Consider the following 55,334-nt stretch of genomic DNA (forward strand, 5'->3'; position numbering starts at 1 on the left):
CCCCAGCACCCCGGCCGTTATGGTCCGGGGCCGCCCGGCCGCGTCAATGTCGCAGCCGAAGTCTTCACATCCGCCAGCCATTCTCCGCTAAAATGCCGCCAAACCGCGCCGATGCATGAGGTCCGCCATGAGCTTCCGCCGCGACACCATCACAAAGCCGATCTTCTCCTGGGCGCGCGGCGTGCTGCCGACGATGTCCGACACCGAGCGCGAGGCGCTGGAGGCCGGTGACGTCTGGTGGGACGCCGATCTCTTCACCGGCAACCCTGATTGGTCGAAGCTGCTCAAGGTGCCGCAGGCGAGATTGACCGACGAGGAGCAGGCCTTCCTCAATGGCCCCGTCAACGAGCTCTGCGCCATGCTCGACGAGTGGAAGATCTTCTGGGAATGGCGCGACCTGCCGCAGGACGTCTGGCATTTCGTCAAGCGCGAGAAATTCTTCGGCATGATCATCCCGAAGGAGTTCGGCGGCCTCGGTTTCTCGCCCTACGCGCATTCGGAAGTGGTGCGCAAGATTTCGACGCGCTCGATCGCTGCGGCCGTCACCGTGATGGTGCCCAACTCGCTCGGCCCGGGCGAGCTCCTGATGCGCTTCGGCACCAGGGAGCAGCAGGAGCGCTGGCTGCCGCGCCTCGCCGACGGCCGCGACATTCCCTGCTTCGGTCTCACCAGCCCCGAAGCGGGCTCCGACGCCGCCTCGATGGTCGACACCGGCATCATCTGCAAGGGTGAGTTCGAGGGCCGCGAGACCGTTGGCCTCAGGCTCAACTGGCACAAGCGCTACATCACGCTCGGCCCGGTCGCGACGCTCCTGGGCCTCGCCTTCAAGGCTTACGACCCGGATCGTCTGGTCGGCGATCAAGAAGAACTCGGCATCACCGTCGCGCTGATCCCGACCAATCTGCCCGGTGTCGAGATCGGCCAGCGCCATTTGCCGTCGATGCAGGTGTTTCAGAACGGCCCGAATTGGGGACGCGACGTCTTCATCCCGCTCGATTACGTGATCGGCGGCAAGGAGCGTCTCGGGCAGGGCTGGAAGATGCTGATGACGGCGCTTGCCGCCGGGCGCGGCATCTCGCTGCCGTCGCTCTCTGCTGCGGGTGCCGCCTATGCCGCGCGCACAACCGGCGCTTACGCCCGCATCCGCGAGCAGTTCGGCATCTCCATCTCCAAGTTCGAAGGTGTCGAGGAGCCGCTCGCGCGCATCGTTGCGACCGCCTACCAGCTCGATGCGGCGCGGCGACTGACCTGCGCGGCGCTGAATGCAGGCGTTCATCCCGCCGTGATCTCCGGCATCATGAAGCTGCACGCGACCGAGCGGATGCGTACCGCGATCGACGACGCCATGGACATCCATGGCGGCAAGGCCGTGATCGACGGTCCGCAAAACTATCTCGGCAATCTGCACCGCGCCGTCCCGGTCGGCATCACGGTGGAAGGCGCCAACATCCTCACTCGCAATCTCATCGTGTTCGGGCAGGGCGCCATCCGGGCCCATCCCTACCTGCTCGGGGAGATGAATGCGCTCGCCGATTCGGACCGTGAGCGCGGGCTCGCCGCATTCGACAAGGCGTTCTGGAAGCATGTCGGCCATAGTTTGCGGACCCTGTTCCGCGCTCTCGGCCGTAGCTGGACCTTTGGCGCATTCGCGCCGGCACCCGATGCGGGCGACGCCACGCCATTCTATCGCCAGCTCTCGCGCTACTCCGCCGCGTTTGCCCTCTGCGCCGACATGGCGCTGCTGACGCTCGGCGGCGCGCTCAAGCGCAAGGAGATGCTGTCGGCCCGCTTCGGCGACATCCTCTCCGAGCTGTATCTCCTCTCGGCGGTGCTGAAGCGCTGGCAGGACGAGGGCCGGCAGAAGGACGATTTTGCCGCGCTGGAATGGTGCATGGCGGCGGGCTTCCGGACCATCGAGAACCGGCTTGCCGAAATCCTCGCCAATTTGCCGAACCGCTTCGTCGCTGGCTTCCTCAGGCTCGTCGTCCAGCCGTTCGGTGCGCGCGTGCTCGGCCCCTCCGACCGCGTCGTGCACGAATGCGCTGGCATCGTGCTGGAGCCCTCGGCGGCGCGCGAGCGCCTCACGGCGGACCTGGCCCATGTCGATGACGACGGCGGCTTTGCCCGGCTCGAGCGCGCGTTCAAGCTGGTCGCCGGCACGGACGCCATCGCCAAGCGCCTGCGCGCCGCGCATATCCGTGACTGGAAGGAGGCCGTCGCAAAAGGCGTCATCACGCAGGCCGAGGGCGAGCAACTCGCCGCTGCCCGCGAAGCCGTCACAAAGGTGATAGAAGTCGACGATTTTGCTCCGGAGGCGCTGTCGCCGATTTACAAGAAAACCGTCAATGTGCATCAGTTCTTCCAGGAACTCGGTGAACAGAGGGCGGCGAGCTGATGGCACGACCGGTTTTCATCGTCGACGGCAGTCGGACGCCGTTTCTAAAGGCGCGTTCGGGGCCAGGTCCGTTCACGCCGGTCGATCTCGCCGTGCAATGCGGCCGGCCGCTCCTGGCGCGGCAACCGTTTTCGCCTGACAGTTTCGATCAGGTCATTCTTGGCTGCGTCAACGTGATCGCGGACGAGATGAACCCGGCCCGTGTCGCCGCGCTCCGGCTCGGCATGGGCGAGGACATGGTCGCCTTCACCGTGCAGATCAATTGCGGCTCGGGCATGCAGTCGATCGACACCGCCTACCGCTACATCCGCGAAGGCCATGCCGACATGATCCTCGCCGGCGGCACCGAGGCGCTCAGCCACGCGCCGCTGGTCTGGCCGAATTCCGGCGTGCGCTGGTTCGCCGGTCTCGCCACCGCCAAGGGTGTCGCCGCCAAGCTGGCGGCTGTCTTCAAGTTGCGGCCCAGCTATCTCAAGCCGGTCATCGGCCTCGAGCGCGGGTTGACCGATCCCGTCACCGAGCTGAACATGGGCCAGACCGCCGAGGTCGTGGGCCATCTCTTCGGCATTACGCGCGCGCAGTCCGATGCCTATGCCGCCGAGAGCCATCGCCGGCTCGCGCACGCGCAAGGCGCCGGATTCCTGAAGGGCGAGGTCGAGACCGCGTTCTCCCGCGACGGCAAGTTCTTCGACCATGACGACGGCGTGCGCCCGGACTCCACGGCGGAGACGCTGGCAAAGCTCCGGCCGGTGTTCGAGCGTCCCTGGGGCCAGGTCACCGCAGGCAATTCCTCGCAGATCACCGACGGCGCCTCCTGGGTCATCCTGGCCTCCGACGCCGCGGTCGCAAAACACGGGTTGACTCCGAAGGCCGTCATCGTCGACAGCAACTGGGCCGCGCTCGATCCCAGCATCATGGGGCTCGGGCCGGTGATGTCGGCGACACCGTTGCTCCAGCGCAACGGCCTCACCATCAAGGATGTCGAGACCTGGGAATTGAATGAGGCGTTTGCCACGCAGGTGCTCGGCTGTCTCGCCGCCTGGAACGACGACAAATTCTGCCGCGAGATTCTGGGGCTGGACGGTGCCGCCGGCGAGATCGACCGCGACAGGCTCAACGTCGATGGCGGCGCGATCTCGCTCGGTCATCCCGTCGGAACCTCCGGCAACCGTATCGTGCTGCATCTCGTCAACGCCATGAAGCGGCTCGGCACGCGGCGTGGCGTTGCCACCGAATGCATCGGCGGAGGCCTCGGCGGCGCCATGTTGATCGAGGCGGTATGACCATGGATTCCAGGATCATGACCGCCCTCGGCGACCGCGTGCTGGAGCTGGGGCCTCAGCCTGCGACCGACAGTCCGTACAAGCACTTCAAGTTGACGCGCGATGCGGACGGCGTCGCCTGGCTGCTGTTCGACCGCGCCGACACTAGCGCCAACACGCTGTCCTCCGACGTGATGGAGGAGTTCGACGCCGTGCTCGCGGCGATCGAGACCGAGCGTCCGGCCGGGGTCGTGATCCGCTCCGCCAAGCCATCCGGCTTCATTGCCGGCGCCGACGTCAATGAATTCCGCGGCGCGTCTGATCCCGCCATGGTGGAGACGCGCATCCGCGCCGCGCATGCCGTGGTCGATCACCTGGAGGCCTTGAAGCTGCCGACGGTCGCGGTCATCCACGGCTTCTGCCTCGGCGGCGGGCTCGAGGTCGCGCTCGCCTGCCAGGCGCGCATCGCCATCGAAGGGGCGCGCTTCGGCTTCCCGGAGGTGATGCTCGGCTTGCATCCCGGCCTCGGAGGCACGGCGCGGTTCACCGCGCTGGTCAACCCGACCCAGTCGATGGCGCTGATGCTGACCGGCCGTACCATCGACGCGCGCCGCGCCAAGGCGCTCGGCCTCGTCGATGCCGTGACGCAGGAGCGGCACGTCCAAGGCGCGGTGAAGGATGCGCTGTTCGGCCGGCTGAAGCGGGCCAGGCCCGGTTTGCTCGCGCGCGCCGCCAATCTCGGTCCGGTGCGTGGGCTCCTCGGAAGACGCATGCGCTCGGAGACGGCGAAAGCCGCATCCCGCGAGCATTATCCCGCGCCTTATGCGCTGATCGATCTCTGGGAGACCCATGGCGGCAGCAAAGCCGCGATGCTCCGTGCGGAGCAGGCTTCCTTCGCCAGATTGATGGTGACGCCGACCGCGCAGAACCTGATCCGCGTCTTCTTCCTGCGCGAGCAGATGAAAAAGGCCGCAGGTAGCGGCAACCCGATCAAGCACGTCCACGTCATCGGCGCCGGCGCCATGGGCGGCGACATCGCGGCTTGGATAGCCGGGCAGGGGCTGCGCGTCTCGCTCGCCGACATGAAGGCGGAGCCGATCGCGAACGCGGTCAAGCGCGCAGCCGAGCTCTACGGCAAGATCATCCGCAAGCCGACGGAGGTGCGTGACGCGCTCGACCGCCTCATCCCCGACATGGACGGGGAGGGCGTCCGCAACGCCGACCTCATCATCGAGGCGGTGCCGGAGAGGCTCGAGCTCAAGCAGAAGGTCTATGCCGGGCTCGAGCCGCGGATGAAGCCCGGCGCGATCCTTGCGACCAATACGTCGAGCATTCCGCTTCAGGACTTGCGCACCACTCTGTCGCGGCCGGAGCGGCTGGTCGGACTGCATTTCTTCAATCCGGTCTCGCGGCTGCAACTGGTCGAGGTCGTCAGCCATGATGGCAATGATCCGCAAGTGCTGAAAGACGCGCTCGCCTTTGTCGGCGCGATCGACCGCCTGCCCCTGCCTGTGAAGAGTTCGCCCGGCTTCCTCGTCAACCGCGCGCTGACGCCGTACATGCTGGAAGCGATGGTGATGCTGGACGAGAAAATCGACCAGCGCCTGATTGACGCCGCCGCCGAGCAGTTCGGGATGCCGATGGGGCCGATCGAGCTCGCCGATCAGGTCGGGCTCGACATCTGCCTCGACGTCGGCGACATGCTGCGGACCAAGTTCGGCGATCTCCTGCCGCCGACGCCGGCCTGGCTGCGCGAGAAGGTTGCCAGGGGCGAGCTCGGCCGCAAAACCGGCAAGGGCTTCTACACCTGGAAGGACGGCAAGGCGGAGAAGGCGCCACTCCCCGAAACCGGTCCGCGCGTCACCGACCAGATGATCGACCGCCTGGTGCTGCCGATGTCCAACGTCTGCGTCGCGGCGCTTCGCGAAGGCATCGTCGAAGATGCCGACGCGGTCGATGGCGCCATGATCTTCGGCACCGGCTATGCGCCGTTCCGCGGCGGTCCGCTGAACTATGCGCGCACGCGCGGCGTGGAGAACGTGGTCTCGACGCTGCGCGCGCTGGCCGAGCGATTCGGCGAGCGCTTTGCGCCTGATCCGGGCTGGGACAATTTCACGTGAGACCGATATGAGCGAACAAGCTGCGACCGGGCCGAGCGGTGATCTCTGCATCCGCACGCTGGCCATGCCGGCCGACACAAACGCCAACGGTGACATCTTCGGCGGCTGGCTCCTGAGCCAGATGGACGTCGGCGGCGGCGTGTTCGCATCGAAGGCTGCGAGGTCGCGCACCGTGACGGTTGCGATCGAGGCGATGAATTTTCGCAAAGCGGTCTATGTCGGCGATCTAGTCTCGGTCTACGCCAATCTCGTGCGCGTCGGGCGCACCTCGCTGACGGTGCATCTGGAAGCCTGGGCACTGCGCCGCGGCGAGGAGCATCCGCTCCTCGTCACCGACGGCAACTTCACCTACGTCTCGATCGACGAGCACGGCCGCCCGCAGGTCATTCGCTCGTCTGACGCGACGATCGCGACCTGATCGCGCGCGACGCTCTGCCTCATCACGAGGACGTGGCAAGCGCCGCAAACGCGGCGCGGGCAAGTCGGGACGCCGCGGCTTCGCCAACAACCAGTCAAGAACCAGTCATAAAACGGATGAGGTCCCGGCGTACTCAATTGCGTGTCGATTCGGGGTGGAAGCGGCCTCAAATGCCCAGGAACTTTCGGGCAGGAGTGCAGTTATTTGCCCGCACTGAGGGATCCACGGACCATGCCGGACAGCTACATCATCGAAGTCAATTCGCAGACCGCAGGTATCGTCGTTCGCTCTCAAGGGGGCTACTGCTTCTTCGCCTCGTCACACCGCTTCAATCGTCTCGAAGGCCAGCTCTTCCGCAACGCCCGCGAAGCCGAACGCGCTGCACGCAAGCTGGTTAACGGCGACGTGAAGGAAGCGGCGTAAGCGCCGCGTTCGACATTCCGAGGCGCGCAAGGCGTGATAGGAATCTTTTGCCGCCTTTGATGCAGCTGAGTTTTCCTTCTCCCCTCATGTCCGCCGAAGCCTTGGCGAAGGCGGATGCGGGAGAAGGTGGCGCGAAGCGCCGGATGAGGGGTTGCTTCAGCAAGTTCTACTGTGAGAGGTCTCTCGCGGAGAGAGACCCCTCACCCGTCTCGCCGCTCTGCGGCGAGCCACCCTCTCCCGCAAGGGGAGAGGGCTAATACGTCATCACAATTTCGTCGCGGCCCGCGACAGCAGCTTCCACTCGTCGCCCTGCTTCTGCCAGTTCATCAGGATGTGAAGGTTGGTCGATACTTTTTTCCCATCGGCCGCCATCTCCTGCTCGCCGAGCCAATGGAAGCGAACGATCGCTGCGGGGCCGACGACCTTGATGGTCGGGTCCTTGTATTCGATCGACAGGAACTTCGACTTGCCGTCGGTCGCGTTGGCGATGAAGGTGGCTTTGTCCTCGACCTTGCCGCTCGAATGACTGTAGCTGAGATCGTCCCAGCACAGCGCAGCGAGCGCTTTCGGATCAGCCGCGATCTGGGCAAGGCGGAAGGCCTCGACCTTCTTCGCCACGGCTTCCTCATCCGCCGAAGCGGCGAGCGCCGGTGTGGCGAACGCAAGCGTGGAGACGGCGAGAGTGGACAGAGCCAGATCGCGTCGGTTGATGGTCATCGTTTCCTCCTTTTTGATCTTGCACCGAGTGTTGCAGCCGCGCTCGAATTTGTCGAGTGACACATGGCGGTCATCCGCCTGCGTCATTGCGCGATCGAGGCCGTATTGATACGTCTCGCGCATCGATGCGTCGCGCATTTGGGAAAGTACAGAAATGATCGAGGCGAGCCACGATGCGATGGGCCGGGCGTTGTTGTTCGACATCGACGGCACGCTCGCCGACACCGATCCGTTGCACTTGAAGGCGTTCAACCAGGTGCTCGGACCTCACGGACACGTCTTCGATCACGCCCGCTTCTCCAGGGAGCTGCAAGGCTTCGCCAATGTCGCGATCGGCGAGCGCTTTCTGCCCCACGAGACGCCGGAGCGGCGCGCCCTGATCCTCGACGAGAAGGAGGAGGTGTTCCGCATGCTCGTGGCCGGGCAGATCGCGCCGCTGCCGGGCCTGATGGCGCTGCTCGACCGCGCCGACAGCGCCGGCATTCCCATGGTCGCCGTGACCAATGCGCCGCGCCTCAACGCCGAGCTGCTGCTGTCCGGCCTCGGTATCACCCATCGCTTCAAGGCGCTCGTGATCGGCGCCGAGCTGCCGCACGGCAAGCCGCATCCGCTTCCTTATCAGGAGGGGCTGCGTTTCGTCGGTGCCAGCGCGAGGGCCTCGATCGCCTTCGAGGATTCCCGCACGGGCGTGCAATCGGCCACGGCGGCCGGCATTCCGACCATCGGTGTCCGCACCAGCCTCAGCCATGACGATCTGGTTGCAGCGGGCGCGGTCACTTCTGCCAGCGCCTTTGACGATCCGGCGCTGCTCGCGCGTCTTGCGAAGGCCATGACTTGGTAAGAAATGGCGTGGTGAGGGCCCTTCATCCGTTAACGGTGATCAGCGCGCGCATTGACCCAAGGCGCGAACCGCCGCACCATGCATCATTCTGATTTGAGGCCGTTGCCGTGACCGGATTGACCCATCGCCAAGCCGAAATCCTCAACATCGCGCGCGCTTCGGGCCGCGTCATGGTCGAGGAGCTCGCGCGCCGCTTCGAAGTCTCGGCGCAGACCATCCGCAAGGATCTCAACGACCTCTGCGAACGGAGATCGCTGACCCGCATCCATGGCGGCGCCATTATCGCGTCGGGCGTCGAAAACCTCGCCTATGAGGCGCGCCGCTTCGTCGCCGCCGACGAGAAGAAGGCGATTGGCGCGGCGGCCGCCTCGCTGATCCCGAACGGCTGCTCGCTGTTCATCAACATCGGGACCACGACGGAGGAGGTCGCGAGCGCGCTGACCTCGCACGAGGATCTGCTCGTCATCACCAACAATCTCAACGTTGCCATGCTGCTCTATCGCCATCCCCGCATCGAGGTGGTGGTGGCTGGCGGCACGGTGCGGCGCGCCGACGGTGCGGTGGTCGGCTCGACCGCGACGCAGCTGATCGGCCAGTTCAAGGTCGACTATGCCATCATCGGCGCGTCCGCAATCGACGAGGAGGGGGCTTTGCTCGACTTCGACTATCGCGAGGTGCAGGTGGCGCAGGCCATCATTGCCAATGCCCGCAGCGTCATGCTGGTCGCCGATTCCACCAAGCTACGCCGCAGCGCGCCGGTGCGGATCGCTCACATCACCCAGATACAGACCTTCGTCACCGACCAGGAACTGCCCGAGCGCCTCGCTACCATCTGCCACAGCAAGGGTATCGAGGTGGTCGCGGCGATGCCGAAGGGGGCGGCGGAGGATGATGCGCAGGCCGAAGGGCAGGACGCGGCGCCAGAAGCGGCGCCGGTCGTCAGGTTGAGATAGGTCTCAGCTGTCGCTCCACGGGTTGAGCAGCGAGACGCCGAACGCCGCAAAATCCTTCACATTGCGCGTGACAAGTGTGAGGTGGTGCACGAGCGCGGTCGCCGCAAAGAAGCCGTCCATGACGGACAATGCGACGCCGCCCCTGCGGCTCTGCGCCATGAGGTCGCCCCAGCGCTCGGCTACCGCGTGGTCGATGGGCAGAACGCGGTCGGCGAACCGCGCCGGCAGATCGTGCGCAAGCCAGGCGGCCAGCGCCGTGCGCCGACGGCCATCTTCCAGCAATGCGATGCCGCGTCGAAGTTCGGCGATCGTGGCAACGCTGATGAACGCACGATCTTCGTCGATCGTATCGAGCCACGCCAGGACCTTCGGTGAAGGCGCTGGGCGCCGAACTTCCGACAGCACGTTGGTGTCGAGCAGCAGGTTCACGGCATCTCGTCGCGTGGTGCGTCCTGCACCCGTTCAAGCTCAAGGTTGGCGCCGCGCAGCGGCGAGCCCAGAAGGAACTCGGCCAGCGTGCCGTTGCGTGCGGTCTTGCGCGCCCATTCGTCGGCGGAGACGACAACCGCATTCGGTTTGCCGTGTCGCGTGATGACCTGCGGGCCGGCTTGAGCGCGATCAATCACCTCGGACAGGCGCGCCTTGGCGTTGGCGAGCGTCCAGGTGTCATCAGCCGGAAGGGAGCGGGGTCCAGTATTACGATTGGTCATGCAGTGGGAACCAATTTGACTATTATGACTATAATGCTTCGGAATTGGCCACGCAAGAGCACGTCAGGGCCCACAAGATAGGCTCGCTTTCGCTTCTCTTCCCCTCTCTTTCATCTTGCTTTCGCTTTTCGGTATGATCTAATCAAAAGCGAAAGTAGCCGCTCGACGGAACGAGCGGTCGCCGGGGGATGCGTCTGTTGGAGCGTATTTTCGATCTCGCCATCATTGGAGGCGGTGTTAATGGCTGCGGCATCGCGCGCGACGCGGTGGGCCGCGGCAACACGGTTTTCCTGTGCGAAATGAACGATCTGGCGAGCGGGACGTCGTCCTGGTCGACCAAGCTGGTGCATGGCGGTCTGCGCTATCTCGAATATTACGAGTTTCGCCTCGTCCGCGAAGCGCTGATCGAGCGCGAAATCCTCTGGGGGATCGCACCCCATATCATCCGCCCCCTGCGTTTCGTGTTGCCGCATCACGCCGGCCTGCGCCCGGCCTGGCTGCTGCGTCTCGGTCTCTTCCTCTATGACCACATCGGCGGCCGGCATCTGCTGCCCGCCACGCGCTCGGTCGATCTGAGGCGAGACGAGGTCGGCAAGCCGCTGATCCCGAATCGCTATGCCCGTGCGTTCGAATATTCCGACTGCTTCGTCGACGACGCCCGCCTCGTTGTGCTCAACGCACGCGATGCCGCCGACAAGGGCGCCGAGATCCGCACCCGGACCCGCGCCACAGAAATCCGCCAGTCCGACGGCCTCTGGACAGTCAGCATGGTCAATACGCTGACCGGCGAACGCACGCAGATCCAGGCGCGCGCGCTGGTCAATGCCGGTGGTCCCTGGGTCGAGGACGTGCTGGGCCGCGGCGCCGGCGTCAATGCCAAGGCAAAAGTCCGCTTGGTCCAGGGCTCGCACATCGTGGTCAAGAAACTCTATGACCACGACCGTGCCTATATGTTCCAGAATGCCGATGGCCGCATCATCTTCGTGATCCCGTATCAGGACGATTTCACGCTGATCGGCACCACCGACCGCGACTATGACGGCGACCCCGCCAAGGTGAAGGCGACGGCAGAGGAGATCGAGTATCTCTGCAAGGCGGCGAGCGAATATCTGGCGAAGCCGGTGACGCCCAATGAGGTGGTCTGGACCTATTCCGGCGTGCGCCCGCTCTATGACGACGGCGCCAGCGAAGCCAAGGCTGCGACGCGCGACTACGTGTTCGAGCTCGACACGCCCGGCGGCGTGCCGCTGCTGTCGATCTATGGCGGCAAGATCACGACCTATCGGAGGCTCGCCGAAGAGGCCTTGGAACGCCTTGCTCCCTATCTTCGCAGCGCGAAGGCGCGCGAGGGCTGGACCGGCAAATGGCCGCTGCCCGGCGGCGACATGGATGTGTCCGACATTGATGGGCTGATCGCCGAGCTCCAGCGCGGCTATCCCTTCCTCAGCCATGAGCATGCAAGGCGGCTCGCGCGCGCCTATGGCACACGGGCGATGAAGCTGCTCGGCGATGCGAAGTCATTGGCCGATCTCGGCGAGGCGTTCGGCGCGACCCTGACCGAGCGCGAGGTCCGCTATCTCATGGCTAATGAATGGGCCGTGACAGCGGAGGACGTGGTCTGGCGCCGGTCCAAGCTCGGCCTGCGACTATCTGCCGACGAGATTGCGGCGCTTGACGACTGGATCAGGACCCACGCCCTGCCGCAAAGTCCCCTGCTGGAAGCGGGAGGACGCTCATGACCGTGACACTCGAACACGTGACCCGGACCGTCGACGGTGTCGAGCATATCCGCGACGTCTCCCTGACTCTCGAGAGCGGCACGCTCAACGTCCTGCTCGGGCCGACGCTGTCGGGCAAGACCTCGATCATGCGGCTGCTCGCCGGCCTCGACAAGCCGACCACGGGCAAGGTGCTGGTCAACGGCAAGGACGTCACCGGCGTCGATGTGCGCAAGCGTTCGGTCGCGATGGTCTATCAGCAGTTTATCAATTATCCCTCGCTGACGGTCTACGAGAACATCGCTTCGCCCCTGCGCGTGCAGGGCAAGCCGCGCGACGAGATCGAGACGCGGGTGGCGGAAGCCGCAAGACTGCTGCGGCTCGAACCGTTTCTCAAACGTACGCCGCTCCAGCTTTCCGGCGGCCAGCAGCAGCGCACCGCGATGGCGCGGGCGCTGGTCAAGGGCGCCGATCTCGTGCTGCTCGACGAACCGCTCGCCAACCTCGACTACAAGCTCCGCGAGGAGCTGCGCGCCGAGCTTCCGCGTATCTTCGAGGCCTCCGGTGCGATCTTCGTCTATGCCACCACCGAGCCGACCGAGGCGCTGCTGCTCGGCGGCAACACGGTGTGCATGTGGGAGGGCCAGGCGCTGCAGATCGGCGAGACCGCCAGCGTCTACCGCCGGCCGCAGACCTTGCGCGTCGCGCAGGTCTTTTCCGATCCGCCGCTCAACCTCGTCGGCATCGAGAAGAAAAATGGCTCCGTGCAATATGCCGGCGGCATCGCGTCACCGGCGTCGGGGCTGTATTCGTCGCTGGCTGACGGCACCTATCGCGTCGGCTTTCGCGCGCATCAGCTCGCCCTCGCCAATGGCGAGGCCGACCGCCATGCCTTCCATGCCACTGTCACGGTGACCGAGATCACCGGTTCGGAGAGTTTCGTGCATCTGACCCGCGATGGTTCGAACTGGGTGGCGGTCCTGCATGGCGTGCACGAGTTCGAGCCGGGCCAGACGCTCGACGCCGTGCTCGATCCGAACGATGTGTTTGTGTTCGATGCGGCTGACCGCCTCGTCGCGGCACCTGGTTCTTGAGGAAGGTGCGCCATGGCTCGCATTGACCTCGTCGATCTCGCCCATTCCTACGGCGGCAATGACGCGCCGCCGGAGAGTTTTGCGCTCAAGCCTGTCACCATGACGTGGCGGCAGGGCGGCGCTTATGCGCTGCTCGGCCCGAGCGGCTGCGGCAAGACCACGCTTCTCAACGTCATCTCCGGCATCATCACGCCGTCGCGCGGGAAAATACTGTTCGACGGCAAGGACATCACACCGCTGTCAACCCAGAAGCGCAACATCGCCCAGGTATTCCAGTTTCCGGTGATCTACGACACCATGACGGTGGGGCAGAACCTGGCGTTTCCGCTGAAGAATCGCGGCGTGCCGAAGGCCGAGATCGACAAGCGCGTCGCCGAGATCGGCCGCCTGCTCGACCTCGAACCCTATCTGAACCGCAAGGCCACGCGCCTCACCGCCGATGCCAAGCAGAAGATCTCGCTCGGCCGCGGCCTCGTCCGCTCCGACGTCGCCGCCGTGCTGTTCGACGAGCCGCTGACGGTGATCGATCCCGAGCTGAAATGGCAGCTCCGCTCCAAGCTGAAGGCGCTGCATCGTGAGCTCGATCTCACGATGATCTACGTCACTCACGACCAGACCGAGGCGCTGACCTTCGCCGACACCGTCGTCGTCATGCATGACGGCCGCGTGGTGCAGAGCGGCACGCCGGCCGAGCTGTTCGACAAGCCGGCGCATACTTTCGTTGGTTACTTCATCGGCTCGCCGGGTATGAACATCCTGCCCGCGGAGGTGCGGGGGCGCGAGGCGCAGATCGGCGGCCACGTCATCGCGCTCGATCGCAGCTACGGCAATCTGCCTTCGGGCGCGAAGATCGAGATCGGCGTCCGTCCCGAATTCGTGGAGGTCGTTGCGCCCGCGCCGGGCCTGCTCACCGCGAGGATCGAGCGCATCGACGATCTCGGTCGCATCCGTTTCGCGCGCGTGCGCGTCGGCGACGCGAAGCTGGCGGCGCGCGCGCCGACGGGCTTCACCAGCGCCGATGGCACCGCCGGGCTGAAATTCGATCCGTCGCATGTGCACGTCTATGCCGATAGCCTTCTGGTGGAGGGAGCCGCCTGATGGACAAGACCGTCAACCAAAAAGCCTGGTTCCTGGTGCTGCCGGTGTTCCTGGTCGTCGCCTTCTCGGCGGTGTTGCCGCTGATGACGGTGGTGAACTATTCGATGCAGGATACGTTCGGCAACAACCAGTTCTTCTGGAACGGCGTCGGCTGGTTCAAGGAGCTGCTCGATCCCTCCACCGATCTCGGCGGCCGCTTCCTCGCATCGCTCGGGCGCAATCTCTTCTTCTCGCTGGTGATCCTCGCGATCGAGGTGCCGCTCGGCATCGTCGTCGCCCTGTCGATGCCGCGCGAGGGCTGGACGGTTGCAGCCTGCCTCGTGATTCTCGCGCTGCCGCTCCTGATTCCATGGAACGTGGTCGGCACGATCTGGCAGATCTTCGGCCGGCCCGACATCGGCCTGCTCGGCTATGTCCTCAACGCGATGGGCTTCGATTACAACTACGTCTCCAACGACATCGATGCCTGGGTCACGGTCATCGTGATGGACGTCTGGCACTGGACCAGCCTCGTCGCGCTGCTCTGCTACGCCGGCCTGAAGTCGATTCCCGAGGCCTATTACCAGGCCGCGCAGATCGACGGCGCCTCGCGCTGGGCCGTGTTCAAGGCGATCCAGCTGCCGAAGATGAACCGCGTGCTGCTGATTGCGGTGCTGCTGCGCTTCATGGACAGTTTCATGATCTACACCGAGCCCTTCGTCGTCACCGGCGGCGGACCCGGCAATTCCACGACCTTCGTATCGATCGAGCTCGTCAAGATCGCGCTCGGCCAGTTCGACCTCGGCAAGGCCGCGGCGTTGTCGCTGGTCTACAACCTCATCATCCTGATCGTCTGCTGGATCTTCTACACCGTCATGACCAATGCCGGCACCGAGCGCGCCGTGAAGGAAGGAGCCGCGTGATGCATTCGATTCCCGGCCGCCGCCTCATCATGGGGCTGTTCCTGGTCTTCCTGCTGCTGCCGATCTACTGGCTCGTCAACATGAGCTTCAAGACCAACAGCGAGATCGTCTCGACGATGACGCTGTGGCCGCATACCCCGACGCTCCAGCACTACAAGCGCATCTTCACCGACGAGAGCTGGTATTCCGGCTACATCAACTCGCTCCAATACGTCATCCTCAACACCATCATCTCGATCTCGGTCGCCCTGCCTGCGGCCTACGCATTCTCGCGGTACCGCTTCCTCGGCGACAAGCACCTGTTCTTCTGGCTGCTGTCGAACCGCATGGCGCCGGCTGCGGTCTATGCGCTGCCGTTCTTCAACCTCTATTCGGCGATCGGGTTGTTCGATACGCCCTGGGCGGTCGCGCTGGCGCACTGCATCTTCAATGTGCCGCTCGCGGTGTGGATCCTCGAAGGCTTCGTCTCCGGCGTGCCGCGCGAGATCGACGAGACCGCCTTCCTCGACGGCTATTCCTTCCCGCGCTTCTTCATCAAGATCCTGGTGCCGCTGATCGCGAGCGGCATCGGCGTCGCCGCCTTCTTCTGCTTCATGTTCTCCTGGGTCGAGCTGCTCCTCGCGCGCACGCTGACCTCGGTGTCGGCCAAGCCGATCGCCGCGATCATGACGCGCACGGTGTCGGCCGCCGGCATGGACTGGGGCCTGCTCGCCGCCGCCGGCGTGCTCACCATCATTCCGGGCGCGCTGGTGATCTGGTTCGTCCGCAACTACATCGCGCGCGGTTTCGCGCTCGGCCGCGTGTAAGGAGGCAGCCATGGAGTCTATCGCATGGATGGCCTGGACGCTGCCGACCGCGATCTTCTTCGTCGCGCTCGCCTGCACGCTGGCCGTGATGACCTGGCTCGCCGCGGTCTATCCCGAGGCCGAGCGCGTCGGCGTGCTGCGCATCCCGACCACGCGCGGCGACCGCCTGTTCATCTCGCTGATCGCGGCCGCCGTCATCCACCTCGCGTGGATCGGTCTCGTCGGCACCGACCCTCTCGCCACGCTGCCGATCGGAGAGGAGGGGTTTGAGATTTCGAGCCTGTGGCTCGCAAGTGGAATTTCGCTTGTCACGGCCGCGCTCATCTTCCGCACGGTCTGAAACTCGCGAAGGGACGGCCAGATCCGGGACCAACCCGGGCCTGTATAAAAGTTTGTCGCTGCAACGGAGGAACAACATGCGACAGTTTAGGAGAAGGAAAGGTCCATTGACCAAGAATAGCTTTTTGACCATGTCCAGCGCCGCCGCGCTCGTTGCGGTGTCGCTCGCCGTCTCGGCGCCGGTCCGCGCCGCCGACGACGCAGTGATCCAGAAATGGATCGCGGAATTCCAGCCCTCGACCTTGTCGAAGGAAGACCAGAAGAAGGAGCTGGAGTGGTTCGCAAAGGCCGCCGAGCCCTTCAAGGGCATGGAGATCAACGTCGTCTCCGAGACCATCACGACCCACGAATACGAAGCGCAGACGCTGGCGAAGGCGTTCTCCGAGATCACCGGCATCAAGCTCAAGCACGACCTCATCCAGGAAGGTGACGTCGTCGAGAAGCTCCAGACCCAGATGCAATCCGGCAAGAACGTCTATGACGGCTGGATCAACGACTCCGACCTGATCGGCACCCATTTCCGCTACGGTCAGACCATCGCGCTGTCGGACTACATGGCCGGCGAGGGTAAGGACGTCACCGATCCGATGCTCGACGTGAACGACTTCATCGGCAAGTCCTTCGGCACCGGGCCGGACGGCAAGCTCTATCAGCTGCCCGACCAGCAGTTCGCCAATCTCTATTGGTTCCGCTACGACTGGTTCACCAACCCGGACTACAAGGCCAAGTTCAAGGCCAAGTATGGCTATGAGCTCGGCGTGCCCGTGAACTGGTCCGCCTATGAGGACATCGCCGAGTTCTTCACCAACGACATCAAGGAGATCAACGGCGTCAAGGTCTACGGCCATATGGACTATGGCAAGAAGGACCCCTCGCTCGGATGGCGCTTCACCGACGCCTGGCTGTCGATGGCCGGCAACGGCGACAAGGGCATTCCGAACGGTCTGCCGGTCGACGAGTGGGGCATCCGCATGGAAGGCTGCCGTCCGGTGGGCTCTTCCGTCGAGCGTGGTGGCGACACCAACGGGCCGGCGGCGGTCTACTCGATCACCAAATATCTCGAGTGGATGAAGAAGTACGCGCCTCCGCAGGCCCAGGGCATGACCTTCTCCGAGTCGGGTCCGGTGCCGGCGCAGGGCAACATCGCCCAGCAGATGTTCTGGTACACCGCCTTCACCGCCGACATGGTGAAGCCGGGCATCGCCGTGATGAACGCGGACGGTACGCCGAAATGGCGTATGGCTCCGTCGCCGCACGGCTCGTACTGGAAGGAAGGCATGAAGCTCGGCTACCAGGACGCCGGTTCGCTCACGCTGCTGAAGTCGACCCCGCCGGATCGCCGCAAGGCGGCCTGGCTCTATCTCCAGTTCATCGTCTCCAAGTCGGTGAGCTTGAAGAAGAGCCATGTCGGTCTCACCTTCATCCGTGAATCCGACATCTGGGACAAGTCGTTCACCGAGCGTGCGCCGAAGCTCGGAGGCCTGGTCGAGTTCTACCGCTCGCCCGCGCGCGTGCAGTGGACCCCGACCGGCAACAACGTGCCCGACTATCCGAAGCTCGCCCAGCTGTGGTGGCAGAACATCGGCGATGCGTCGTCCGGTGCGAAGACCCCGCAGCAGGCGATGGATGCCCTCGCTGCCGCACAGGACTCCGTGATGGAGCGTCTGGAGAAGTCCGGCGTGCAGGGCGCCTGCGGCCCGAAGCTCCACAAGAAGGAGAAGCCGGAGTACTGGTACGCCAAGGCCGAGAAGGACGGCACCATCGCGCCCCAGCGCAAGCTCGCCAACGAGAAGCCGAAGGGCGAGACGGTCGACTACGACACGCTGATCAAGTCGTGGCCGGCGCAGCCCCCGAAGCGCGCCGAAGCGAAGTGACGTCGTAGACGTCATGGCCGGGCTTGACCCGGCCATCCGTCCAAACACGAAAGGCCGGGAGCGATCCCGGCCTTTTTTCTTTCGCGCTGCCATCACTCGTCATTCGGGCGCAGCAAAGCGGCCGCTCATCCCGTCATTCCCTTGGCCTCACCAGATCCTCGATCATGGCTTGCACATGCAAGAGCCATGTCCTCCGCCGTTCCTCGTCCGCGAGATCGATCTGCGTATAGCTCGACAGCGTGTAGAGGTTGGCGCGGTAGAAATAGGTCAGTGACAGGATCGACAGATAAAGGTGGAAGCGGTCGCAGTCCGGCCTGAACTCACGCCGCTCGATGCCGCTCTGGAGCACGCGCTCCAGCATGCCCAGTTGCGTATTGGAGAAGCTGCGCCGGATGTTGTTCTTGACGTGGCGGCCCTTGAACAGATTCTCGGTGGCGAGAATGCTCAACAGCTCCGGATGCGCCCAATAGTAGTTCCAGTTGAAGGCGACCAGCGCCGCGAGCGCCTGGCGCGGGCTGGAAAACTCGAGATCGAGCGCCTCTTCCGACGCGACCAGGTCGGCGTAGCAATGCTCGATGACCTGGTGAAAGAGCTTCTCCTTGCTCTTGAAATAGTAATAGAGCATCCGGTCGTTGCTCTTGGCGGCCTTGCTGATGCGATCGACTCGCGCGCCGCCATAGCCTTCACGGGCAAACTCGGCGACGGCCGCGCGCAGAATGGCCTCGCGGGTCTGATCGGGCGCTCGCGTCCGTCGAGCCGTCGACGCCTTTTTCCGCTTGGCCGGCCGCTTGAGACGGGGGCCGGCCAGTGTGCGGGCTGGCAGCTCTGTGTTGTTCGCCATCGCCTATTCCAGTGGAATCACAACCTGCAGGATGGGGCCTGCCGCTTTTTTGGCAAGCCCCGCCTTTTCTTCGTCATTGACAACAATGAGCGTCTGGTATTCGCTATGTAGTAAGTACTACATACATTCGCGACCCCAATGGCGGGAGGCTGCTATGCGCGTTTCAGCTGCTGCGAAGTTGCTTGGACTGGCCCTCACGGTGACCTGCGGCGCGGCGTGGGCGGCGGAGCCACCGCCGATCAAGATCGGCGAAATATCGAGCTACTCGGCGCTCCCCGTCGGGACCCGCGGCTACCGCCAGGGCTGGGAGCTCGCGCGCGACGAGATCAATGGCAGGGGCGGCGTGCTCGGCCGCAAGCTCGAAATCATCGCCCGTGACGATGCCGGCAAGCCGGACGTGGCCATCACCGCCGCCGGACAGCTCGTCGATGGCGAGCAGGTCGATCTCCTGACGGGAACGATCCTCTCCCATATTGGCCTCGCCGTCGCCGATTTCGCCAAACAGAAGCAGATATTCTTCCTTGCTTCGCAACCGCTGACCGATGCGCTGATCTGGGAGAAGGGCAATCGCTATACGTTCAGGCTGCGGCCGAGCACGTATACGCAAGCCTCGATCCTGGCAAAGGAGGCGGCCAAGTTCCCGGCGCGTCGCTGGGCGACGATTGCACCGAACTACGAGTTCGGTCAGGCCGCGGTGGCCAGCTTCAAGCGGGAATTGAAGCGATTGAAGCCCGACGTCGAATTCGTCTCCGAACAGTGGCCGCCGCTCGGCAAGATCGACGCGGGCGCAGTGGTGCAGGCGATGATGGCGGAGCAGCCCGATGCCATCTTCAATGCGACGTTCGGGGCCGATCTTACCAAATTCGTTCGCGAGGGCACGACACGCAACGTGTTCGCCAAGCGCGCCGTCGTCAGCATTCTGTCCGGCGAGCCGGAATATCTCGCGCCGCTGAAGGATGAGGCGCCGCCCGGCTGGGTGGTCACAGGGTATCCCTGGAGCGAGATCAAGACCCCGGCTCACGACTCGTTCCTGAAGGCCTATGTTGCGCGTTTCAAGGAGTCTCCGAACATCGGCGCGCTGATCGGCTACGCCAACACGCTGGTGCTGGCAAAGGCGATCGAGACGGCCGGCTCGACCAAGACCGACGATCTGATCAAGGCGATGGAGCATCTCAAGGTCGACACGCCCGTGGGCCCGATTTCCTTCCGGGCGATCGATCACCAATCCACCATGGGAGTCTATGTCGGCAAGCTCGCCGTGCGGGACGGACAGGGCGTGATGACCGACTGGCGTTACGTCGATGGGGCGGACTACCAGCCCGCCGACGCCGAAGTGCTGGCCAAGCTGAAGAACTAGCAAGGACTAGGAGCTGCCATGAAACTGCTCGCGCCGCGAAACACCTGGTATCCGCTCACATGGTCGCGCAACGTGACGCGCTCGCTTGCGCGACACCGCATTCTCGGCATGGATCTCGTCGTGTACCGGGGCGAAGCCGGCCAGGTCATCGCGCTCGACGACGCCTGCCCGCATCGGTTGGCGCCCTTGTCGATGGGCAAGCTCAAGGGCGACGCCATCGAATGCGGCTACCATGGCATGACCTTCGGCGCCGACGGGCGTTGTGTCCGGATTCCCGGCCAGCCCGTCATTCCGCCGAACGCGCGGGTGCCCTCCTATCCGCTCAGGGAGAAAATGGGCCTGGTCTGGATCTGGCCCGGAGACCCCGCGTTGGCGGATCCATCGCTGATCTATGACCTGCCGCAGTTCGGCAAGGCCGGCTGGCATGCCGCGGAGGGCGATGCCCTGCGGATCGAAACCAACTATCTCAACCTCGCCGACAACCTCTGTGACCCCGCCCATGTCAGCTTCGTGCACCTGTCGACGCTGGGCAACGCGGCGAGCGAAGAAATTCCGGTCGAGCACACCTACACCGATCAGGGCGTGCTGGTATGGCGCTGGATCCGGGATGCGCCGCCGATCCCGCTGTTCGCAAAGTACGGCAATTTCAGCGGCCATGTGGATCGCTGGCACTATTACGACTACGTCGCGCCCTGCATCGCGGTGATCGATTTCGGCAGCGCGGATGCTGGTGCGATTGCCGATCCGGCAGAACGTGGCAAGGGACTGCGCATCTTCGCCTGCCATTTCATCACGCCGGTCGACGACAATGTCTGTATCGACCACTGGCTGCACGTGCGCAATTTCGCGCTGGACGACGCCGACGTCGATCAGCGGCTGCACGGCGATTTCCGGATCGCCTTCAACGAGGACAAGGAGATCCTGGAGCGCATCGAACAGGTCGCGCAGGCGCGTCCCAACGTGAAATGCATCCGGCTCGCCATCGATGCCGCCCCGCAGCGCATGCGACGCATCGTCGAGCGCATGGTGGCCGGCGAAGCCGAGACGCGCGCCTCGGCGTAAGCGGGTACATGTCGTCATTCCGGGTCGATGCAAAGCATCGAACCCGGAATCACGAGATTGCCGTGCGAGATCCTGGGGCGCACTTGCGCACCGTTGACGCCCCGCAATCGCGTTGCGCGACCTACTCCGCCGGTTCGGCCGCCAACGTCGGGTAGTCCGTATACCCCTTGGCGCCGCCGCCGTAGAACGTGGTCTTGTCCCAGTCGTTCAGCGCCGCGCCCTTCTTCAGCCGTTCGACAAGGTCGGGGTTGGAGATGAACGGCTTGCCGAAGGCGATCAGATCGGCCGCGTTCGCGTCCAGCACCTTGCTGGCAAGCTCGAAATCATAGCCGTTGTTGGCGACGTAGGCGCCGGCGAAACGCTTGCGCAAGGAGGCATAGTCGAACGGCGCGAAGTCGCGCGGCCCGCCGGTGGCCCCCTCCACGACGTGGAGATAGACCAGCTTGAGCGCGCTGAGACCGTCGACGATGTGGTCGAACAGCGGCTGCGGGTTGCTGTCCGCGATGTCGTTGGCCGGCGTCACCGGCGAGATGCGGATGCCGGTGCGATCGGCGCCTGCCTCGGCCGCAACCGCCTTGGAGACTTCCAGCATCAGCCGAGCGCGGTTTTCGATGGAGCCGCCATAGGCATCGGTGCGCTTGTTGGCGCCGTCCTTGGCGAACTGGTCGAGCAGGTAGCCGTTGGCGCCGTGGATTTCGACGCCGTCGAAGCCGGCTTCCAGCGCGTTCTTCGCCGCGCGCTTGAAGTCGTCGATGATCCCTGGAATTTCGGAGAGCTCGAGCGCGCGCGGCTCGGAGACGTCGGCAAAACCGCCATTCACAAACGTCTTGCCCTTGGCGCGGATCGCGCTCGGCGCCACTGGGGCTGCGCCATTCGCCTGGAGATCGACATGCGAAATGCGGCCGACATGCCAGAGCTGGATGAAGATCTTGCCGCCGCGCTCATGCACGCGGTCCGTGACGTTGCGCCAGCCGGCGACCTGCTCCTTGGAGTAGATGCCGGGCGTGTCCTGGTAGCCCTGGCCCTGCTGCGAGACCTGGCTCGCTTCGGTGATCAACAGGCCTGCGGAGGCGCGCTGGCTGTAATAATCGGCGGCGAGCGCACCAGGCACGAAGGTGCCGGGCACGGCTCGGTTGCGCGTCAGCGGCGCCATCACGAGGCGGTTGGCCAGCGTAATGGGGCCGAGCTTGTAGGTCTCGAACAATTTGGTCGAACGGCTCATGGGAAATGCTTCCAGGCGGTGAGAGGTCCCGAACACTTGTGCATCGCGACATCAGGCGCAAGGGAAGAGCCATACGGAAAGTGCAGGTGAGCTGCGCGGTTGGGCCGCCGTAGCATAATTCATGCGCAATTTCGGCCGCGGCAGCAGAATTCCGCCGTCGCGGCCGTGGGATCCGGCAATCAGTTCGTGCCCATGAAATCGCGCTTGCCGATTTCGACGCCGTTGTGGCGCAAGATGCCGTGGGCGGTCGCGGCGTGGAAATAGAAGTTCGGCAGCGAGAACGAGCTCAGGAATTGCTGTCCCTTCATGGTGATGGACTTGTCCGGTCCGGCGGGAAAGGTCACGTCCTTGGCATCGGCGCCCTCGAACTGCTCGGGCTTGAACGACTTCACATAGTCGATCGTCTTGGCCAGCCGCTGCTTCAGCTCTGCGAAGCTCGTCTCGGTGTCCGGCGTCGAGGGCACCTCGCTGTGCGTCAGCCGCGCGCAGCCCTTGGCGGCGAAATCGCTGACGAGCTGGACCTGCCTCGACAGCGGCAGCATGTCCGGAAACAGGCGCGCGCCGAGCAGGACGGCGGGATCGATCTTCTTCGCCGCGCAATGCGCCTCGGCTTTGGTGAGCAGCCCGGTTACGCTGTTCAGCATTTGCAGATAGGCGGGGACGACGGCGTCGTAGAATGACATATGATGCTCGCTTGTGAATGGGAATCTCAGGAGAAAACCTGAGCCACTCACATGGGAGCCTCATGGAAAAATACAATCGCAGAGCGCGGCTTGTGCGATGCGAAAGTTCTCTACGGCGTCATCCTCGCTGTCATCGCCCGGCTTGACCGGGCGATCCAGTACGCCGAGACAGTTTTGGTTGAACCGATAGGCCGCGGCGTACTGGATGCCCCGGTCGAGCCGGGGCATGACAGAGGAGGGTTTAGCGGATCGTCGCCGGCTGCGCCTGCGCCGTGCCGCCGCGCATGCGGGCGAGCAGCTCGGCGGTCGGCCAGGAGTCTGCCGGGAGGCCGAACTTGATCTGCATCGCCTTCACGGCAGTGCGGCTCTGCTGGCCCAGCACACCGTCGACCTTGCCGACATTGAAGCCGGCGCGCACCAGGAGCTGCTGCAATTCCTTCAGCTCGTTGAAAGGCAGCTGCGCGACCGGCGCCGAGGGCTTGCGCAAGGGCGCGGCGCCGGCGATGCGCGAGGCGAGATAGCCCGCGGTGGTCGAGTAGATCAGCGAGTTATTCCATTCGGTGTAGGCCGCGAAATTCGGATAGGCCAGGAAGGCCGGACCAAAGCGGCCCATCGGCAGCAGCACGGACGCCGCGAGATTGTCGTTCGGCAGCGGCCGCCCGTCGGGATAGGTGACGCCAAGCTGCGCCCATGTCGAGCGCGGCTCCCGCACCGTGAGATCGGTCTTCTCCCACGGCAGGTTCGGCGGCACCTTGATCTCCTCCAGCCATGGCTCGCCGCGCCGCCACTTCAATCCGTTGGCGATGTAATTCGCGGTCGAGCCGATCACGTCGGCCGGCGACCGCAACAGGTCTCGCCGTCCGTCGCCGTCATAGTCGACCGCGTAATTGACGTAGTGCACGGGCAGGAATTGCGTCTGGCCGAGCTCGCCGGCCCAGGAGCCGATCATCTCGTCGGGGTGCAGATCGCCGCGGTCGATGATCTTCAGCGCGGCGATGGTCTCGCCCACGAACATCTCGGAGCGGCGGCAGTCATAGGCGAGCGAGACCAGCGATTTCAGCGTCGGCAGATTGCCCATGTTGGCGCCGAAATCGCTCTCGAGGCCCCAGAAGGCGGCAATCACGGCCGGCGGCACGCCAAACTCCTTTTCGGCGCGCGCGAACGCGGCGGCGTGTTGCTTGATGTGCTGCTGTCCGTTCTGCATGCGATACGGCGCGGCCATTCGGCCGGCGAACTCGGTGAAGAGCTGGCCGAACACGCGCTGGCCGCGGTCCCGATTGACGATGCCCTGGTCGTAGACGAGATAAGGCGAAGCCTCCGCGATCGTGCGCTGAGACACGCCGGCGGCCACCGCCTGCTGCTTCACGTCGGCGAGGAAACGATCGAAGCTCGCACCATTATGGCACGACGCCGCGCGCGGCGAGGGTGCCTTGGGCGCTGCGGGCCTGGCGGGAGGTGGAAGCATTTGGGCGGAAGTGGTGGCGGTGCACGCGAGAAGCGTGACGGCCGCGATCAGAAATCGGGTCTGGACCATAGGAGTTCCGGCGGGGAAAGGACAGGCGTGGATTCGCCTGAAGTTTAGGAGAAGTGACGGCCTCAGGCCATCCTTTCCATGCTCCGCCAGCGCAGGGAATGCGGGTGATGTCGCCTCGGCCTAGCCGAACAGCCGCATCAACAGCGCTTTCCCGACGGGGAGTGCCCTCACTCCCCGAAAAGCGCGAACATACTCGCCGGCATAGAATGCCCTGATCGCGTGCACGCGCGTATCCATGCCTTCCTCGAACCGCACCGCAAATCCGTCCGCGGTCCGCCGCACCACGATGGCCGCGATCGGACGGCCGTAGATCCGGCATTCGATCGTGCTGCCCGGCGCCGGCGGATCGGGATCGATCAGGCGCGCGCCCGTGATGGAGATGTCGGCGAGCCGCGTGAGATGCGATCTGCCGTCGTGGCGCAGCAGGACGGTCTCATTGCGGCTGAACCGCTCCGCCTTGCGCTTGCGCGGCTGCTCGATGCAGACGAAGCAGACAACGGTGAGGATGACCGCGTTGTAGAGGCTCCAGGCCAGGGCAAGTCCGCCATAGGCGATGTTCTCGCCGCGCAGGTGCAGGATGAAGGCATAGGCGATGGCCGCGAGGGTGATGACAAGCGCGCTGCCATAGAGCCGCAGCAGCGGCCATTCGACGAATCGCCTGTTGCGGTCGCCGCCTTTCGCTGTGACCTTGAACTTGTGTCCTTTCGGCTTCAACAGGCCGACCGCCACCGCCTTGAGCACCGCAGGCGCCGCGATGAGCTGCGAGACGTCCGTCATCATCGCGAGCGAGCGGCCGCGCGACAGCCAGGCCATGCTGAGACCGTGCCAGACATAGAACGGCAGAAAGAAACGCAACAGCTCGGTGAGGTCGGCCTGAACCGCCTTGATCCCGAACAGCAGGAACAACCAGGGCACGACGAGGCCTGCCACCTTCGACGCGTACACCGCCGACCAGCTCATGAAGGCGTCGGTCAGCGAGAGCCGATCGATAAAGGGCAGCTTTGAATGCCGCGACAGCGGTCCGCTGCGACCGCGCACGATCTGCATCAAGCCGAGGCACCAGCGGGCGCGCTGGGTGATGTATTCCTTCAGCCCCTCCGGCGCGAGCCCGATCGTCAGGCGCTCGTTGAGATAGATCGTGGTGAGGCCGTATTCCTTGAGCCGCAGCGTGAGGAGGTAGTCTTCCGTCACCGAATCGGTCGGAAACCCGCCGATCTGCATCAGCCCCGCATAGCGAATGAGAGACGATGTGCCGCAGCAAAAGGCGACGCCCCAGGCGTCCTTGGCCGGCAGCAGGATGTCGAAGAAGAAGCGTTGCTCGTCGGGCCAGACATCGGTCGCGGCAAGGTTGGTCTGGATCGGATCCGGATTGATGAAGTGCTGCGGCGTCTGCACCACGCCGACCGACCGATCGTCCATGAGCGAGATGGTGCGCGCGAGGAAATCGGGCCGCGGCACGAAGTCCGCGTCGAGAATGGCGACGAATTCCGGCCGCTCCGGCAGCGCGCCGACATGCCTGAGCGCATGGTTGATGTTGCCGGCCTTGGCGTGGAGATTATCGGGCCGCGTGAGATAATGGCAGCCGAGCTCGCCCGAAAGGCGCCGTAGCCAGGACCGCCTTCCGTCGTCGAGCACCCAGACGCGGTAGTGGCCGTACGCCATGCCGGTCGCGCCGATGATCGTGCGCTCGAGGATCGACCGTTCCTCGTTGTAGGTGCAGATGAAGACGTCGATCAACGGTGCGCGCGGATCGGTGGCGCGGTCGTCGATCCTCGCTGCTCCCGTGCGGTCGAGCGTCCGGCTCAGGAACAGCAACGACAAGGCGACTGCGACGAGCGAGGCCGCTTCCAGCAGCAGGAAGGGGTAACCGACCATGGCATCGAGGGTCGGATGCGGCGGCGGGAGCGTCGAGGTGACACGCCAATGAAGATAGCGCAGCAGCAAGGCCACCGACACGATCGTCAGGAACGAGCGCGCCATCGTGCTCTCCCGCCTGAGCAGCGGCACGATCGCCATGAAGGCGCCGAGCGCGATCAGGCCGGGCGTCAGCGCCATCATCACGGCGCCGTCTCATGCCGGGCAAAAACGACGCGGCCGGTGCGTCCCACGGTGCAGGCGCGGGCCGCCGCGGCAGGGCGCGATGCCACGGTCACGCGATAGGGCTCCTTGCTCAGCGCATCCGGATTGATGGCGAGATTGGCGGGTGCGCCGGCGGCGCCGGTCAGATTGACCACAGTGCCGAAGATCGGCTCGCCGCCGTCATTCGGCTCGAAGGTCGCGCGGTCGCCGAGCTGCAAGCGGTTGTAGACGGCCTCGGTGACGTTGGCAGTGATGACGACGCCGCTGCAATCGAGCACCTTGAGCAGGGGCTGGCCGGCCTGTACGTCCTCGCCGGGTGAGGTCATCATCTCCCAGACGCGCCCCGTGACGGGTGTCGTGATGTTGGCCTCGGACAGATCGGCGAAGCGAACCTCCTCGACGATGATCTCGTTGGCAAGCCAGGCGATATCGGTGTCGGTGCGGGCGAGATCGGCCTCGAGGTCGCCGGCGCGTTGGCGCATCTCCTCCTCGCGCTGCACCGAGCTCGGCCGGTCGTTATAGCTGTCGCCGAGGAACGAGCCGTTCTGCGCTGCGGCGAGCTCGACCCTGGCGGCATCCAGCCGCTTGCGCGCGCCGAGCTCGGTCTGCTGCGACACGGAGAGTTCACGCGTCAGCCGCGCCAGCTCGACGGTCGAGACATTGCCGGATTTTGCCAGCGACGAGGCGCGTTCGACGGCGGCGCTGGCCTCCTCGCGCCGCGCCGCCGCCGCCTCGATCGAGGTCTGGATCTCGGCGATGCGGGCCTCGAGCTGCAGCACGCGTCCGTCGCGGAATTGCGCAGCCTGCCGCGACAGGTCCTTTTGCGCGGCCTGCGCCGAGGCAAGCTTGGCGGCAAGACTCGGCCGCTCGTTCTCCAGGCGCGATTTCTGCCGCCTGAGATCGTCGAGCCGGGTGCGATCGCTGCGCGAATTGATGACGCGCAGGATGACGGTTCCGGCATCCAACTCGGTCTGGTCGGTCACGCGCTGCGTGGCCGCAACCCGCCCACCGATTGGCGTGCGCAACGTGACGAGGCGGGAATTCAGCACCGCCTCGACGCTCGAATTCTCCCAGATCGCGCGCAGCGGCAGCCAGCCGAACACGGCGACGATGGCGAGTCCGATGGCAATCTTGGCACCGCGCCGCAGATACGACCAGCGAGGTCCGGATTCCGGCGCCGTCTGCCTGTCCGGCGTGTGGCTGGGCTCGTCATTGGCGAACAGCTGCTCGTGCAGCGCGTCCTGCAAGCCTTTCGCGTCCGTCTTCTGATCAGGAGAGGGGGCAGGTGCGGGATCGACGGAGGCGGCGCGCGAGCGGTCCATCATGACGGTCACCTTGCGGACGGAATGCCGACGAGAGGGGGTCAATGCGCCGGAACTGTGCTGCGTGCCGGGTTGCTATGGCTCAATCCGAAATTGCGCTTTCCAGGTTGCTAAGCGTCCGCGCATGTTTTGGCGCAAATCCCGGTCAAGCTTTAGCGACGGCTGAAACACTGGCCCTCCGCCAGAGGTCTGCGGCGGGGCGACGCACGAACCTTGCGGTCTCCCGCCGCATTCATACCTCGTGGACGCCGGCCGGAGGTTCGCCCGCGGCCGGTCTCAGGAGACGGCCATGAACTATTTTCGTACCGCAATGCTGCTCGCAGGCCTCACCGCCCTGTTCATGGGCGTGGGCTATCTGATCGGCGGCGCCTCGGGCGCCATGATAGCGCTCGTCATTGCCGCCGCGACCAATCTCTTCACCTACTGGAACTCCGACCGCATGGTGCTCTCGATGTACGGGGCGCATGAGGTCGACCGTTCGACCGCGCCGGAGCTGGTCGGCCTCGTCGCCGAGCTTGCGGGGCGCGCCGGCCTGCCGATGCCGCGCGTGTTCGTGATGGACGAGGTGCAGCCCAACGCGTTCGCGACCGGCCGCAACCCCGAGAACGCCGCGGTTGCCGTCACCACCGGCCTGATGAACCAGCTCAGCCGCGAGGAGCTCGCCGGCGTGATCGCGCACGAGCTCGCCCATATCAAGCATCACGACACGCTTCTGATGACGATCACGGCGACCATCGCCGGCGCGATCTCCATGCTTGCCCAGTTCGGCATGTTCTTCGGCGGTAATCGCGAGAACAACAACGGTCTGGGCGTCGTCGGCTCGATCCTGATGATGATCCTCGCCCCGCTCGGCGCCATGCTGGTGCAGATGGCGATCAGCCGTACCCGCGAATACGCCGCCGACAATCTCGGCGCGCGCATCGTCGGACAGCCGATGTGGCTGGCCTCGGCGCTGGTGAAGATCGAGGGCGCCGCGCATCAGGTGCCGAACTACGAGGCCGAGCGGAATCCCGCGACCGCGCACATGTTCATCATCAATCCGCTGTCGGGCCACGGCGTGGACAATCTGTTCGCGACCCACCCCTCGACGCAAAACCGCGTCGCCGCCCTCCAGCAACTCGCGGCCGAGCTGGGCACCCGGGCGGCGCCGTCAGTCGGCGCCAACGAGAACCATTCGCCGCGCGGCCCCTGGGGCCGGTCGTCCTCCCGCGGTCCCTCACGCGGTCCCTGGGGCTGACGGAACCGCTCAGGATTTTGCGTGCGGCTTTGTGATCTGGCGCACATAGGGGCGTCCCGGCCGGTGTTAACACCTCGGCGGGACTACTCCTTTGAAAGGGGATGCGTGGCCGGCGCCTTGCCGGCCGCCGTCGAAGATGACCAGAGCTGCCGTACCATTACTGATCGTCCTTTGCGTGCTCGTCGGGCTGTCCACGCACATGGTCGTCAATTGCGGCGACGAGGACGATCCCGACATCTGCTCGGCCGTGATCGGCTTCTCGCCGCTGCGCGGCTCGCTGATCGCCTTCGCCTATGAGGGGCGCGGACGGATCGCGCTGCGTCACGGCGACTTCAGGCGGGCGATCGCCGATTTCGACGAGGCCATCCATCTCAATCCCAACCGCGCCTCGCTCTATCGCGACCGGGCGCTGGCGCGCCGGCAGAACGGCGACTTCGAGCTTGCCATCGCCGACTACGACGAGGCGATCGCGCATAATCCCAAGCTCGCCGCACCCTATCACCAGCGCGGTGTCGCGCTTGCCGCCATCGGGGATCTCGATCGCGCCATCCTGAGCTACAACACGGCGGTCCGCCTCGACCCCTCCGATGCGCAGGCTCGCGTCGATCGCGGTCTCGCGTTCCTTGCCCGCGGCCACGCCGACGACGCCCGCGCGGATTTCGAGGCCGCGCTGGCGCTGCCCGCCGGCAAGGACGGCCGCACGAGAGAGACAGCGCGCGCCAAGCTCGCCGAGCTTTCGAATGTCGAACCGACCCAGGCTTCCGCGTCGCGGCGGTGAGGGTCGAGAGAGGGCCGGATTTTTCCCTCTCCCCTTGTGGGAGAAGGAAGAAAGTCCGCGCCTACTTCGCCTTCTTGGCTTTGGCCTTCTTCGCCTTGGCCGCCTTCTTCGCCGGCTTCTCCTTTGCCGTCTTCTCCGCCTTCACCGCAACCGGCGTGCTGGCGGCCAGACGCATCGATCGCGCGTAGCTGTCGGCGACGTTGTCGGCCGACATCTGAAGACGCTTGGCGGCGGCGGTGGCCTGCTCCATGGTGGCCTTGGCCATCATCTTGAAGCGGTCGCTGGTCTCCTTGCCCTTGGCCTTGGCCGCAAGGCCGTTGAAGCGATCCCGCCGCTCCTTGGCGCGGGTCATCAGGCCCGTATGCAGCTGTCTGGCCAGTTGCCGGATCACGACATCCAGGTCGGCGTCCGCCATGTTCTCTCATCCCCTTCGAAAAACGGTATCGATGCGGCGGGACTATGCAGATCGGGCACCGCCTTGGCAATTGCCGCCTCGGCGTCATCCGCAGCTTCCGGCCTACAAAGCAAAAGGGCCGCGCGGTTCGCACGGCCCTCTCGCTTGGCTTGGCGCCTTCTGCCTCACTTCAGCGAGGCCACCGGGCCGTTCGATGCCGCCGGCTCGGGATCGAAGCCGAACACGCCGACCAGATATTTGTAATAGTCCGGCATCTTCTCGTTGAGCGCCCCGCGCGACTTTGGATCGTGGAATTCGCTCTTTCCAGCCAGGAAGATGCTGGCGGTGACCGCAAAGAACTCCATGGGATTCTTCATCGCATAGGCGTCCTTGGGCAACAGGTCCTTGGACTTGGCCAGGACGTAGTAGGCGATCACGCCCTTGTTGGCGTAGCCGTCCGGCAGCAGCCGCGCGTGATAGGCATGCAGCAGCTCGTGCAGCAGCACGGCTTCCTTTTCATACCGCATCATGTCCGGGCGCAGCATGATGACGCCGAGGCCCGAATCGACCGCGAGGTCGACGGCATTCGGATTGGTCCAGCGCTGCTTGTTGGGATCCCAGAACGTCAAGGTCCGCGGAGCGGTGCGCTGGATGTTCGGCGTGACCCTGCCGTAGCACGCGGTCGCGGCGCCCTCATCGAGGCAGGCCAGCTCGCTCGCGACGATCGGAACGGTGTGGAAGAAACGCAGCACGCGCGGCGAGAGGCCGACGCCTTCGACCACGTCGATCTGACTCTTCAGATTCTCGGTGAGCTTGTCGACGTCCTTGCGGTCGCGATTCTCCGAAATGTCGAACATGTAGCCGCGATAGCTCTGGAAGCCCGGCGGCAAGGCCTGCGCGGCCTCGCTGGACGCATCGAGCGATCCGGCACTGGATGGATTGGCAAAGAGCGCGCCGACGATGGTCGCGGTCAGCAGCAACGCAATGCGCATCATGAACCCCCTGATGTCACTTCGCCCGGCACGATAGGCCGCCTTTGTTTGCGAAAAGTGAGTGCGGCGAGACTAAGGCACCGATGTTGAGGGCTGCTTAATCGTCGGTTGCGGATCGCTGCGGTGGATTAGGGTCGGGTTAACCAAGGCAATGCCGCGCGCGGCAGCCCATCTCCGTCATCCCGAGGTGGCCGCTTCTTGGCGGCCCTCGAAGGATGACGGAGCGGGCACTGAGGTATAGGTTCATTGGCGGGCAACAAGCCCGAAAGTTCAGACAGCCGGAAGGAGGATGCCATGTACGCCGCCATCCGTCAGGCCAAGGCGAAAAGCGGGAGCGCGGAAGAGCTGGCGCGCCGCATCAAGGACGGCGCCGTTCCGATCATCAGCGACGTCGAGGGTTTTCGCGCCTATTACGTCGTCTATGCCGGCGACGACACGGTCACCGCGATCTCGATCTTCGACAAGTTCGAGCAGGCCGAGGAGGCGAACAAGCGTGCCATCGCCTGGATCGAGAAGGACCTGGGCCCGCTGCTGGCCGGCGAGGCGCGCGCCGTGGCGGGGCCGGTGATCGTGCATACGCTGGCGTGAGGGTCGGATCGCTCTCGCCTGACACTCAACTGTCATCGCCCGCGAAGGCGGGCGATCCAGTACTCCGCGGCGGTTGTGATGGAGCCGATGGGCCGGGGCGTACTCGATGCCCCGCTTTCGCGTGGCATGACAGCGGTGGGTGTTGCGTGCGCCTTCCGCCAAACGCGTAGCCGTGCCTCACAGCTCCCGTGCATTCGAGAACGCAAAGCTCGACACCCTTCTCGTCGTCTCGTCCAGGATCAGTGTGCGCGTGATCGGGGGCTCGGCGCGCTGGGCGCAGTTCTCGCGCTCGCAGAGGCGGCAGTTGACGCCGATCGGCGTGCCCTCGGTCTTTTCGAGGTCCATGCCGGCAGCATAAGTCAGGCGGGCGGCGTGGCGGATCTCGCAGCCGAGACCAATGGCGAAGCGCGGCTGCGGCAACGGATGCGGCGCCACGGGCCGGCGCACCATCTGCGCGATCGAGAAATAGCGCGTGCCGTCGGGCAGCTCGATCACCTGCTTGAGCAGGCGGTCCGGCGTATCGAAGGTCGAGTGCACGTTCCACAGCGGGCAGGTGCCGCCGAATTTCGAGAACGGGAAGGTGCCGGACGAGAAGCGCTTCGAGACGTTGCCGGCATTGTCGACGCGCAAGAGGAAGAACGGAATGCCGCGCGCATTCGGCCGTTGCAGGGTGGTGAGGCGATGGCAGACCTGCTCGAAGCCGGAATTGAAGCGCTGCGCCAGCAGATGGATGTCGTAGTTGAGCGCTTCGGCGGCGGCCAGGAATGCCGGGTAGGGCATCATCACGGCCGCCGCAAAATAGTTGGCGAGTGTGATGCGGAATAGCCGCCGCGGCGTATCGTCGAGCGGGCCGGCGCGGCCGATGATGGTCTCCAGATGCTGCGCGCATTCGCCCAGGCCCAGCTGGAAGGCGAGCTGGAAGGCGCGGCCGGGCGGGTCGACCAGCTCGGAGATCAGCAGCTGGCGGCGGTGGCGGTCGAAACGCCGAAGCGTCTCGCGCATCACGTCCACGGGCATGATGCGGGTCTGGATCGAATGCTTTTCGCGCAAGCGCGCGGCGAGCGCCGCATAGAGCCCTTCGGCGGGAACGTTCAGCTCGTCGCGCAGATTTTCCGCAGCCTGCTCCAATTCCGGGAAATAGTTGCGGTTGGCCTCGATCAGCTCGCGGACGCGCTCGACCGGATTGGCCTCATAGCGCGTGCCGACGTCGCGGTCCGCCATCTGTGCGGCGGCCAGCGTCTCGCCCTGCCGGGCCTCGGTGTAGGCGGCATAGAGCCGCTGTAGCGCATGGGTGACGCCGGGGCAGAGCTCGGCGAGGTCGCGCAGCTCCTGCTTGGGCACGTCGATCTGCCGGAACAAGGGATCCGAGAAGATCTCGTTGAGCTCGGCGAAGAAGCGGTCCTCGTCGGCGGTGGCGAGGTCACGCAAATCGAGGTCATAGGTCTCGGCCAGCCGCAGCAGGATTTGCGCCGTCACCGGGCGCTGGTTGCGCTCGATCAGGTTGACATAGCTTGGCGAGATCCCGAGCCCCTCGGCGATCTGGGTCTGCGAGAGCCCCAATTGCTGCCGGATGCGCCGAAAGCGGGGACCGACGAAGAGTTTCTTGCCGGACTCGGCGGCCATTTCTCAGATCTCCACACGCTAACAAGGTCAGTTTAACTGACCTATTATTTACAAGATTTACAAAATGACATCTATTACAAGTTCAGATGTTACATGACATCACCATTCAAAGACAAGGCATCTATACGAAGTTTCCGTTTTCGCGTTTAGCTCCTGACACGCATCTCGCAATGCACTGTCAAGAATGTCGATGGCGACGTCCATCGAGCGAAAGGATCAGGTTCATGAATTACCAGCCCCGTGGCATCAGCCCCCTCCTGCGTCCGGCCTCTTATCAGAGCGAGGTCGAGGCAGCCCAGGCGCTCCTTGCGACCCAGCCGACCTGGAACGGGGTGACGGCCGAGGCCGTCGCACGCATGCGCCTGCAGAACCGCTTCAAGACCGGCCTCGATGTTGCCCGCTACACCGCGGCCCTGATGCGGGCCGACATGGCCGCCTATGACGGCGATCCCACCAAGTACACCCAGTCGCTCGGCTGCTGGCACGGCTTCATCGCCCAGCAGAAGCTGATCTCGGTCAAGAAGCACTTCGGCAAGACCGATCGCACCTACCTCTATCTGTCGGGCTGGATGATCGCTGCCCTGCGCTCCGAGTTCGGCCCGCTGCCCGACCAGTCGATGCACGAGAAGACCTCGGTGCCGGCTCTGATCGAGGAGCTCTACACCTTCCTGCGTCAGGCCGACGCGCGCGAGCTGAACGACATCTTCCGCAGCCTCGACAAGGCCCGCAAGGAAGGCGACAAGACCCGCGAGAAGGAGCTTATCGAGAAGATCGACAACTTCCAGACCCACGTCGTCCCCGTCATCGCCGACATCGATGCCGGCTTCGGCAATGCCGAGGCGACCTATCTGCTGGCCAAGAAGATGATCGAGGCGGGCGCCTGCGCGCTGCAGATCGAGAACCAGGTCTCGGACGAGAAGCAGTGCGGCCATCAGGACGGCAAGGTCACCGTGCCGCACGACGTCTTCCTAGCGAAGATCCGTGCCTGCCGCCACGCCTTCCTCGAGCTCGGCGTCGAAGACGGCGTCGTCGTGACCCGCACCGACTCGCTCGGTGCCGGCCTGACGCAGCAGATCGCGGTCAGCCACAAGCCCGGCGACATCGGCGACCAGTACAACAGCTTCCTGGATTGCGAGGAAGTGACGGCGGAGAACGCCCGGAACGGTGACGTCATCATCAACCGCAACGGCAAGATGATGCGCCCGAAGCGGCTGCCCTCCAACCTCTACCAGTTCCGCCCGGGCACCGGCGAAGACCGCTGCGTGCTGGACTGCATCACCTCGCTGCAGAACGGCGCCGATCTGCTCTGGATCGAGACCGAGAAGCCGCATATCGAGCAGATCGCCAAGATGGTCGATCGCATCCGCAAGGTGGTTCCGAACGCCAAGCTCGCCTACAACAACTCGCCGTCGTTCAACTGGACGCTCAACTTCCGTTGGCAGGTCTATGACGCGATGAAGGAGGCCGGCAAGGACGTCAGCAAGTACAACCGTGCCGAGCTGATGAAGGCGGAGTACGACGACACTGAGCTGGCGAAGGAAGCCGACGAGCGCATCCGCACCTTCCAGGCGGATTCGGCCAAGCGTGCCGGCATCTTCCACCACCTGATCACGCTGCCGACCTATCACACGGCGGCACTGTCCACCGACAATCTCGCCCGCGAGTATTTCGGCGAGCAGGGCATGCTGGGCTACGTCAAGAACGTCCAGCGCGCCGAGATCCGTCAGGGCATCGCCTGCGTGAAGCATCAGAACATGGCCGGCTCCGACATCGGCGACGACCACAAGGAGTACTTCGCCGGCGAGGCGGCCCTGAAGGCGGGCGGCGCGCACAACACGATGAACCAGTTCGGCTAACGCATCACGCTATTCGACAGGAGACTGACAATGACCAAAGGCAGCAATTTCTGGGTGATCGGCGGTGAGTTCGGCTCGATGAACTTCCACAAGCTCGTGGAAGGCTCGGCCCAGGTGCAGGGTCCGTTCAAGACCCGCAAGGAAGCCGAAGATGCCTGGCGCACGGTCTCGGAAGAGAACCGCCACAAGGCCGGCGTCCGCTTCTCGATCGTGGAAGAGCCGCAGCGCGCCCCGGCAGCCTGATCAGCTGCCGGCCTGAAACAAGAAGACGTCCAAGGACGGACGGTCCCATCCAGGCGCTGCCTGGGTGGGATCGTCTGCTTTTGGGACAGGTGAAACGACTGTGGGTGCTGTAAGTATCTGGAATTGTGGGGCCTTTGCGGAGAGGGTGGTTGCTGATAGGTTAATGCAGGAAAGTCGAGGACGAGGCCGACAATGTCAGAGCCCGAGACCAGCGGGACCCATCCCGGCCAGCCGCGCCCGGTGAGGCTGCGCGATGCGCTGCTGCGCGCGCGGATCGAGGCGGCCGATAGGACCGGCGTCGTCGTCGATCTCAGGGACGCCGAGGTGGCACGGCTCGAGATCCTGAATGATGCGCTCGATCCCCTGTTCGCGCAGGTGCCTGACAAGATCGATCTGTTCGACCGCGGCATCAGCCAGGGCGATACGCCGAGACTCTGGATCGACGTCGTCGCCCACATCGTGATGGGGCGCGACAAGCGGATGTACCGCTTCGTCCAGGACACCCGCTTCGGCCGCATCGTGCTCGCCGAATCGCACGATACCGCCGTGATCGTCGAAGCCGTGACCGACTATGTCGCGCGCCGCATGGTCGAGCGCGAGCGCGCGATGGTGGTCCCGCCACCGCAAGCCCCGGCCGCCGCGCCACCGCGCCGCTCGCGCCTCTGGCCGTTCGTGTTCGGCTTCGTGCTGGGCGCCGCCGCGTTGTTCGGCGTCGCCGTGGTCGCGGTCTTGCGGAGCTGGTGAGCAGCTGCTCCGTCATTCCGGGGCATGCGAAGCATGAACCCGGAATCCCTTCATCGCCGCGCATTTCATCGCCGCGCAGTGCCGTCCGATGGATTCCAGGCGCGCTTCGCGCGCCCGGAAAGACGACGTTCTCAAATCAAACGCACATGCTTGATCTGTCCGATCTGAAATCCGGTGCCGAGGCTGCGCACCGTCTGCTCGCAGCGCCAGCCGGCATTGTCCTTCTCGATCCTGAACAGGTTATACGCTGCCGCCGGATAGCGTCCGTGCGCGAGTGCGGAGGCCGAGGGCACGCCGACCGCGGGAATGTTGCCGTTGGGGCCTTCGACCCAGATCGTCGAATGAATGTGGTCGTGTCCATGCAGGATCAGCTCAACGCCGTGGCGCTTGAGCAGCGCCAGCAGAGCGGCCGCATCCGTCATCCGCTTATGCCGCGCGTCGGATTTCAGCGGATGATGCACCAGCAGCACGCGGAAGACGTCCTCGGCCGCGAGCCGTTCGAGCACCTCTTCGAGCGAGGCGAGCTGATCGGGCCCGAGCGTGCCCGTCGCCATCAGCGGCAGGGTCGGCACAGCCGTGGACAGGCTGATCAGCGCAAGCGGCCCGCGCCGGCGTACGGACGGAAAACCGATGCGGCCGTCGTCGCCGGCAAGATAGGGCGCAAACGTCTCACCGAAACGATGAAAGGTGGCACGGACATAGGCGTCATGGTTGCCGGGAATCGCGGTAACGTGCTCAGGCGGCCCGACACTCTCGAGCCAGGCGAGGGCCGGCGCGAATTCCGCCTCCAGCGCGAGGTTGACGAGATCGCCCGTCACCGCGATGTGGTCCGGCGCCTGCGCCTGCATGTCGGCGACGAGCGCGTCAAGCACCTCGCGGCGCTGGTATTTGTGGCGGTTGCGCGTCCAGTTGACGTAGCCGAACACGCGCTTGCCCGCGAGCTCGATCAGCCGCGGCTTCGGCAGGGGCGGCAGATGCGGGTCGGACAGATGGGCGAGCGTGATGGGGGCCATGGCGCGCGATTGCCTCGCTATTGCTCCGCTGTAATGGCAAGGTCGCGCCCGGCGCGCAAGCAGGCCTGAAACGGGGCGGCAAGGAAGCCTGATGGGTGAACGTCTGGACCGGGTGCGACGGAAAACCGAGCCGCTGTTGCGGCGGATCTTCCACGTCTATTTCCTCATCGTCCGCGGCATGACGCTCGGCGTCCGTGCCGTGGTGCTGGATTCCGAGAATCGTGTCTTCCTGGTCAGGCACAGCTACGTCAGCGGCTGGTATCTGCCCGGCGGCGGCGTCGACTTCGGCGAGACCATGGAGGAGGCGCTGCGGCGCGAGCTCAAGGAGGAGGGCGACATCGATCTCACCGGAGATGCCGTGCTGCACGGCGTCTTCCTCAACAGCCACGTGTCGCGCCGCGACCACGTCGCGGTCTACGTGGTCAGGCAGTTCAGCCAGGAGGGGCTGCCCCCGCCGAACCACGAGATCGCCGAATGCGGGTTCTTCCCGATCGTGGCGCTGCCCGAGGGCACGACGCCCGGCACACGGCTGCGGATCGCGGAGGTGATGGACGGCAAGCCCCCGATCGCGACGTGGCGCTGACCGCGGCCTGTGCTAGTAACCGGCTCGACGGGCGCACGGAAAACCGGATGAAGATTGCCAAACTCGCTTTCGGACTGATCTGTCTTGCCATCCTCGCCAGCAACATCGTCACGATGTCCCGCTGGAGCGAGGCGCGCGGGGTCTATGACGATATCTGCTATCTGCGGCAGGCGCATCTGTTCCAGCGCCTGGGCATCGGCGGATTCAACACCAATGCTGCCCTGGATTACGACCGTTATTTCGAAGGCAAGATGAAGCAGATTGCCTTCGCCGAATGGCAGGACCCGCTGCGCTGGCCGTGCCACAACCCGATGCCGAGCGGCAAGGTCGTGATGCAATATCCGCCGGGCACCGGATTCCTGCTGGCGCTGTTTCCCGAAGGCTACCAGGTGGTGCCGCTCTACATTGCCGCGAGCCTGATCGTCTGCGGCCTTGCGCTGGCAGGGATTGCCATGGCAAGCACGCTGCCCTCGATCGCCGGGGCCGGCCTGTTCGGCGCGCTCGCCGTCTATCTCATGATCAACCCGGCGAAGGCGAGCTATTCGGTCGCGCCGACCATGGCGGTGTGCGCGCTCGCCGGCTTCCTGACGGCGCTGTGGCTGACCAGGGACAGACGCAGCGTGCTGCTGATTACGCTGATTGGCCTTCTGCTCGGCGCATCCGTCAATTTCAGATTGCCGAATGCGTTGCTCGCGGCCGGCTATTGCCTGTTCCTGGCCGGCGCCTTCCTGTGGTCGCGGACGCGCGCGGATTTCGCGCAAGGCCTCTGCTTCGGCCTCGGTGCGCTCGTCGGCATGACGCCGACATTGATCGCCCAGGCCATCAACGCCGGCAGCCCGCTGGCGACGACCTATGGCAGCGCCGACGTTGTCCCGCCGGCCTTCGATCTCGCCGTTCTCGGCCAATATCTGCGCGACATGCAGTTCGTGCTCATCGTGCTGGCGATCGGCTCCACGGCATGGCTGTTGTTCAGGGGTGAGAGGAGCGTGCGGCAGGTTGCGCTCGTCGTCGGCGGCAATCTCGCGGTCAACCTCGTCTTCTTCCTCAGCCACCCGATCTTCACGCCCTATTACATCCTGCCGATTGCAATGCTGTCGCTGTGGACCGCCTCTTTCGCCTGGCTGATGCGGCCGGAGCAGGCACGGCAGGCTGCGCCGCACGGGCGCGAGCCTGCAAGCCTCGGAGCGCCGGCGCGATGACCCCAGCGCAACTTCGCATCGCGGTGCTGGTGCCCTGCTACAACGAGGAGGCGGCGGTCGCGACCGTCGTCGCAGATTTCCGCAAGGCGCTGCCCTCGGCGGAGATCTACGTCTACGACAACAATTCGCGCGACCGGACCGCCGCCGTCGCGCGCGAAGCCGGCGCCATCGTGCGCAGCGAGCGCCGGCAGGGCAAGGGTCACGTCGTGCGCCGCATGTTCGCGGACGTCGAGGCCGACGTCTATGTGCTGGTCGACGGTGATGCCACCTACGATGCTCCGAGCGCGCCGGGCATGATCGACAGGCTGCTCGATGATCGTCTCGACATGGTGGTCGGCCTTCGCGTCGGTCAGGCCCAGGCCGCTTACCGGCTCGGCCACCGCACCGGCAACCGCATGCTGACCGGCTTCCTGTCGTCGACCTTCGGCCACGCTTTCAAGGACATCCTGTCCGGCTACCGGGTGTTCTCGCGCCGCTTCGTCAAGTCCTTTCCCGTCCTCTCCGACGGCTTCGAGATCGAGACCGAGCTCGCGGTCTATGCGCTGGAATTGTCGCTGCCGGTCGCCGAGGTCGAGACGCCCTATTACGCGCGGCCCGAAGGCTCGTTCTCGAAGCTCAACACCTGGCGCGACGGCTTTCGCATCCTCGGCACCATGCTCAAGCTCTACCGTTCGGAGCGGCAATTGCGATTCTTCACGGGAATCGGAATCGTGCTGGCGGTGGTCTCGGTGATCCTGGCGATCCCGATCGTGATCACCTTCATCGAAACCGGCCTCGTGCCGCGCCTGCCCACCGCCGTGCTGTCGATGGGCCTGATGATCATGGCCCTGCTGTCGGTCTCGTCCGGGCTCGTGCTCGACACGGTCACGCGGGGGCGGCGGGAGATGAAGATGCTGGCCTACCTGTCCCAGCCTGCGTTGAAACGGGACTGACGTGGGGGCCGCCCCCCATGGACCTCCGCATTCGCAGATGCTACTCCGCCGGCTGACATGACCGATCTCTCACTGACCATCCTTCCCGAGGCTGCCGGCGACGCCCAAGCGATCGAGCGGCTGCACGAACGTACCTTCGGTCCCGGCCGCTTCGTGCTGAGCGCCTACCGGATTCGCGAGCACGTCGACCATCTGCTCGAACTGTCCTTCACCGCCCGCATCGGCACCCTGCTCGTCGGCTCCGTCAGGCAATTGCCGATCCTGATCGGCGACACGCCCGCGCTGCTGCTCGGGCCGCTCACGGTCGAGCCGCCGTTCCGCGGCCACGGCGTCGGCCGCCTGCTCATGGAGCGCGCTTTGAAGGACGCGAAGGAAAAGGGCCACGCCCTCGTGCTGCTGGTCGGCGACGAGCCCTATTACAGCCGCGTCGGCTTCAAGCCGGTCCCCAAGGGCCGCGTCACCATGCCGGGCCCGGTCGATGCCGCCCGTATCCTGGTGTTCGAACTCGTCGACGGTGCCTTCGAGGGCGTGTCGGGCCCGGTCGGTCCCGACTGGAGCAAGGCGCGGGGGTAGGGGCTCGCAAAGGCGGTGTGTGCCGGGGCCTTTAGGCCCCGACACGCGCGACGCTCAGAACTTGAAGTTTGCGAACGCCCGCACGCCGATGCCGGGCAACAGCACCTGATCCTTGTTGAAGGAGACGGCATTGCGGATGTTCTCGTTCAGCAGGTTGTTGCCGACGAGCCCAACATGCATCTCGCGCGCGCCGAACCAACTTTGATCGAGCTTCGTCCTGTAGCTGACCTCGGCCTTCAGCAGGTTGTAGCCCGGCGTCGGCGTCTCCGCGATCGATGCGATGTCGTTTTGCGCGAACGCGTGCAGCAGGTTGATCCGGGCAAACCAGTCGGCGTCACGATAGTACACACCACCGCCCAGCCGCTGGGGCGGAATGCGTGGCACGTTGGTGCCGTCGTCGAAGGTCGCGCGAACGATGTCGTATTGACCCTCGATGCCCCAGATCCCGTTCCAGACCGGCATTACGTCGTACTGGAACTGGAATTCGCCACCACGAAATGTCGCGTCGCGCTGCGAATAGACCGCCTGATTCAGTTCGAGGCCCGCGCCAAGCTGGCAAACGCCGTCCTCACACGTGTTGCCGGTCAGGCGCCGGTAGATAAAACCGTTGAACTTGGTGTAGTAGCCGGTGACTTCGAAGCGAAGCGGCCCTACCGCCCGTCGCAGTCCCGCCTCAACCGACTTGGCGGTCTCGATGCCGAGATTGGGATTGCCTATGTCGAAAGTGGTGGTGGCATCGTGGCCGCCCCGCGAAAACAATTCCGCCGGTTTCGGCGCACGCTCGACATATTGGCCTGTGATGCTCGCGACCAGATTCCAAGGAAGGTCGTGGATCAGGCCGATGCTCCCGCTCACCGGCGTGAAGTTGCGGTTGACCGCAGTTGCGGGGCCGATCGCGGCCGGATCGACAGTGAGGTCGAACACGTCGGGGACGAAGGCTGGCGCCGTTCCGCTCAACCTTGCGCTCTCGACGCGCCCGGCGATCTGAGCCTTGGTGGCTTCGCTGAACTTGAACTCGTTGAAGATGTACCCGGCGACCTTTGTGTTCTTGTTCGGATCGAATAGTCCGTTGATCGGGCTACCTGGATCGTCCGGACTCGGCGCGGTCAGCTTCTGGTGCGACGCCTGAACGCCCACAGCGGTGGTCAGCGCAGCAAAGCGGACGTCGAACGGCGCAAGTTGGACCTCGACGCGGCCTTCCTGTTCCTTGTTGGTGAAGGTTTGTCTCACGCCGAGGGAAGTGAGATCGGCAGAGTCGGCGAGCCCGACCTCGTCGTGTTTATAGTCGGTGGCCCCAGCCCAGAACCGGATCGCATCGATCGCCGCAGCGTCCGGCCGATACTCACCTTTGGTCGTGAACTTTGTTTGTCGTCCGTCGATCCGCGTCAGGAACTCGCTGCCTTCGATACCGGGAATGTGGTAGAGCGCGTTGTGCTGAGTGATCGCCGCGCCAACGTAGCCGCCATCGAAGATGTAAGAGCCACCGACGGATCCGCCGTAGGCCTGCGATGACGAATTCGGCTGGCGTCCGTTGAACGGCAGCGTCGGGTCGGTCAGGAACGGGTAGCTCGGGATGTTGTAGTCGCCGGCCTTGCGGCCAAAGGCATCGGCATGGACGGCAAAGTTACCGCCGCCGGCGTCGAGCAGCATGGCACCTTCGACGCCGCGATCGACCGACGTCACTGCCGTCCGTGTTTCCGCGGTGACGCAGCCCGGCGATCCCATGTTTGCCAGCGGCGCCTTGGTCGGGAGTCCGTAGGTCGGAAAGGGCGCCGTGCAGGACGGCAAGGCATCCGGAATTCGATTGTTGGTTGCGCTGACCACGCCGCCGATCGCGGTGGAGCCGTAGCGTAGCGTCGCCGGTCCGCGAATGACCTCGACCTGGTTGGTTGCCAGCGGATCAATCGGCACGAAGTGATCCTCGCCGAGATCGGACGCGCCGTTGCTGCCCGTTCCGTTCTCGACGATGCCGACGCGGTTGGTGTCGAGGCCGCGAATGATGGGACGGCTGGACGCGCCGGGTGCGTATTCGGAGCCGGTGATGCCCGGCTTCGAGAACAGGAGGTCGCCGAGCGTGCCGCCGCCGTTGCGGCGAATCTCCTCGTTCGGCACCACGGTGACGGTCGCGAACTGATCGGTCACAACAGGCAGCACGCCTTGCTGAGGCGCGGCAGGCGCCGGGGCTGCCGGTACTGGTTCAGCCGTTTGCTCACGGCTGCGCACCCGCGCGGTCCGCGTGCCGCCGCGCCCTGCGTTGCGGGAGGGCGCCACTGCTCTGCGTACGATCGGGCTCGGTGCCGTCACGGTGACCGCGGGGATCTCCGTCGATGATTTGTCTTGGGCCGGCTCTTGGGCGAAGGCGGGCGTGGCGGCGGCGCCGAGCAGGAGCAGGCTTGCTCCGCCCAGGCGCTGCGCGCGTCGCGATTTGAATGACATGGTCCTGATTCCAGCCAGGCCGTCCGCAGTTCGTCTGTTGATCGGAGGTGGCCTGCCGTCGCGGCGCGACGGAATTCGACTTCAACTTGTCCCAGCCATTCGCCTGCAAGCGGCGAGGCTGGGCGTGATCAAGCGTTGGAAGTCAGGACGCGGGAGGGGCGCGAGGCTGGAATGCCGAGCCTGCGGATCTCAGATGGACGAATTCGGCATCCGTGGTGCGGCGGAGCAGCTCGATCGCCTGCGGCAGCAGCAGCACGGGCGGCGTTGCCGAAATGACGGTGCCAGCCATCGCAATGACGGCGCAGATCGCGCAACTCTCGTCGTGCGAATGCTCGCGGTCCGGACTTGAGGGCGATTGCTTCTGGACGGCGGCGCGGTCGATCGCAGCAACGCTCTTGGTGCTCTGCTGGGCATCGTTGGTCCGATGGAGCGACGATTGAGTGAGCGGCGTCGCCTGGGCGAACCAATGGCTGTGGCCGAACGTCAGCGCGAACTGCACCAGCAACGCGAACAACGCGAGCCGGGCGCCGTGCCTGATATTCGACCGGAACCACTTCATCTGAAACGCCACCCCCACACCGCGGAGCACCAAGTCCCTGATGCCGCGACGTTATAATGTAACATCGCTCGTTCGGTCTGCGGATGTCAACGGTGGGCCGGGGCTGCGCATGCACTCGGCCTGTCCGATGTGTCGTTCGGGCAACTAAGCATGATCCGGAAAAGTGCGCAGCGGTTTTCCGAAAAGATCATGCTTAAACAACAACCTAAAGCGCGATGACGATTCATCCCAATCGCATCGCGCTTTAGCGCCCCTCGCGAACCCAGGTCGCGGCGAAGGCGCCGAGCAGCAGCAACAGACCGACCAGGCCGGCGAAGATCGGCAGCACGCCGACGCCCTTCACCACGCTGGCGTCGCGCATCCGCACGCCCATCCAGCCATCGCCGTGGAAGACGCCCACCGAGCGCACCGGCAGGATGCGCGGCAGCTCGACGCTCGTGCCGTCGACCACGCGCACGGCATTGCCGCCAGTCGCCAGGGTCAGCGGCTTCAGGGCCTCGGTGGTGGAGGTGACTTCCGAAAACTCCCTCGGATTGGTCGGGCCGACATTGATCAGCGCCTTCAGCGTGCCGTCGGTGGCCTGCCACAGGCCGAGCTCGTTCGCCGGCAGGCTGGCGCGCCATTCGCCGGGATCGGCAGACGCCAGCGTCATATCGTGCGACACGCCCGATGGCGAAGTCACGCTCACCGGCTGGACGCTGTCCGCCATGGTCTGACGCACCACGACGAGATCCTTGCCCTGCACCTGGAGGCGCAGCGCTTCTTCGTCGAGATCAGGTTGCTTCATCAGCCAGTGTGACGTCCGCCTGAGCAGATCGAGATGCGGCCCTCCGCCCTCATACCCGCGCGCCCACAGCCAGATGTGGTCGGAGAGCAGCAGTGCGACGCGTCCCTCGCCGAAACGCGACAAGAACAGCAGCGGCTTGCCGTCGACGCCGGTCATCACGGGCGGATTGACCGCGTTGCGCGTATCGACCGTGCGGAAGAATCGACTCCAGCGCGGCGGCTCGGATCCCGAGCCCTCCAGCCCGCGCGTGACGGGATGGCGTTTGCCGACGTCCGACAGATGCGCATAGAAAGGCTTTTCCGTCACGCCGACCGGTTCTGCCGGCAGCACCGAATCCAGCGGCGTGCGCCAGATGCTGGTGTTGGAGGCGTAGTCGGGACCGGCGGAGACCAGCACCGCGCCGCCGCCGCGCACATAGCGCGCGATGTTGTCGAAATAGGCGATCGGGAGCACGCCCTGGCGGGCGTAGCGGTCGAAGATGATCAGCTGGAATTCGTTGATCTTCTGCTGGAACAATTCGCGGGTCGGAAACGCGATCAGCGACAATTCGTTGATCGGCGTGCCGTCCTGCTTCTCCGGCGGCCGCAGAATGGTGAAATGCACGAGGTCGACGCTGGCGTCGGACTTCAAGAGATTGCGCCAGGTTCGCTCGCCCGAATGCGGCTCGCCCGAGACCAGCAGCACGCGCAGCTTGTCGCGCACGCCGTCGATGGCGACGACGGCGCGGTTGTTCACCGGCGTCAATTCGCGTTCGAGCGGCGAGGCCTCGATCTCGACGATGTTCGGGCCGGCATGCTTGATGTCGACGTCGACGCTGGCGGCCTGGCCGCTCGACAGCGTGCGCTCGTTGATGACCTCGCCGTCGCGGCGGACCGTGACCCTGGCGCGCTCGCCGGAGACGCCCTGGTCGTCGAGCCGGTAGCTGATGGTCTGGGTCTGCCCGACGATGCCGAAGCGCGGCGCTGCCGTGATCGCGATGCGGCGGTCGCGCTCGTCCTTCTGTCCGGTGATCAGCGCGTGCACCGGCGCCTGGAAGCCGAGCCCGGCGGCATTCGCGGGGATGTCGTGCACGCGGCCGTCGGTGATCAGGAAGGCGCCGGCGACGCGGTCGACCGGCACGTCCGCCAATGCGGAGGCGAGGGCGCCGAACAGTTTCGTGCCGTCGGTCTCGCCGTCGGCTTGTCCGGCCTCGACGACGCGGACTTCGAGGCCTTTGATCTTCTTCAGGCTGTCGACCAGCGCCTCCTGGGCCTGGGCTGCCTCACGATTGCGGTTGCCGAAATTCTGGCTCGGGCTCTTGTCGACGACGACGGCCGCGACCGAGGTGAGGGGATCGCGGTCCTCGCGGGTGAAGGAGGGATTGGCGAGCGCCAGCAGGAACAGCGCGAGCGCGGCCACGCGCACCGCAGCGCCGCGCGCGCGTGCAAGCAGCAGCACGAGCGCGATGACGACGATCGCTGCCAGCGCGAGCCACAGGACGATCGCGGGAACAAGCGGTGTGAACGCAATGCCGTAATTCATGTCGGTCCTATTGCCCCAGCCGTTCGATCAGCGCCGGAGCGTGCACCTGGTCGGCCTTGTAGTTGCCGGTCAGCGTGTACATCACGATGTTGGCGCCCGCGCGGTAGGCGAATTCGCGCTGGCGGGCGTCGCCGCCGGTCACCGGCAGCATGGCTTGTCCGTCGGGCCGCAAGGCCCAGGCGCCGGCGAGATCGTTCGAGGTGATGATGATCGGCGAGACGCCGTCGCCGCCGCGCGCCGGCCGCTGCGCACTGTCGTCGTCGTCTTCGCGCGGCAAGGTCTCGACCCAGGTCTGGCCGGCGGTGAAGCGGCCGGGGAAGTCGCGCAGCAGATAGAAGGTCTTGGTCAGCACGTGCTCGCGCGGGACCGGCTCGAGTTCGGGCACGTCGAGCGAGGAAAGTATCTCGCGCAGCGTCTGCATGCCCGGGGTCTGCGACGCCCCGTTCGCGCCGGGTGGTGCCTCGATCGCGTCGCGGGTGTCGAACAGCACGGTGCCGCCCTGCTTCATGTAGGCGTCGATCTTGTTGATGGCGTCCTGCGGTGGCTTCGGCGCGCCCGGTACGATCGGCCAGTAGATCAGCGGGAAGAAGGCGAGCTCGTCGCGCGCGGGATCGATGCCGACGGGATCGCCGGCCTCGAGCGCCGTGCGCTGGGCCAGGAACAGCGTCAGCCCGTTCATGCCCGCTTTGACGATCGAATCGACGTCGGCATTGCCCGTCACGACATAGGCGAGGCGGGTCTGCGACACCGCCTTCATCGCGAACTCGTCCGCGGCGCTGTCGGCGCGCGCCGGCGTCGGCGCAAACGACATCAGGCCTGCAAGCACCAGGGCGAACACGATCATGGCCGGCGCAGCGCGGCGGCGCAGCAGCGCGGCAATTCCGCCGCCGAGCACCGCGACGATGATGGCGTCGATCAGGAACAGCGCGAGCGCCGTCGACAGCAGCCAGCCGCGCAAGTCGCGCGGCTCGGAATTGGTGTAAGTGGCGTGCCGGGCGCGAAGGCTGGCGGTGTTCAGGGCCGCGATGCGGTCGGCGGCAGCAAGCGTGTTCACGGCAAGCGGTCCTTCTGCCGGACCATAGAAGCCCGGCGGATGATCGGGTGTGGCGCGGTCGCGATAGTCCGCGGGCAGCGGCTTTGCGGTGGCGGGCGGTGGGCCGAACGCGCCGAAACCGTCGAGGATGTGCAGCGGCGCCACCGTCTCGGTGGTCGCTTCGCTGGCGACGCCGGCGCCGGGCTTGGCGGTGTAGCCGGACATGTCGACGACCCGCCGCAGCATTTCGACGAAGATGCCCGACATCGGCAGATCCGACCAGCGCATGTCGGCGCTGACGTGGAACAGGCTGACGAGGCCCTTGCCGCGTTGCTCGCCGGTCACCAGCGGCGTGCCGTCTTCGAGCGAGGCCCAGCTCTTGGTGGCGAGCACCGCGTCGGGCTCGGCCAGCACCTGGCGGCTCACGGTGACGTCCTTGGGGACCGCGACGCCGGCAAACGGACCGTCGGCCGCGAACGAGGCGAGATGCTGCGGCTTCTCCCATGTCAGGCTGCCGCCCAGCGTGCGGCCGCCCTTGCGCAGCTTGACGGGCACGAGGTCGTCCTCGGCCTGCGCGAGCCTCGGCCCTGCGAACCGCACCAGCACGCCGCCCTGGTCGATCCAGGCATTGAGGCGCTCGCGGACTTCAGGGGAGATGGTGCCGACATCGGCGAGGATGATCATCGGCAGCTTCTGGTCGAGGAACTGGGTGATGCCCTGCTGCGGTGAGCCCTTGTCGGCGAGCCGGACGTCGGCGAACGGCGCCAGCGCGCGGGTGAGGTAGAAGGTCGGCGCCAGCAGCGGCTGCGCGGTCTCGCTCGTCGAGCCCGAGATGATGCCGATGGCGCGGCGACGCCAGCGCTTGTCGAGCAGCTGCACCGCGCCGGCGGAGCGCTCGCCGGATATTTCGAGCCGGCTGATATCGTTGCGCAGCTCGACCGGCAGGTCGAACGCGGCTTCGGTTTCCTTGTCCTGCGGGCCGAAAGAATAGCGGGCTTCTCCGATCGGCGAGGCCTTCTGGTCGAGCGCGCGCACGGTGCCGGCCGCGATGCCGCCGTCGGTGCGCAGCACCTTCACCGTCATCTTCGCCGCTGCGTTCTCTGCCGCGACCAGCGCCAGCGGCGAGGAGGTGCCGCCTTGGAAAATGGTCAGGCTGCGATCGCCGATGGTCTTGCCGAGGCCCTGCACGAAGTCCTCGCCGCGGCCGGTGTCGACGCCGTCGGACAGCCAGGCGATCTCGCAGTCGCCGGTGACTTTGAGGAAACGGTCGATCGCGGCCAGCGTCTCGACGCGATCGATCGAATGGGGCTTCGGCGAAAGCTGCCGCAGCGCGACGCGTGCCGCACCCGCCGGCATCAGGGTGATGTCGCGGTTCGGCTCCGACAGCGGCACCAGCGCAATGGCGCGGCGGTCGTTGTCGGCGTTGGCGATCAACTCGTCGGCGGTCCGGATCCTGACGTCCCAGTGCGATGCGGCGCTCCAGCCGTCGTCGAACATGATCATCAGCGGCGCCTTGCTGCCGGCGGCGCCTGTCTGCGGATTCCAGATCGGGCCGGCGGCGGCGAAGATCACCAGCGCGGCGGCGAGCAGGCGGAGCGCCGTCAGCCACCACGGCGTCCGCGAAGGCGTCTCTTCCCTGGGTGCGATGTCGAACAGCAGCCGCGTCGGCGGAAACTCGATGCGGCGCGGCCGCGGCGGCATCACGCGCAAGAGCCACCACAGCACGGGCAGGCTGACGAGGCCGATCAGCAGCAGCGGTTGCGTGAAGGCGAGCGGCAATCCCATCATGCGGCCGGCCCCGCCTTGATCGTCGTGGTGCGGGCGCCCGACTTGCTCACCTGCATGCCGGCATGCAGGAACAGCAGGAGCTCCGCGGCCGAGCGGTCGGTCGCGTGCGTCGTGAACAGCCAGTCGAGCTTGTTGGTCTCGGCGCGGATCTGGTCGCGATGCAGCGCGAGCCGCGCGGTATAGTCCTGCGCCCAGCTCTCGGCGCGGCCGGCGGTGATCACGCCGAAACCTTCCGGCTCGACGAACTCGACGCGGCCGGAATAGGGGAAGCTTTCCTCGGCGGGATCGACGACCTGCACCAGCGTGCCATGCGCGCCGGAGCCGGAGAGCCCCGCCAGCGTCGTCCTGATCTCCGCGATGGGCGACCAGAAATCCGACAGCACGATCGTCTCGGCCAGCGCCGCGGGCACGAAGGAGGGCGGCAGGCTCAGGCGGTCGGCATCGTCATGCAGCATCGCCTGCGCCATCTTGTCGATCACGCTGCGGCTCGCGGTCGGGGCCAACAGCCCGGGAATGCCGACGCGCTCGCCGCCGGCCACCAGCAACTCGGCCAGCGCGAAGGCGACGATCAGCGTCCGCTCGAGCTTGGACTCGCGCGCGGTCTTGGAAGCGAAAGCCATCGAGGGCGAGCGGTCGGACCAGATCCAGACCGTGTGCGAGGCTTCCCATTCGAGCTCGCGGACATAGAGATGGTCGTCACGCGCCGAACGGCGCCAGTCGACATTCTGCGACGGCTCGCCCGAGACGAAGCGGCGGTACTGCCAGAAATTTTCGCCGGAGCCGGCGCGACGGCGGCCGTGCAGGCCGTGGATGACGTTGGCGGCGATGCGGCGGGCTTCGAGCACCAGGCGCGGCAGCGAAGCGGCGAGCGTGCGGCTTTCGCCATCGGCACGTCGGATCGCCAGTGTCTCCTTCGCCGCGTGCCCGTTCTCCGCTGCCATCAACCGATCCGTGTCTTCAATTGCCGGATCACGTCCGCAATCGTGCGGCCTTCCGCGCGCGCCTGGAACGTCAGCGCCATGCGGTGCTTCAGCACGGGTTCGGCGAGGTCGAGCACGTCGTCGATCGAGGGCGCGAGGCGTCCGTCGATCAGCGCACGGGCGCGCACCGCCAGCATCAGCGATTGGCTGGCGCGCGGGCCGGGGCCCCAGGCGATCAATTTGCCGGCTTCGCCGGCGTCCGGACCGGGGCGGGCGGAGCGCACCAGCGACAGGATCGCCTCCACGACGGAATCGCCGACCGGCAGGCGCCGGATCAGTCGCTGCGCGGTGATCAGCGCATCCGCGGTCATCGAGCCCCTGGCCAGCGTCTCCTCCGCGCCAGTGGTCTCGAACAGGATGCGGCGCTCGGCATCGCGGTCGGGATAGTCGACGTCGATCTCCATGAGGAAGCGGTCGAGCTGGGCTTCGGGCAGCGGATAGGTGCCTTCCTGCTCCAGCGGGTTCTGCGTCGCCAGCACGTGGAACGGCTTCGGCAGGTCGTGCCGCGCGCCGGCAACGGTGATGTGCTGCTCCTGCATCGCCTGCAGCAATGCCGATTGCGTGCGCGGGCTGGCGCGGTTGATCTCGTCGGCCATCAGCAGCTGCGCGAACACGGGACCGGCAATGAAGCGGAAGGCGCGCTTGCCCGCGGTGCTCTCGTCCAGCACCTCGGCGCCGAGAATGTCCGACGGCATCAAATCGGGTGTGAACTGGATGCGCTTGGCATCGAGACCGAGCGTGACGCCGAGCGTCTCGACCAGCTTGGTCTTGGCGAGCCCCGGCACGCCGATCAGGAGCGCATGTCCGCCGGAGAGGATGGTGACGAGGGTGTTCTCGATCACGCGATCCTGGCCGAAGATGACGGAGGCGATCGCGTCCTTGGCCGCGCGAATCTGGCTCGACACCTGCTCGGCCGAACGGACGATCCCGTCCTCGAGTTTCTCGACACTCTCCGCCATTCGCTCGCTCCTTCAGCCTGCCACGCGGCTTGCTTGCACCGTCACGTCCGCACCGTCACGCCGGGTCATCACGCCAGATCATGGGCCCTATGCTAGACTTGCACGAAGGTCATGTATTCGTTGAATTAACCTATCCCCACCTTATCGGCTTCGGGGTATGTACGGCATCACGAAGTGGCGACCTCCACACCGGACTATTCCGGATGGAACCGCGCACCCGAGTACAACGTAGACCTGCACCAATCGTGCCAATCACAGAGTCAGGGCAAACCATGGCGAACCAAGGGCAGAGCGCCGATCGCGGTCTCGAGGGGCTGACTGCGGCCGCCAAAAGCGCTGTCAATGCCGATGGCGCCAAAAAGGGTCTGCCTCCGGTGCATCTGTGGAATCCGCCGTTTTGCGGCGATCTCGACATCCGAATCGCGTCCGATGGTACTTGGTTCTACTTGGGAACTCCAATCGGGCGTCCTGCCTTGGTCCGCCTGTTTTCGACCATCCTCAAGCGCGAGGGCGACAAGCATTTCCTGGTCACGCCCGTGGAGAAGGTCGGCATCCGCGTCGACGATGCGCCGTTCATGGCGGTCGAGATGCAGAAGGACGGCGAGGGCTCTCAGCGCGTGCTGCGCTTCCGCACCAATGTCGATGACTGGGTCACTTGCGATGCCGCGCACCGGCTGCGGTTCGAGCAGGCGCAGGATGGCGGGCTGACGCCGTATTTGCACGTCCGCGCCGACCTCTGGGCCAAGGTCACGAGGGCGCTCTATTACGATCTGGTTGACATGGGTGAGGAGCGGATGGTCGATGGCCGGCCGATGTTCGGTGTCGAGTCGGCCGGCGAATTCTTCGCCATGGCCGATGCGGAGCAGGTGAGGGCCGCGCTTTGAACAAGCCTATCAACAGAAGCGATCCCGCCATCTTGGGCGCGGCGGATTTCTTCGCCCGTTCGCGGGCGAAGCTCGGCTTCGACGTGCCGCCGGGCCTCTACGATCCGAACATCATCCCCGCCTCCGGCGATCCCGGCACCGACAAGATGCTCGAGATCATCGCGCGCGAGCAGCCGGTGCGGCCGGCGGCGGTCCTGATCGCGGTGGTGGACCATCCCGAGCCCACCATCCTGCTGACTCAGCGTTCGGCGCATCTCAACGACCATGCCGGCCAGATCGCGTTTCCCGGCGGCAAGATCGACGCGACCGATTCCTCGCCGCTGGATGCGGCGCTGCGCGAGGCCGAGGAGGAGGTCGGGCTGTCCAGAGATTTCGTCGAGCCGCTCGGCTACCTCGATCTCTACGGCACCGGCTTCGGCTTCCGAATCCTGCCGACGGTCGCCAGGGTCAGGCCGGGCTTTCAGCTCACCATCAACCAATCCGAGGTTGATGATGCGTTCGAGGTGCCGCTATCCTTCTTGATGAACCCGGTGAACCACCAGGTGCACAGCAAGGAATTCCGCGGCATGGAGCGGTCGTACTACGCGATGCCGTTCGCGGAGCGCTACATCTGGGGTGCGACCGCCGGAATGCTGCGTGTGCTCTATGAACGGATCTATTCATCATGATGCGGACGGTTCTGACCGAGATCGGAATCTTCCTCATCCCCTTCACCGTCTATGCGCTGTTCCTGGCGGCCACCCGATCCGGCCTGTTCGCGCGATCCTCCTGGCCGGTCGCGATCGTCGCGCGCCTCGCGCTGGTGGCGATCGTGCTTGTCATCGCAGGCCTGATCGGCCTTGCGCATTTCTCCGGCGCGCCGCCGGATTCGACCTACGTTCCCGCCCATATCGAGAACGGCAAGCTCGTGCCGGGCACGGAAAAATAGGGGCCGACCGATGAGCGCGGAGCAGTTGCTTGCCCATGCGCCCTGGCTGACCGCAGGCGGGACCGCGCGTGTCCTCGAACTGCTGGGCACTGATGGCGAGGAGGCGCGCGTGGTCGGGGGCGCCGTCCGCAATGCGCTGCTTGGTCTCTTGCCCGGCGACATCGACATCGCGACCACGGCGCTGCCGGATGAGGTGATGCGGCGCGCCAAGGCGGCCGGCATCAAGAGCGTGCCGACCGGCATCGACCACGGCACCGTCACGCTGGTGATCGACGGGCATCCCTATGAAGTCACGACGCTGCGCGAGGACACCGAGACCTTCGGCCGCAAGGCCAAGGTCGCGTTCGGCCGCGACTGGGTGAGGGATGCCGAGCGGCGCGACTTCACCATGAACGGCTTGTCGGCCGATGCGCGCGGTGTCGTCTACGACCACGTCGGCGGTATCGCCGATGCGAGAGCCCGGCGCGTGCGCTTCATCGGCGATCCCGACCAGCGCATCGCCGAGGATTATCTGCGTATCCTGCGCTTCTTCCGCATTCACGCCGCCTTCGGTGCCGGCGATCCCGACCGCGATGGCTATCTCGCCTGCATCCGCGGCCGCGCGGGCCTGGCGAGCCTCTCGGCCGAGCGGGTGCGCATGGAGATGCTGAAATTGCTCGTGGCCGGCGGTGCAGCCGGGGCCGTGCTGGCCATGGCCGAGGGCGGATTGCTGCAATCACTGATCGGCGGCGTCGCCTATACCGGTCCGTTTTCGACGATGATCGCGATCGAGCGCGAGCTCGGCCTCACCGCGAGCAGCACGCGGCGCCTCGCCGCGCTGACGGTCGCCGTCACCGAAGACGCCAAGCGCGTCGCCGCGCGCTTGCGGCTCTCCAACGCCGAGGCCAAGGCGCTGGATTCGATGGGCCATCGCTGGTGGCGTCTGGCCACCAAGGACGACGCCAATGCACGGCGGCTGCTCTACCGGCTCGGTGCCGAGCGCTATCACGATCGCGTGTTGCTGGGCTGGGCGCGGCACGGCGGCGACGTCACCTCGTCGCGCTGGCGGGCGCTTGCCGAGCTGCCGCAACGCTGGACCGCGCCGAAATTCCCGTTGAAGGCCGCCGATTTCATTGCGCGCGGTCTGGCGGAAGGACCCGCGCTCGGCCACGTGTTGACGCTCGCCGAGGATGCTTGGCTGGCGGCGGACTTTCCACTGGAGCAAGCCGCGCTCGCTTCCATCGCCGATCAAGCTGCGGCACGCATCAGCCGCGATCGGAACACGTAACCTTCGGTGCCGAGCCTCGCGGTAATGATGACCGCGGTCTTGAGGATCTTCGCCAACGCCAGCCGGATGGTCGGCTGGCCCAGCTAGGCCGACCGCACTACTGCACGCATAACGCGGCGGTCTTCGGCCCGGGGCGCCCACGGGTCCCCCGAGGGATCATCACCGAGGCTCTCTGCAAGGAAGTCGATGAAGAGGCGGAGCCGGCTCGGTACGAAACGCCGGTGCGGGTACAGGACATGCACGCCGAGGCTGCCCCAGTCGCAGTCCTCCAGGATCGGGACCAGCAGGCCCGCCTCGATGTCCTTGCCGCAGACAAATGACGGAAGCCACGAGACGCCAAGCCCCGCAACCGCCGCCTTGCGCAACGTATCGGCGCTGGTCGAGGCGAGCCGGGCGGTCATTCTGACCTTGCCGTGCATCTCACGCCGGCGCCAAGACCAATCGAGACGAGGTGCGGGCTGCGAGAAGGTCAGCGCGGGCAGGGCCGAGAGCATCTCGGGCGTGTCGGGAACGCCATGTCGGGCCAGGAAGTCCGCGCTTGCCACGACGCGAAAGTGGGTCGTCGCGAGCTTGCGTCCGATCAGCGCGGTGTCGAGCGACGGTGCGACCCGGATCGCCATGTCGAAGCCTTCTTGCACGAGATCCACCGGGCGGTTCGTCAGGTCGGCGACGACGGCAATGCCGGGATGCCGCGACATGAAATCGACGAGCAGCGGCGCCAGGTGGTCCTGGCCGAGCTCGACCGGCGCCGTCACGCGGAGCGTCCCACGCGACTCCCGGTTCTCCGCCCCCACGGTGCCCTCCGCCTCGTCGACGGCTTCGAGGATCGCGATCACCTTGTCGAGATAGAGTTGCCCCTCCGGCGTCGGCCGGACCGACCGGGTGGTTCTGTCCAGAAGCCGGGCTCCGGTGCGCGCCTCGAGATGACCGACATGCTTGGCCACCATCGCGGCCGACATCGCGCAGGCACGGGCCGCCGCGTTGAAGCCGCCGAGCTCAACCACCCGCACGAAAACACGCATGCTGCTCAGCGTATCCATGGCCTATTCCACACTCCCAGTCAGCATCGATCCTACCAAGCGGTGAATTCTCGCAAGCGTGACGGCGACATAGACCGCTGCGCGCGCCCGACCGGGCCGTTGCGAACTCAAGAGGTACCACATGAGGACATTGCTGCAATTCGACTTCGCGTTTGATGGGCCGTGGGGCGAAGATCTTGAAATCGCCTGCCGCGATCTTGCGGACGACATCGCGGCCCAGCCCGGGCTCATCTGGAAGCTCTGGGGCGAGAACCGCAGCGCGGGCCGCTCGGGGGGCGTCTATCTGTTCGAGACGCCGGAAGCTGCCGCTGCCTATGTGATCAAGCATCGGCCGCGTCTCGCCGCCTTTGGCGTGGCCGACCCGGCCATCTCGTCCTTCAGCCTCAATCTGCCGCTGTCTCGCACGACGCGCGCGCCGCTCTGAGAGGGTAAGCGATGTACACGACCATTGCCGAAGTCGAGATCGAGGATCTCGCGCGCTTTCTTTCCATCTTCGCAACGGACGGCCGGAGCAAGCGGGAGGCGCATGGGAGCCTCGGCGCCGAAGTGCTGTTCGCATCGGATGGCTCGGACAGGGTCATCGTCCTGATCGACTGGCGGGACGAAGCGGCCTGCGACGCCTTTCGA

At 65.5% G+C, this 55,334-nt stretch carries 52 protein-coding genes (1 of these 52 running past the window's edge); 32 read left to right on the top strand and 20 right to left on the bottom strand.

Going from position 1 to position 55,334, the window contains the following annotated elements; all coding sequences use genetic code 11:
* Nucleotides 1-127: 127 nt before the first annotated feature.
* The 5 genes from AX729_RS35010 to AX729_RS35030 all read left to right on the top strand — a co-directional run bounded on the left by AX729_RS35010 (nucleotide 128) and on the right by AX729_RS35030 (nucleotide 6,618).
* Nucleotides 128-2,395 carry an acyl-CoA dehydrogenase gene (locus AX729_RS35010; RefSeq protein ID WP_061029003.1) on the top strand — a complete coding sequence of 756 codons (2,268 nt, stop codon included), beginning with the start codon at nucleotides 128-130 and terminating at the stop codon, nucleotides 2,393-2,395.
* Nucleotides 2,395-3,678 (top strand): acetyl-CoA C-acetyltransferase, encoded by a 1,284-nt coding sequence (locus AX729_RS35015; RefSeq protein ID WP_061029005.1) that lies wholly within the window; start codon nucleotides 2,395-2,397, stop codon nucleotides 3,676-3,678. Before AX729_RS35010 ends, AX729_RS35015 begins: the two co-directional genes overlap by 1 nt.
* A gap of 2 nt (nucleotides 3,679-3,680) precedes the next feature.
* The gene (locus AX729_RS35020; RefSeq protein WP_061029008.1) at nucleotides 3,681-5,777 is read left to right on the top strand and encodes a 3-hydroxyacyl-CoA dehydrogenase NAD-binding domain-containing protein; all 2,097 of its coding nucleotides are present in this window, start codon (nucleotides 3,681-3,683) and stop codon (nucleotides 5,775-5,777) included.
* Between the two features lie 7 nt (nucleotides 5,778-5,784).
* The gene (locus AX729_RS35025; RefSeq protein ID WP_061029009.1) at nucleotides 5,785-6,195 is read left to right on the top strand and encodes an acyl-CoA thioesterase; all 411 of its coding nucleotides are present in this window, start codon (nucleotides 5,785-5,787) and stop codon (nucleotides 6,193-6,195) included.
* 231 nt (nucleotides 6,196-6,426) lie between these two features.
* Nucleotides 6,427-6,618: a hypothetical protein gene (locus AX729_RS35030; protein ID WP_024341426.1), complete on the top strand. Its 192-nt coding sequence runs from the start codon at nucleotides 6,427-6,429 to the stop codon at nucleotides 6,616-6,618.
* 264 nt (nucleotides 6,619-6,882) lie between these two features.
* On the opposite strand, the gene AX729_RS35035 is transcribed toward AX729_RS35030, so the two are convergent.
* On the bottom strand, nucleotides 6,883-7,335 hold the full coding sequence (locus tag AX729_RS35035) for a nuclear transport factor 2 family protein (RefSeq protein WP_061029222.1): 453 nt from the start codon (nucleotides 7,333-7,335) through the stop codon (nucleotides 6,883-6,885).
* A gap of 154 nt (nucleotides 7,336-7,489) precedes the next feature.
* On the opposite strand from AX729_RS35035, the gene AX729_RS35040 reads away from it, so the two are divergent.
* Both AX729_RS35040 and AX729_RS35045 read left to right on the top strand, forming a co-directional pair.
* Nucleotides 7,490-8,176, top strand: a complete 687-nt coding sequence (locus AX729_RS35040) for an HAD family hydrolase (RefSeq protein WP_061029011.1) — start codon at nucleotides 7,490-7,492, stop codon at nucleotides 8,174-8,176.
* A 107-nt stretch (nucleotides 8,177-8,283) separates the two neighbouring features.
* Nucleotides 8,284-9,129 carry a DeoR/GlpR family DNA-binding transcription regulator gene (locus AX729_RS35045; RefSeq protein ID WP_061029013.1) on the top strand — a complete coding sequence of 282 codons (846 nt, stop codon included), beginning with the start codon at nucleotides 8,284-8,286 and terminating at the stop codon, nucleotides 9,127-9,129.
* A gap of 3 nt (nucleotides 9,130-9,132) precedes the next feature.
* Here AX729_RS35045 and AX729_RS35050 read toward each other — a convergent pair whose 3' ends face one another.
* A complete protein-coding gene (locus AX729_RS35050) occupies nucleotides 9,133-9,558 on the bottom strand; it encodes a type II toxin-antitoxin system VapC family toxin (protein ID WP_061029015.1) in 426 nt (141 codons plus the stop codon).
* A complete protein-coding gene (locus AX729_RS35055) occupies nucleotides 9,555-9,839 on the bottom strand; it encodes a type II toxin-antitoxin system Phd/YefM family antitoxin (protein WP_061029017.1) in 285 nt (94 codons plus the stop codon). Before AX729_RS35055 ends, AX729_RS35050 begins: the two co-directional genes overlap by 4 nt.
* 188 nt (nucleotides 9,840-10,027) lie before the next feature.
* Between AX729_RS35055 and glpD the strand changes: the two genes are divergently transcribed.
* From glpD to AX729_RS35090, 7 genes are all read left to right on the top strand, one after another.
* Nucleotides 10,028-11,578, top strand: coding sequence for a glycerol-3-phosphate dehydrogenase (gene glpD, locus AX729_RS35060; RefSeq protein ID WP_061029019.1), 1,551 nt, complete (start codon nucleotides 10,028-10,030; stop codon nucleotides 11,576-11,578).
* Nucleotides 11,575-12,651 carry an ABC transporter ATP-binding protein gene (locus tag AX729_RS35065; RefSeq protein WP_061029020.1) on the top strand — a complete coding sequence of 359 codons (1,077 nt, stop codon included), beginning with the start codon at nucleotides 11,575-11,577 and terminating at the stop codon, nucleotides 12,649-12,651. The genes glpD and AX729_RS35065 overlap by 4 nt, the downstream gene beginning before the upstream one ends.
* Before the next feature lie 12 nt (nucleotides 12,652-12,663).
* Nucleotides 12,664-13,749: an ABC transporter ATP-binding protein gene (locus tag AX729_RS35070; RefSeq protein ID WP_061029022.1), complete on the top strand. Its 1,086-nt coding sequence runs from the start codon at nucleotides 12,664-12,666 to the stop codon at nucleotides 13,747-13,749.
* The gene (locus tag AX729_RS35075; RefSeq protein WP_061029024.1) at nucleotides 13,749-14,651 is read left to right on the top strand and encodes a carbohydrate ABC transporter permease; all 903 of its coding nucleotides are present in this window, start codon (nucleotides 13,749-13,751) and stop codon (nucleotides 14,649-14,651) included. Before AX729_RS35070 ends, AX729_RS35075 begins: the two co-directional genes overlap by 1 nt.
* Nucleotides 14,651-15,457: a carbohydrate ABC transporter permease gene (locus tag AX729_RS35080; RefSeq protein ID WP_061029224.1), complete on the top strand. Its 807-nt coding sequence runs from the start codon at nucleotides 14,651-14,653 to the stop codon at nucleotides 15,455-15,457. The genes AX729_RS35075 and AX729_RS35080 overlap by 1 nt, the downstream gene beginning before the upstream one ends.
* Nucleotides 15,458-15,467: 10 nt before the next feature.
* A complete protein-coding gene (locus AX729_RS35085) occupies nucleotides 15,468-15,797 on the top strand; it encodes a DUF2160 domain-containing protein (RefSeq protein ID WP_061029026.1) in 330 nt (109 codons plus the stop codon).
* Between the two features lie 130 nt (nucleotides 15,798-15,927).
* Nucleotides 15,928-17,670 (top strand): ABC transporter substrate-binding protein, encoded by a 1,743-nt coding sequence (locus tag AX729_RS35090; protein ID WP_061029226.1) that lies wholly within the window; start codon nucleotides 15,928-15,930, stop codon nucleotides 17,668-17,670.
* A gap of 133 nt (nucleotides 17,671-17,803) precedes the next feature.
* On the opposite strand, the gene AX729_RS35095 is transcribed toward AX729_RS35090, so the two are convergent.
* Nucleotides 17,804-18,511, bottom strand: coding sequence for a TetR/AcrR family transcriptional regulator (locus AX729_RS35095; protein WP_082770619.1), 708 nt, complete (start codon nucleotides 18,509-18,511; stop codon nucleotides 17,804-17,806).
* 154 nt (nucleotides 18,512-18,665) lie between these two features.
* Here AX729_RS35095 and AX729_RS35100 point away from each other — a divergent pair, with 154 nt between their 5' ends.
* Nucleotides 18,666-19,868: an ABC transporter substrate-binding protein gene (locus AX729_RS35100; RefSeq protein ID WP_061029028.1), complete on the top strand. Its 1,203-nt coding sequence runs from the start codon at nucleotides 18,666-18,668 to the stop codon at nucleotides 19,866-19,868.
* Nucleotides 19,869-19,886: 18 nt separating this feature from the next.
* On the top strand, nucleotides 19,887-20,930 hold the full coding sequence (locus AX729_RS35105) for an aromatic ring-hydroxylating dioxygenase subunit alpha (RefSeq protein ID WP_061029030.1): 1,044 nt from the start codon (nucleotides 19,887-19,889) through the stop codon (nucleotides 20,928-20,930).
* Nucleotides 20,931-21,051: 121 nt separating this feature from the next.
* On the opposite strand, the gene AX729_RS35110 is transcribed toward AX729_RS35105, so the two are convergent.
* The 5 genes from AX729_RS35110 to AX729_RS35130 form a co-directional block, all read right to left on the bottom strand.
* Complete coding sequence (locus tag AX729_RS35110) at nucleotides 21,052-22,152, bottom strand: alkene reductase (protein WP_061029032.1); 1,101 nt, start codon at nucleotides 22,150-22,152, stop codon at nucleotides 21,052-21,054.
* Nucleotides 22,153-22,331: 179 nt separating this feature from the next.
* On the bottom strand, nucleotides 22,332-22,835 hold the full coding sequence (locus tag AX729_RS35115) for a DUF1993 domain-containing protein (RefSeq protein WP_061029034.1): 504 nt from the start codon (nucleotides 22,833-22,835) through the stop codon (nucleotides 22,332-22,334).
* Between the two features lie 241 nt (nucleotides 22,836-23,076).
* A complete protein-coding gene (locus AX729_RS35120; protein ID WP_061029036.1) occupies nucleotides 23,077-24,369 on the bottom strand; it encodes a lytic murein transglycosylase in 1,293 nt (430 codons plus the stop codon).
* Between the two features lie 120 nt (nucleotides 24,370-24,489).
* Entirely contained in the window at nucleotides 24,490-26,427 is a 1,938-nt protein-coding gene (locus AX729_RS35125) for a glycosyltransferase (RefSeq protein ID WP_245325510.1), read from the bottom strand.
* Nucleotides 26,427-27,773, bottom strand: a complete 1,347-nt coding sequence (locus AX729_RS35130; protein ID WP_061029040.1) for an HlyD family secretion protein — start codon at nucleotides 27,771-27,773, stop codon at nucleotides 26,427-26,429. The genes AX729_RS35125 and AX729_RS35130 overlap by 1 nt, the downstream gene beginning before the upstream one ends.
* A 286-nt stretch (nucleotides 27,774-28,059) precedes the next feature.
* Here AX729_RS35130 and htpX point away from each other — a divergent pair, with 286 nt between their 5' ends.
* Both htpX and AX729_RS35140 read left to right on the top strand, forming a co-directional pair.
* Entirely contained in the window at nucleotides 28,060-29,007 is a 948-nt protein-coding gene (htpX, locus tag AX729_RS35135; protein WP_061029041.1) for a zinc metalloprotease HtpX, read from the top strand.
* 136 nt (nucleotides 29,008-29,143) lie between these two features.
* A complete protein-coding gene (locus AX729_RS35140; RefSeq protein ID WP_061029043.1) occupies nucleotides 29,144-29,785 on the top strand; it encodes a tetratricopeptide repeat protein in 642 nt (213 codons plus the stop codon).
* Nucleotides 29,786-29,846: 61 nt separating this feature from the next.
* Here the strand turns inward: AX729_RS35140 and AX729_RS35145 are convergent, their stop codons facing one another.
* On the bottom strand, nucleotides 29,847-30,200 hold the full coding sequence (locus AX729_RS35145) for a hypothetical protein (protein WP_061029045.1): 354 nt from the start codon (nucleotides 30,198-30,200) through the stop codon (nucleotides 29,847-29,849).
* 164 nt (nucleotides 30,201-30,364) lie between these two features.
* Entirely contained in the window at nucleotides 30,365-31,171 is an 807-nt protein-coding gene (locus AX729_RS35150) for a hypothetical protein (RefSeq protein ID WP_061029230.1), read from the bottom strand.
* Between the two features lie 294 nt (nucleotides 31,172-31,465).
* Between AX729_RS35150 and AX729_RS40845 the strand changes: the two genes are divergently transcribed.
* Entirely contained in the window at nucleotides 31,466-31,759 is a 294-nt protein-coding gene (locus AX729_RS40845) for an antibiotic biosynthesis monooxygenase (protein ID WP_061029047.1), read from the top strand.
* Between the two features lie 177 nt (nucleotides 31,760-31,936).
* On the opposite strand, the gene AX729_RS35160 is transcribed toward AX729_RS40845, so the two are convergent.
* Complete coding sequence (locus tag AX729_RS35160; RefSeq protein ID WP_061029049.1) at nucleotides 31,937-33,382, bottom strand: helix-turn-helix domain-containing protein; 1,446 nt, start codon at nucleotides 33,380-33,382, stop codon at nucleotides 31,937-31,939.
* A gap of 224 nt (nucleotides 33,383-33,606) precedes the next feature.
* On the opposite strand from AX729_RS35160, the gene AX729_RS35165 reads away from it, so the two are divergent.
* The 3 genes from AX729_RS35165 (at nucleotide 33,607) to AX729_RS35175 (ending at nucleotide 36,225) form a co-directional block, all read left to right on the top strand.
* Nucleotides 33,607-35,238: an isocitrate lyase gene (locus AX729_RS35165; RefSeq protein WP_061029051.1), complete on the top strand. Its 1,632-nt coding sequence runs from the start codon at nucleotides 33,607-33,609 to the stop codon at nucleotides 35,236-35,238.
* A 30-nt stretch (nucleotides 35,239-35,268) separates the two neighbouring features.
* Nucleotides 35,269-35,481 carry a DUF4170 domain-containing protein gene (locus AX729_RS35170; RefSeq protein WP_061029053.1) on the top strand — a complete coding sequence of 71 codons (213 nt, stop codon included), beginning with the start codon at nucleotides 35,269-35,271 and terminating at the stop codon, nucleotides 35,479-35,481.
* Between the two features lie 192 nt (nucleotides 35,482-35,673).
* Nucleotides 35,674-36,225, top strand: a complete 552-nt coding sequence (locus AX729_RS35175) for a hypothetical protein (RefSeq protein WP_061029056.1) — start codon at nucleotides 35,674-35,676, stop codon at nucleotides 36,223-36,225.
* Nucleotides 36,226-36,356: 131 nt separating this feature from the next.
* Here the strand turns inward: AX729_RS35175 and AX729_RS35180 are convergent, their stop codons facing one another.
* Nucleotides 36,357-37,238, bottom strand: coding sequence for a metallophosphoesterase family protein (locus AX729_RS35180; protein WP_061029058.1), 882 nt, complete (start codon nucleotides 37,236-37,238; stop codon nucleotides 36,357-36,359).
* Between the two features lie 91 nt (nucleotides 37,239-37,329).
* On the opposite strand from AX729_RS35180, the gene AX729_RS35185 reads away from it, so the two are divergent.
* Genes AX729_RS35185 through AX729_RS35200 form a run of 4 tightly spaced genes read left to right on the top strand, consistent with a single transcriptional unit; the run spans nucleotide 37,330 to nucleotide 40,525 of the window.
* On the top strand, nucleotides 37,330-37,821 hold the full coding sequence (locus AX729_RS35185) for an NUDIX domain-containing protein (protein WP_061029061.1): 492 nt from the start codon (nucleotides 37,330-37,332) through the stop codon (nucleotides 37,819-37,821).
* A gap of 47 nt (nucleotides 37,822-37,868) precedes the next feature.
* Nucleotides 37,869-39,020: a hypothetical protein gene (locus AX729_RS35190; RefSeq protein ID WP_061029063.1), complete on the top strand. Its 1,152-nt coding sequence runs from the start codon at nucleotides 37,869-37,871 to the stop codon at nucleotides 39,018-39,020.
* Nucleotides 39,017-39,952, top strand: coding sequence for a glycosyltransferase family 2 protein (locus AX729_RS35195; RefSeq protein ID WP_061029065.1), 936 nt, complete (start codon nucleotides 39,017-39,019; stop codon nucleotides 39,950-39,952). Before AX729_RS35190 ends, AX729_RS35195 begins: the two co-directional genes overlap by 4 nt.
* Before the next feature lie 57 nt (nucleotides 39,953-40,009).
* Entirely contained in the window at nucleotides 40,010-40,525 is a 516-nt protein-coding gene (locus tag AX729_RS35200) for a GNAT family N-acetyltransferase (RefSeq protein WP_061029067.1), read from the top strand.
* A 54-nt stretch (nucleotides 40,526-40,579) separates the two neighbouring features.
* On the opposite strand, the gene AX729_RS35205 is transcribed toward AX729_RS35200, so the two are convergent.
* The 6 genes from AX729_RS35205 to AX729_RS35230 form a co-directional block, all read right to left on the bottom strand.
* Nucleotides 40,580-42,961 (bottom strand): TonB-dependent receptor, encoded by a 2,382-nt coding sequence (locus AX729_RS35205; protein WP_061029070.1) that lies wholly within the window; start codon nucleotides 42,959-42,961, stop codon nucleotides 40,580-40,582.
* Between the two features lie 142 nt (nucleotides 42,962-43,103).
* Nucleotides 43,104-43,520: a DUF2946 domain-containing protein gene (locus AX729_RS35210; RefSeq protein ID WP_061029072.1), complete on the bottom strand. Its 417-nt coding sequence runs from the start codon at nucleotides 43,518-43,520 to the stop codon at nucleotides 43,104-43,106.
* Nucleotides 43,521-43,764: 244 nt separating this feature from the next.
* Nucleotides 43,765-45,828, bottom strand: coding sequence for a hypothetical protein (locus AX729_RS35215; RefSeq protein ID WP_061029074.1), 2,064 nt, complete (start codon nucleotides 45,826-45,828; stop codon nucleotides 43,765-43,767).
* Between the two features lie 7 nt (nucleotides 45,829-45,835).
* Nucleotides 45,836-48,649 carry a DUF4159 domain-containing protein gene (locus AX729_RS35220; RefSeq protein ID WP_061029075.1) on the bottom strand — a complete coding sequence of 938 codons (2,814 nt, stop codon included), beginning with the start codon at nucleotides 48,647-48,649 and terminating at the stop codon, nucleotides 45,836-45,838.
* On the bottom strand, nucleotides 48,646-49,590 hold the full coding sequence (locus tag AX729_RS35225) for a DUF58 domain-containing protein (RefSeq protein WP_061029077.1): 945 nt from the start codon (nucleotides 49,588-49,590) through the stop codon (nucleotides 48,646-48,648). Before AX729_RS35225 ends, AX729_RS35220 begins: the two co-directional genes overlap by 4 nt.
* Nucleotides 49,590-50,588, bottom strand: a complete 999-nt coding sequence (locus AX729_RS35230; RefSeq protein ID WP_061029079.1) for an AAA family ATPase — start codon at nucleotides 50,586-50,588, stop codon at nucleotides 49,590-49,592. The genes AX729_RS35225 and AX729_RS35230 overlap by 1 nt, the downstream gene beginning before the upstream one ends.
* 272 nt (nucleotides 50,589-50,860) lie before the next feature.
* On the opposite strand from AX729_RS35230, the gene AX729_RS35235 reads away from it, so the two are divergent.
* From AX729_RS35235 to AX729_RS35250, 4 genes are read left to right on the top strand one after another with little or no spacing between them, the layout of a single operon-like run.
* Entirely contained in the window at nucleotides 50,861-51,472 is a 612-nt protein-coding gene (locus AX729_RS35235) for a DUF1285 domain-containing protein (RefSeq protein ID WP_061029082.1), read from the top strand.
* Nucleotides 51,469-52,140 carry a CoA pyrophosphatase gene (locus tag AX729_RS35240; protein ID WP_061029084.1) on the top strand — a complete coding sequence of 224 codons (672 nt, stop codon included), beginning with the start codon at nucleotides 51,469-51,471 and terminating at the stop codon, nucleotides 52,138-52,140. The genes AX729_RS35235 and AX729_RS35240 overlap by 4 nt, the downstream gene beginning before the upstream one ends.
* Nucleotides 52,137-52,400 (top strand): DUF6111 family protein, encoded by a 264-nt coding sequence (locus AX729_RS35245; protein ID WP_061029086.1) that lies wholly within the window; start codon nucleotides 52,137-52,139, stop codon nucleotides 52,398-52,400. Before AX729_RS35240 ends, AX729_RS35245 begins: the two co-directional genes overlap by 4 nt.
* 10 nt (nucleotides 52,401-52,410) lie before the next feature.
* Nucleotides 52,411-53,667 carry a CCA tRNA nucleotidyltransferase gene (locus tag AX729_RS35250; protein ID WP_061029089.1) on the top strand — a complete coding sequence of 419 codons (1,257 nt, stop codon included), beginning with the start codon at nucleotides 52,411-52,413 and terminating at the stop codon, nucleotides 53,665-53,667.
* Nucleotides 53,668-53,750: 83 nt separating this feature from the next.
* Here AX729_RS35250 and AX729_RS35255 read toward each other — a convergent pair whose 3' ends face one another.
* A complete protein-coding gene (locus AX729_RS35255; RefSeq protein WP_061029091.1) occupies nucleotides 53,751-54,707 on the bottom strand; it encodes a LysR family transcriptional regulator in 957 nt (318 codons plus the stop codon).
* 121 nt (nucleotides 54,708-54,828) lie between these two features.
* Between AX729_RS35255 and AX729_RS35260 the strand changes: the two genes are divergently transcribed.
* Together AX729_RS35260 and AX729_RS35265 are read left to right on the top strand one after the other, a co-directional pair.
* Nucleotides 54,829-55,131: a monooxygenase gene (locus AX729_RS35260; protein WP_061029093.1), complete on the top strand. Its 303-nt coding sequence runs from the start codon at nucleotides 54,829-54,831 to the stop codon at nucleotides 55,129-55,131.
* Between the two features lie 11 nt (nucleotides 55,132-55,142).
* Nucleotides 55,143-55,334: the 5' portion of an antibiotic biosynthesis monooxygenase gene (locus tag AX729_RS35265; protein ID WP_061029095.1), read on the top strand. It continues 96 nt past the right edge of the window; only the first 192 of its 288 coding nucleotides appear in the window; its start codon is at nucleotides 55,143-55,145; its stop codon lies beyond the right edge, outside the window.

It is taken from the genome of Bradyrhizobium sp. CCH5-F6, assembly GCF_001556045.1.
Classification (GTDB): Bacteria; Pseudomonadota; Alphaproteobacteria; order Rhizobiales; family Xanthobacteraceae; genus Bradyrhizobium.

What these genes read in the sequence shown, in the direction of transcription:
- AX729_RS35010 (WP_061029003.1), top strand. Translation starts at nt 128, where the DNA reads ATGAGCTTCCGCCGCGACACCATCACAAAGCCGATCTTCTCCTGGGCG.
- AX729_RS35015 (WP_061029005.1), top strand. Translation starts at nt 2,395, where the DNA reads ATGGCACGACCGGTTTTCATCGTCGACGGCAGTCGGACGCCGTTTCTA.
- AX729_RS35020 (WP_061029008.1), top strand. Translation starts at nt 3,681, where the DNA reads ATGGATTCCAGGATCATGACCGCCCTCGGCGACCGCGTGCTGGAGCTG.
- AX729_RS35025 (WP_061029009.1), top strand. Translation starts at nt 5,785, where the DNA reads ATGAGCGAACAAGCTGCGACCGGGCCGAGCGGTGATCTCTGCATCCGC.
- AX729_RS35030 (WP_024341426.1), top strand. Translation starts at nt 6,427, where the DNA reads ATGCCGGACAGCTACATCATCGAAGTCAATTCGCAGACCGCAGGTATC.
- AX729_RS35035 (WP_061029222.1), bottom strand. Translation starts at nt 7,335, where the DNA reads ATGACCATCAACCGACGCGATCTGGCTCTGTCCACTCTCGCCGTCTCC.
- AX729_RS35040 (WP_061029011.1), top strand. Translation starts at nt 7,490, where the DNA reads ATGATCGAGGCGAGCCACGATGCGATGGGCCGGGCGTTGTTGTTCGAC.
- AX729_RS35055 (WP_061029017.1), bottom strand. Translation starts at nt 9,839, where the DNA reads ATGACCAATCGTAATACTGGACCCCGCTCCCTTCCGGCTGATGACACC.
- glpD (WP_061029019.1), top strand. Translation starts at nt 10,028, where the DNA reads ATGCGTCTGTTGGAGCGTATTTTCGATCTCGCCATCATTGGAGGCGGT.
- AX729_RS35065 (WP_061029020.1), top strand. Translation starts at nt 11,575, where the DNA reads ATGACCGTGACACTCGAACACGTGACCCGGACCGTCGACGGTGTCGAG.
- AX729_RS35070 (WP_061029022.1), top strand. Translation starts at nt 12,664, where the DNA reads ATGGCTCGCATTGACCTCGTCGATCTCGCCCATTCCTACGGCGGCAAT.
- AX729_RS35075 (WP_061029024.1), top strand. Translation starts at nt 13,749, where the DNA reads ATGGACAAGACCGTCAACCAAAAAGCCTGGTTCCTGGTGCTGCCGGTG.
- AX729_RS35080 (WP_061029224.1), top strand. Translation starts at nt 14,651, where the DNA reads ATGCATTCGATTCCCGGCCGCCGCCTCATCATGGGGCTGTTCCTGGTC.
- AX729_RS35085 (WP_061029026.1), top strand. Translation starts at nt 15,468, where the DNA reads ATGGAGTCTATCGCATGGATGGCCTGGACGCTGCCGACCGCGATCTTC.
- AX729_RS35090 (WP_061029226.1), top strand. Translation starts at nt 15,928, where the DNA reads ATGTCCAGCGCCGCCGCGCTCGTTGCGGTGTCGCTCGCCGTCTCGGCG.
- AX729_RS35095 (WP_082770619.1), bottom strand. Translation starts at nt 18,511, where the DNA reads ATGGCGAACAACACAGAGCTGCCAGCCCGCACACTGGCCGGCCCCCGT.
- AX729_RS35100 (WP_061029028.1), top strand. Translation starts at nt 18,666, where the DNA reads ATGCGCGTTTCAGCTGCTGCGAAGTTGCTTGGACTGGCCCTCACGGTG.
- AX729_RS35105 (WP_061029030.1), top strand. Translation starts at nt 19,887, where the DNA reads ATGAAACTGCTCGCGCCGCGAAACACCTGGTATCCGCTCACATGGTCG.
- AX729_RS35110 (WP_061029032.1), bottom strand. Translation starts at nt 22,152, where the DNA reads ATGAGCCGTTCGACCAAATTGTTCGAGACCTACAAGCTCGGCCCCATT.
- AX729_RS35115 (WP_061029034.1), bottom strand. Translation starts at nt 22,835, where the DNA reads ATGTCATTCTACGACGCCGTCGTCCCCGCCTATCTGCAAATGCTGAAC.
- AX729_RS35120 (WP_061029036.1), bottom strand. Translation starts at nt 24,369, where the DNA reads ATGGTCCAGACCCGATTTCTGATCGCGGCCGTCACGCTTCTCGCGTGC.
- AX729_RS35125 (WP_245325510.1), bottom strand. Translation starts at nt 26,427, where the DNA reads ATGATGGCGCTGACGCCCGGCCTGATCGCGCTCGGCGCCTTCATGGCG.
- AX729_RS35130 (WP_061029040.1), bottom strand. Translation starts at nt 27,773, where the DNA reads ATGATGGACCGCTCGCGCGCCGCCTCCGTCGATCCCGCACCTGCCCCC.
- htpX (WP_061029041.1), top strand. Translation starts at nt 28,060, where the DNA reads ATGAACTATTTTCGTACCGCAATGCTGCTCGCAGGCCTCACCGCCCTG.
- AX729_RS35140 (WP_061029043.1), top strand. Translation starts at nt 29,144, where the DNA reads ATGACCAGAGCTGCCGTACCATTACTGATCGTCCTTTGCGTGCTCGTC.
- AX729_RS35145 (WP_061029045.1), bottom strand. Translation starts at nt 30,200, where the DNA reads ATGGCGGACGCCGACCTGGATGTCGTGATCCGGCAACTGGCCAGACAG.
- AX729_RS35150 (WP_061029230.1), bottom strand. Translation starts at nt 31,171, where the DNA reads ATGCGCATTGCGTTGCTGCTGACCGCGACCATCGTCGGCGCGCTCTTT.
- AX729_RS40845 (WP_061029047.1), top strand. Translation starts at nt 31,466, where the DNA reads ATGTACGCCGCCATCCGTCAGGCCAAGGCGAAAAGCGGGAGCGCGGAA.
- AX729_RS35160 (WP_061029049.1), bottom strand. Translation starts at nt 33,382, where the DNA reads ATGGCCGCCGAGTCCGGCAAGAAACTCTTCGTCGGTCCCCGCTTTCGG.
- AX729_RS35165 (WP_061029051.1), top strand. Translation starts at nt 33,607, where the DNA reads ATGAATTACCAGCCCCGTGGCATCAGCCCCCTCCTGCGTCCGGCCTCT.
- AX729_RS35170 (WP_061029053.1), top strand. Translation starts at nt 35,269, where the DNA reads ATGACCAAAGGCAGCAATTTCTGGGTGATCGGCGGTGAGTTCGGCTCG.
- AX729_RS35175 (WP_061029056.1), top strand. Translation starts at nt 35,674, where the DNA reads ATGTCAGAGCCCGAGACCAGCGGGACCCATCCCGGCCAGCCGCGCCCG.
- AX729_RS35180 (WP_061029058.1), bottom strand. Translation starts at nt 37,238, where the DNA reads ATGGCCCCCATCACGCTCGCCCATCTGTCCGACCCGCATCTGCCGCCC.
- AX729_RS35185 (WP_061029061.1), top strand. Translation starts at nt 37,330, where the DNA reads ATGGGTGAACGTCTGGACCGGGTGCGACGGAAAACCGAGCCGCTGTTG.
- AX729_RS35190 (WP_061029063.1), top strand. Translation starts at nt 37,869, where the DNA reads ATGAAGATTGCCAAACTCGCTTTCGGACTGATCTGTCTTGCCATCCTC.
- AX729_RS35195 (WP_061029065.1), top strand. Translation starts at nt 39,017, where the DNA reads ATGACCCCAGCGCAACTTCGCATCGCGGTGCTGGTGCCCTGCTACAAC.
- AX729_RS35200 (WP_061029067.1), top strand. Translation starts at nt 40,010, where the DNA reads ATGACCGATCTCTCACTGACCATCCTTCCCGAGGCTGCCGGCGACGCC.
- AX729_RS35205 (WP_061029070.1), bottom strand. Translation starts at nt 42,961, where the DNA reads ATGTCATTCAAATCGCGACGCGCGCAGCGCCTGGGCGGAGCAAGCCTG.
- AX729_RS35210 (WP_061029072.1), bottom strand. Translation starts at nt 43,520, where the DNA reads ATGAAGTGGTTCCGGTCGAATATCAGGCACGGCGCCCGGCTCGCGTTG.
- AX729_RS35215 (WP_061029074.1), bottom strand. Translation starts at nt 45,828, where the DNA reads ATGAATTACGGCATTGCGTTCACACCGCTTGTTCCCGCGATCGTCCTG.
- AX729_RS35220 (WP_061029075.1), bottom strand. Translation starts at nt 48,649, where the DNA reads ATGATGGGATTGCCGCTCGCCTTCACGCAACCGCTGCTGCTGATCGGC.
- AX729_RS35225 (WP_061029077.1), bottom strand. Translation starts at nt 49,590, where the DNA reads ATGGCAGCGGAGAACGGGCACGCGGCGAAGGAGACACTGGCGATCCGA.
- AX729_RS35230 (WP_061029079.1), bottom strand. Translation starts at nt 50,588, where the DNA reads ATGGCGGAGAGTGTCGAGAAACTCGAGGACGGGATCGTCCGTTCGGCC.
- AX729_RS35235 (WP_061029082.1), top strand. Translation starts at nt 50,861, where the DNA reads ATGGCGAACCAAGGGCAGAGCGCCGATCGCGGTCTCGAGGGGCTGACT.
- AX729_RS35245 (WP_061029086.1), top strand. Translation starts at nt 52,137, where the DNA reads ATGATGCGGACGGTTCTGACCGAGATCGGAATCTTCCTCATCCCCTTC.
- AX729_RS35250 (WP_061029089.1), top strand. Translation starts at nt 52,411, where the DNA reads ATGAGCGCGGAGCAGTTGCTTGCCCATGCGCCCTGGCTGACCGCAGGC.
- AX729_RS35255 (WP_061029091.1), bottom strand. Translation starts at nt 54,707, where the DNA reads ATGGATACGCTGAGCAGCATGCGTGTTTTCGTGCGGGTGGTTGAGCTC.
- AX729_RS35260 (WP_061029093.1), top strand. Translation starts at nt 54,829, where the DNA reads ATGAGGACATTGCTGCAATTCGACTTCGCGTTTGATGGGCCGTGGGGC.